The sequence below is a fragment of the Mameliella sp. MMSF_3455 genome, from assembly GCF_030733205.1.
In the GTDB taxonomy this organism is placed as follows: domain Bacteria; phylum Pseudomonadota; class Alphaproteobacteria; order Rhodobacterales; family Rhodobacteraceae; genus Antarctobacter.
This window is the reverse complement of record NZ_JASHJL010000010.1, coordinates 1-57,132: the sequence shown is the minus strand read 5'-3', so window position 1 is coordinate 57,132 and position 57,132 is coordinate 1. Positions and strand designations below refer to the sequence as shown.

The window sequence follows — 57,132 nt, the reverse complement described above, 5'->3', positions numbered from 1 at the left end:
GTGGCGGCGGACGCCTCCGGGCCGCTGTCGTTCATGGACGTCTGGGACGCCATGTGCCGAACGATCATGTCCGCAGGTTCGCGCCGCGGGGCGATGATGGCAACCATGCGCTGCGATCACCCGGACATCGAGGATTTCATCGGCGCGAAGGCCGACAGCGCGCGCCTGCGCATGTTCAACCTCTCGGTCCTGGTCACGGATGCCTTCATGGAGGCGGTCAAGGCGGACGGCCCCTGGGACCTGGTCTTTGACGGGGTGGTCTATCACACGCTGCCTGCGCGCGACCTGTGGAACCGGATCATGCGCGCCACGTATGATTACGCCGAGCCCGGCGTGATCTTCATCGACCGGATCAACCAGGCCAACAACCTCAGCTACTGCGAAACGATTGCCGCCACGAACCCGTGCGGCGAACAGCCCCTGCCCCCCTACGGCGCCTGCCTGCTGGGCTCGGTCAACCTGGCCCGGCTTGTGAACGCCCCCTTCACCGGCGATGCACACCTCGACGAAGAAGCGCTGGACGAGCTGGTCGCCACCGCCGTCAGGATGATGGACAACGTGGTCGATGCCTCGCGCTTTCCGCTGGAAGAACAGCGCCAGGAGGCCCTGAACAAGCGCCGTATCGGGCTGGGCGTGACCGGCCTTGCCGATGCCCTGCTGATGGTACGGCTGCGTTACGGATCCGAGGAAGCGGCGCGTCAGACCGAGTGCTGGTTGCACCGGATCGCCCGCGCCGCCTACCTGGCTTCGGTGCAATTGGCGAAGGAAAAAGGCGCCTTTCCGCTCTTTGACGCCGAGGCTTACCTGGACAGCGGCACGATGCTGGGCATGGACGAGGACGTGCGCAGCGCCATTCGCGAACACGGCATCCGCAACGCCCTGGTCACCTCGATTGCACCCACGGGGACGATCTCGCTCTATGCCGGGAACGTCTCGTCGGGGATCGAGCCGGTCTTTGCCTATGCCTACACCCGCAAGGTCCTGCAAAAGGACGGGACCCGGACCGAGGAAGAGGTGGTCGACTACGCGGTACAGATGTACCGTGAGACCTTCGGCACTGATGCCGCCCTGCCCGAATATTTCGTGAATGCTCAGACGCTGGCGCCACTGGACCATGTCCGCATGCAGGCGGCGGCGCAGAAATGGGTCGACTCGTCGATCTCCAAGACCATCAACTGCCCCGAGGACATTTCCTTCGAGGACTTCAAGGATGTCTACCTGCAAGCCTACGAGACAGGCTGCAAGGGCTGCACCACTTATCGTCCGAACGCGGTGACGGGAAGTGTTCTGAGCGTGGCAGAAGTGAAACCTGATGAGGTGTCTTGGGAGGAGTTTTCTTCTCGCATTCGCTCGCTAGCGGAAGCCAAAGGCATGAGCCTAGCAAAGCTATCAGAGGAAGCCGGTCTCGGGCGGAATTTTGTCCAGCAGATGCTAAAGAACAACAAAAAACCTTCGCTGGTAAACGCGACAAAGATCGCCAATGCACTTAATGTCGATATTACCGCTCTCTTGACCAATGAAACATCGCCCGAAGTTGCCGCAACCTCCGATGCCGAACCTCTGCAACCCCACGGCGATGTCGTTTACATGTCCGAACCTCTGGACCGGCCCCAGACGCTTGAGGGCGCGACCTACAAGCTGAAATGGCCCGACAGTGAGCATGCCATCTACCTGACGATCAACGATATCATCGTCGGCGGCCGCCGGCGGCCCTTCGAGGTCTTCATCAACTCGAAGAACATGGAGCATTTCGCCTGGACCGTGGCGCTGACGCGAATGATCTCTGCTGTCTTCCGCCGCGGTGGCGACGTAAGCTTTGTCGTCGAGGAACTGAAGGCCGTCTTCGACCCGCGCGGCGGCGCCTGGGTTCAGGGCAAGTACATCCCTTCGATCCTCGCAGCGATCGGCGGCGTCATCGAGCGCCACATGATCGCGACAGGCTTCCTCGAAGGCGAAGGCATGGGCCTGAAAAGCGACCCGACCGCCCAAGTGGTAAACCTGGACCAACCCCGCGGTCCGGCTTGCCCCAATTGTGGGCAATACGACATGCGCATGGTAGAGGGCTGCATGACCTGTGCCTCTTGTGGGCATTCGAAGTGTGGCTAGGCTATCGACCTTTCGACGGTGATATTGCCACTACCAATTAGTGGCCACCGGCGGGTTTCGGAGGTCCATTTCGCAAGCGAATAGGGTCAATCGGGCGTAGGCGCCCGATTTTCCGTTTTTTCGGCCTTTTCTCGCGGGAACGAGGGTTCGACTCTGTCCTGAGGGATATAGGCATCAGAAGCAGGCGGCAGAAACGGTTTTCGTAAACTTTCTCGGGCTTGATCGTGGCCGTGGCGTTCTTGGGTTGGCGGCGTAGTTTCCGCCGCCAGTTATCGCGGGCCACTTCTCCAGAACGAGCACAACAGCGACCGTTTCGAAGTCTGGCCGTGAAGTTGATTTACAATGTCGGCATGCCTTGCACCAACGAGCGCAAGGCATGCAAAAAGGGCGGCTTTCGCCGCCCTTGTCCGAGATGTCCGAGTATTTGTTATTGTGATCGCCAGAGCTTCAGCGCGTCTTCGATGCGCGTATAGGCTTGGATGACCTCGTGCTTCGAATGATGCCCGTCGCAAAACTGATGGCCGTAGGTGTCTGCGCGGGTGTCTTCGATCGTGTAGCCGAGCGCGAGAAACGCCTCGTGCGCCGCCTCGGTCAGTCGCGCGGGATGGCGCGGCGAAGTGATGACAGTCACGCCGGCGATCTCCTGTCCGATCTGCGTGTAGTGCCGGTCCACCCAGACGTGGACACGAGATAGGCTGTGCTTCTCGAAGAGCCACAGCGTCACGTCGCAGATGTCCTGCTCCATCCCGAACTGATCGAGATGGACGCTCAGGCGGCGCCGGCGCGCCAGTTGAAGGACACAGCGTGCCCCGGTCTCAGTCGGCATGACGGTATCGCCGGAGAAGCTCGCTGACGCGCGCGCCATGCCACCGGGTCATGTCGGAATCTGGCAGGCCCCTCTCATGCCCGATCCTGTCGAGCGACGTCGGCGCCTGGTCGGCCAGGATACGACGGATATCGCGCAGCGCGGCCTCGACGGCATCGGCATCCGGGATAGGCTGCCCGAAGGCACCATGCAGATCGCAGAGCGCCGCGAACCCACTCGGATCATCGAGCGCGTCGAGCAGGTCGCAGAGGCTCGCACCATGGCTGCGGAGGTGCTGCTCGACCGTGTAGGCAGCGCCAAGACGCGCCTCGGCGGTGTCGAGGGTGGTGGTGTTGAGCATGATGATCTCCCTTTCATGCGGTGCGAAAACGGTGCTGGTGTGCCTGATTCATCGGCGTCATGTTCCGTCGCAGGGAGATGCTTGGGCGTTAGCAGGGTCCTTTCGGTTGGTGTCGGTGGCTGGTCTTGGGTGCTGGTGACAAGAACATTGGTCGTTCATCGGAATGACGAAGAAGAAATCTGCCCTGCGTGCATCATTTTTTCTGTTCTTGGGCCGTACCGCCGCCGATGGTGCCCTGTCGGAAGGCTGCGCTTTGCGCTCCTCCCAGAGCATGACGCCGACCGTGCAAACTGCGCATGGTCGGCGCCGCAGTTCAGGCCGCGTCCTGCGCCGGGAGGGCAAGCGCCAGCGCATCCCGCTCATCGTCCAGTTCTCCGATCTCGACCAGGAGGTCGTAGAGCCGGTCGGTGAGCAGGCAGAGCTCTCCCACCTCGGGGCTGTCGGGGTCGAGGAGGATCCAGGACGACAGATCCGGTTCGAACTCGTCGATGACGGGATCGAGTGACAGCAGGCGGTGCAGGTCCACAAGCCTGCGCCGCGCCACCCGGTCGAGACGCGAGGCCTCGCGCAGCCCGGACATGAGGCGAAGGACGCGAGCCGTTCCGGCCTCCCCGTCGATCAGCCCGGCCGCTGTACACAGCGCGGCTCCGTGCTCGTCGAAATGCGCGCGAACGGCGTCGAGAGTCGGGTCTGCGGACTGGGTCGTCGAAGGTAGCTTGCGCAGCATGGTGGTCCTCCTGTTTGTTGCGCGTCTGCCGGTCCTGGCAGCATCAAGCCTGTCCGTTTCCTGGGATTCCTCTCGTTGCTCCTGCGGGTCGATTGACCATTGTTCCCGTCTCTTGATTGGAAGATTGGCCAACCGCCCGCAGCACGAAGAAAAAACTTCCGCCCTTTTCTACACCGCGGGCGATTTCCTCGGGTCAGAGCGGTTGATCGGCCCCGTGACGCCGATCGACTACTCTGGCAGAGAACCGCGGCGCGCCCCATCTAAAGACGCCGTCCTCGTCCCCGTCGGACGGCTCGCTGGGTGCAGGCTGAAACCGAGCGAGCCGCGAGAGGGATCCAAGATCCAACTTTTTCGATTTCCCACCACGGAAGTGTTTTGGTCCGGATCCTGTCGTTCCATTTCTTCCTTATGACGGACGGGCATGAGGATGCCGCCGAGGACTGCACGGTCGAGCGAAGAGAAAGGAGGCCGCACAAGATCCAGTCCGACTGGACGCTCGCAAGAAACCGTTGTGCATCACCGAAAACGCAGCGCGCTGCGGGGATCTGATCACTCCCCGAAGGTGATGGCATCCGCGTGAGCGGAAGCGACGACGTGCATCCGAGACGAAGTCCCATTCCGTCTGTCAAAGAAGTCCGTCCCTGGCGGTCTTCGAAGTCCCGGCCACCGACGGGAGACGACCACGAGCGCGGTGGCGCTCGTTTTCATGAGCAGAGGAAACGCACCGACGCTGATAGAGGGAGACGGAAATTCCAACAAGAGGACCACGCCGGATGGCGCCCCCGGGGCGTGACGACCCGGGATCGGCGGCGCACACAGTGCCGCGATAGGCGCTTGCCTACGGACTCCCACCGCCCCCCCCCGGCGGGCGGTTTGCCTCCGTGTGTTATCTCGGGACCAACTCAGGAACGCGCCCGGCCCAAAGTTGCCGTTCACCACCGGTCTCCTCCGCTGCGTTGTGGCCTGGGGGTCCGGACATTCGCTGCGCCGGCTAAATCGGGCGGCTGTCGAATTCACACTGCGCGGAGCTTGCTGTCATTCGCTGCCGCCAAATGAGAAACGTTTGGACGAACCGGCCTACTGGTGTGGTGGGCTGGGTCGCAAGTGAGACAGAAAGGGATCACGCCTGAGAAGCCACAGGTCGGACAAGTCAATGACAAGCCGCCTGGTCGCCGCGCTGCGGCTCCGCCCCGAACGAAGTCGGTGTTTGCGACCAAAGTCCATGCGTCCAGATCCCGACCAACCGGGGGCTTTGTGATATACTGATCCGATTGATGCATCGTAGGGAGGCGTTGCAGATGTTGGAAGAAGCTTTGATCAGGGATGTGCATGGCGCACAGATCCAGCATGCAGGCCCAACGCGGTCCGCGGACTGGGACGAGGTTCAGGAGTTCTGCCGGTCGGTCTATATGCCCTATCGCGTGCAACCGCTTGAGCGGTTATCGAGGCCGGACGCCACGATGATATCCGCCAGAGCCGGACGCGTGACGATGACGCGATTTTCCTATGGCACCGGTATTTACCTCGACCAGTTTGATCCCGAGGCCGGCAACATCCTCGTGCTCAACACCCTACGCGGCGCCCTGAATCACCAAAGCCTAGGCGCGCCGGTTCAAACCGGGGCGGGCGACAGTTTCGTCGTCGATTGTTCCCGAACCGACTACTGGCTGGAAGGCGATCCCGACCACATGCAGCTCAACCTCACCATCGCGCATCAAGTGATGGAGGAGACCGCTGAACGTTGGTTCGGTTTCGTCCCCGATGACCGGCTCTGGACCCGCCGGATCAAGTTCGGGGGGGCGAATTCGGCTTGGCTGAAGCTGCTGGGCTATGCAGCACAGAGCGTGAGTGAACCCGGGTCCCTTGCTGCTGACGGTCCGCTGGGACGACATCTGGAGGAAATCATTTGCCTTGAGCTTCTGCGTCAATGGGCGGCTGAGGCTGGTGTGCGACTTGATGACGGTGCGCGTGCGGCGGCGCCGCGATATGTGCGGCAGGCCGAAGAGATTTTCGAGACCGAGGCACGGCAGGCCCCCAGCGTCGGGGACGTGGCGCGACGCGTCGGTGTTTCGGCAAGGACCCTGTCTGGCGGCTTCACGCGCTTCCGCGGGGTGTCGCCGAGGGCGTTTCTCTCCGCGCGCCGGCTTGACGGGCTGCGTGCGGACTTGCTGGCAGCCTCGGGCGACAGGACCGTCGGCGAAATCGCTGCGGACTGGGGGTTCGTCAATTTTGGCGCTCTGGCCGGGCGCTATCGCGACCGATTTGGCGAGTTGCCGTCGCACACATTGGCCCGGTCACAGCGAAAACAAAGCCTGAACTGACTTTGCTTCCGATCTCGGACAGTGTCTGCCGGTCGCGGACAGACCGTCGAAAACTCGCGTCCTATCGTCCCTGACAGTTCATCAAGGGAGGAGACGATGACAGATCTCAAATCCAGCTGTGACGCCATTCTGAACGGTGTGGTTTCAAGTGACCCAAGGGTGCCGGGTGTGGTGGCGATGGTGACCGACCGTGACGGCAACATCTATTCTGGCGCCGCCGGGGAGCGGCGCCTTGGCGGCGATGCGATGACCGAGGACACGGTCATGGCCATCTTTTCGACCACCAAGGCGATCGCCGGGACGACAGCTCTTCAATGCGTTGAAGAGGGACTTCTTGACCTCGACGCGCCCGCGAAAACCTACGCGCCCGCGATTGGCGCGCTGCAGGTGATCGATGGCTTCGACGAAGCCGGGCAATCCCGGCTGCGGGCACCGAAAAGCGACATCACGACCCGGCAGCTCCTGCTGCACACGGCCGGCTTCGGTTATGATTTCTTCAATGAAACCTATGCCCGTATGGCAACCGATCACGGGCAGCCGTCGGTGGTGACCGGCTCCCGCGCCTGTATCGAGACGCCGCTTCTGTTTGATCCGGGTGAGCGCTGGGAATACGGCACCAATATCGACTGGGTCGGCCAGGTGGTCGAGGGCATCCGCGGCAAGCGGTTGGGCGAGGTGATGCGCGAGAGGGTCTTCGATCCGCTGGGCATGCAGGATATCGCCTTCACCCGAACCGACGCGATGAAGGCCAGAACGGCCACGATCCACGCCCGTGGCGAGGACGGTTCGCTGACCCCGATGGACGATTTTGCGCTTCCCGATGACCCCGAGGTTCACATGGGCGGGCACGGGCTTTACGGGACGGTGCCCGAGTACATGAAGTTCATCCGGATGTGGCTGAACGACGGAGCCGGGCCGAACGGGCGCGTCCTGAAACCCGAGACGGTCGAATGGGCTGTGAAGGGCGCACTTGTACCACCGCAAAAGGTGACGATGTTGCCGGGCGTCATCCCGACGCTGTCCAATGACGCCGAATTCTTCCCGGGCCTCGCCAAGGATTGGTCCTACACCTTCATGGTCAATTCCGCAGAGGCACCAACCGGGCGCCCGTCCGGCGCAATCGGATGGGCCGGCCTCGCCAACTGCTTCTACTGGATCGACCGCGCGGGTGGTTTCGGCGGATACTGGGCCACGCAGATCCTGCCCTTCGCCGACGCAGTGTCCTTCACCGGCTACATGGCCTTTGAAACGGCCGTCTATGAGGCCCTGCAGAAAACTCAGGCTGCGTAGGATCCGATCCTGCGACAGTCGCGCACGGGGATCGGCGTCGCCTGTCCCCGTTACCCAACGACCAGTCCTTTCCATGCTTGAAAAAAAACCGTCCTCCGTCGGCTCGCCAAGGTTTATTCTGCCTTGATGGCGTGCGTCGACCACCTAAAAACTCACGCTTCGACGCGGCCCTTTGATCAACAATATGCGTCGGGCGAGGTTGGCAAGGTTAGGCACACTGCGGTCATCGGAGCGGTTGCAGCGTCTTTTGATAAGGTGGTCAAGCCAACGTCGGGTTGGCGCTGAGGTGAGGCGTGGTGGATCGGAGTAACCGTCATGCAAACACCAAATTTGCCCACCATTTGCGCACGCCGCCCTGCCTGGAACAAAGGCCGCATAGTGGGGCAGAAACGCCCGCTGTTGCCAAAACATGTTTGGGCAATCCGCGTTCGACTGGAAATCGCGGAAAATCACCGAGACCTTGCTCTGTTCAACCTCGCCATCGATAGCAAGCTGCGGGGATGCGATCTGGTCAAACTGATGGTGGCTGATGTCTTCGCCGCTGGTCAGGTAAAGGAGCGGGCGTCGATCATTCAAAGCAAGACTAAGAAACCTGTCCGATTTGAGATTACTGAGGGTACACGGAAATCGCTGCTGAGGTGGATGGACGAGCCGCTGATGATCGGTTCCGAATTCCTTTGGCCGGGGCGATTTCACGAACGGCTTCATATATCGACACGGCAATACGCGCGCCTTGTCCGAGACTGGGTTAAATCGATCGGGCTGGAACCCAGCGCGTATGGGACCCATTCCATGCGACGGACGAAGGTTGCGCAGATCTACCGGAAAACCGGCAACCTGCGCGCCGTTCAACTCTTGCTCGGCCACACCAAGATGGACAGCACTGTCCGATACCTCGGCGTCGAGTTGGAAGACGCTTTGGCGATCGCCGAGGCGGTAGAAATCTGAAGACCCGGGCCGTCGTCACGGACGGCCCTAAGCAGACCTTGAGCACGGTCTCTGAGTGCTGCGGTCGCAATCCGCATTGCGGACATTCATGCAATGTGCGGCATTCAGGCAGCTTAACCGTCAGCCTTTGGATAAAGGCTACACTTCGAAACGGACTTGAAGTTCAAGCAACTGTTCAGAAATTAGGGTCAAAGCGGCGCCTACATCTAATACAAGAGTTGCGTCAGTTCATTTTCGAATTCGTCGAGATGCGCGCTGAGCATAGTCGAGAACGCATGCTTTGGGTCTTCATACCGTTTGCGCAGCGCGAGGATGTGTTCTGTCAAACGGGTGATCAATTGCGCGCGTTGTTCGCCATCTGCGACCATTGCGTCTTCGGCAGTCATCCGAAGAAGTTGCAAGTGAAGGTCCAAGTCCTGCCTCATCTCAAGGCGACTCTGGACAAGCCCAATCCTGTTTAGAGCATAAATGTCAATCGACGTCTCTGCACAAGGATAGTCTGATTGCATACCTTGCTGCGATGCCAGCACGACTGAGATTTCTGCTTTCGGCCAGACAAAAAACTGACTTGGATCCGTTCTCGTAGGGTCGATAAGAAGCGGTTTTTCGAGTTGTTCCGGATCCTCGTTAGGTTCGGCCCATACGTCATCAAACGTTGGGAACGCATTCTGTTTCCCACCGGGCTCAGCATTGTCAAGATTGGCGTGTGCCACTTCCAGTTCGTCAAGAGACATGCCGTACTCAGCAGACACTTGGCGTCGTCGACGATTGCAATCCGTGCAAGAAGGCAAAAGGTTCGTCCAAGACGCAGCCAGCCACCAATAGCCACGATGTCCTGGAAATTCCTCGATCCCTCCTTTGGGACGATAGTGCTCAACGTCGACGGGCTGACTGCCCTCATATCGGATTTCGCAATAAGCGCATTTGCCGTGAAAAAGGGCTCGCAAGGCGTCTTTCACGTCGTCATTCTTATAGGCTTTGAAGCTGTAAGACTTCTCGGGTTCCGGAACCTGTGCATAGTGTGCTGCCGCTCGACCGCTCTCGCGCGCGCCGTCGGAGTCTTCGTCAGCCAGACTTGCTGGCTCATCGACCAGAGATCTGTCCACGTAGCGCATCTACTCCTCCAACGGCTGTCGCAAAGCGCGTAGCATGGCATCGACCACTTCCAGCCGAGCATCGCTCCGTTCGACGGACGAAAGATCGTGCCGTTCTGCCAAGAAGCGATCGAGGGCCTCTTGGGCGAGTTGGTCCGCCGCAGTCTCTCCGAGTACCAACGTTTCGCGAAGTGTCGCGCCCAGACGTGTGGCGCGTTCTTCGGCGTCTTGGTCACCTGCCTGAGCACGTGAGAGCGTAGCGACATAGGCCGTGAGCTGTGCTTCTGTCTCCGGATCGGCCGTGCTGTTTAACCCAAAGTAGTCGGACGTGAGAATCTGCTCGACCCTCATGCCGCTGATGTCGGGCAGGTCCGTCAGTTGATAGATTTGTTGGTTTCTGTCTTTGGCCAGTACGACGACCTCGCCTTGCTCCATGCCACGTAGGCAGAGCGGGTCGTGGGTAGTCGCTATGAACGTCACCTTCGGCATGGCCTTGCGGAGCGCCCTTGTGACGCGCATCTTCCAGCGGGGGTGAAGGTGGGTCTCAATTTCGTCTATGAGGACGACGCCACGCGCATCCTCCAGATCCGGTTGCGTGCGCAGGAGTTCTCGCATTATGTCGACAGCCATGGCGAAAAGTGATCGGTAACCTTCGCTCAGCCGACTGACCGGCTCGAGATGGCCCCGCACCGAGACACAAATCCCCATGGCCTCGTCGAGAACCAATTCGTCACCATCCCGCAACGCCAGAATTTCACGCAAACCACGCGTGACCGCCTTAAACCGAAATTCGTCGTCTCTTGCGATGTCTCTTAGCCACGAAGTAGGATCAGCCAAGGGTACGGCCGGCCGGAACAAGCTCTCGACACGAGCGGATCGATTGTGATGCCATTTAGTTCTGACATCTGAAAATCGTCTCGGACCGTAAGCGATGACGACGGCCCCCGCGGACCGATCCCCTTCGAACTGCCGACGCAAAGGGTCGATGCTCAAGACTGCCGGGCTGGACCGATCGTAGAAACTGAGCTCGACGGTTGCGATGTCCGGCTCAATTAACTCCTGACGGTCGCGCCCCTTCCGTCGCAAGAGATCCTCGGGCCGGACCATACCGTCGGCGTCCAATTCTCCCAGCAGCGACAGGGCGATCGCTTCGAGGACCGTCGTCTTCCCGACAGCGTTCTCACCGAGCAACATGAGCGCCCCGGACGAACCCTTCCCAGGTCTCAGAGCGGGCACCTTTAGCGTTAACGCGTCGATGCCCTTGAAATTGGAAATTTTGATTTCTCGTATCAAGGTTTGGCGCGCAGGTTCTGCGGTAAAATCAGCATCGCGTAAGGCTCTCCGCTCCGTGGGTTGATCGGAGAACCTCTGTGGCACGAAAGCCGTCTCGGCGCTGTCTTCTTTATTGAGTAGCCGTTCAATCGCTGTGTTGAGAGTGATTGCCTCAACGTTCTGCATAGAGGCCAAGACACCACCGAACACCGGTCCATGCCTGCTCCAGTTCGGTCGGCGTCCCGTGACGACCTCGATGATCAACGCTACATACTGAACCTTCGCACCGGAATATGGTGCGTCTTGCGAGATCGCCGCTTCCAACTCTAAGCGGTCTACGCCGTTTCGAAACACACGGTTCAGATGCTCGATTTCTTCATGACGGTCCCTGACGAGATCATCACGGTTCAAGTCGAATAAGTCTATGGTGGCACGTCCGCGCCCGGATCGCGGCACGTAGGACCCGTCCGGCCTGAGTTGGATATGCAGGCGCGGGTTGTCGTAGCAGGGGTCGAGAAGCGCCGGCCTTTCGGACAATCTCATCTCGTTGACCGTCGCGAAGGGGCTGCCGCGTTGGCCGTCTACGGGGAAACGAGCACCCTTTTGCGAGTTGCAGGCCGGACACACGAGGTAGAGGTTTTCCCAGTCATATGTCAGCCAGGCGTAGTGACCATAATCGGTCTGTCTCTCTTCTGAAACGCGTATCGGGCGAAAGTGATCGATCCCCGCCTCACTGAGGGAAACCTTAGTCTCACAGTAGGCGCATTTTTCAAAGAATAGGCCTCCCAACGCCTTTCGAACAGCGTCGTTGAACACGAGACTTTCCTCAAATGGACTGCGCCGCTGCCCACGTTCGTCCTGTGGTCTGTTCAGGTACCGATGGACGTCGCGAACTGCCTGACGCACGTCTTCTGAGACGAGGGCATTCGGTGTGGAGGTACTGCTTCTCTCGACAAAACGCATCTGTAGTTCCAGAATTCAAGGACCGGATTCAATTTAGAGTAGGCATAGTGGAGAGTGCCAACAACGTGATGATTGAGCATCTATAAAAACGTTTGTGTCGAGATATATCGTGGGCACGCCTTGCTCCAGTCTAAACGGAATTATTCGTCATGCACGAGGATTACATGATGCGGAAGAAGTCCAGCGGAGATGAATAATCCCAGTCAAAACCTTGTTTTTCGATTGATACGTTCATGACAGCTTCCTGACAACCTGTCTTTGGGCCGCAAGGCAGCATCGATCCAGCTGGGCTTGGTGATCGCAATCGCTACGCTTGCGGGAGCTTGCGCGAAATGAACTTCACAAGGCAGATTCCGCTTTACTGCGCATCGCTGCCGTTCGTCCGGGGCGCAGCGAAAGTCGGCTTTCCGCCCTTGACTGCCGGACCAATGCGATCGGCTCGACGACCGATCGAGGTAAGGCCTTGCGGCGACTGCAGTCGATACGAACCCTGGGCTATTGCCGGACATAGGTTACATAGAACGCCTTCACCATGCGGTGTTCCTGTAGGCGATCGCCGAGGTTGAAGCCTTCGCGACGCATCGGAGCTTGGAAAATGTCCAGACCGCGATCCAGCACGATTTTCCAGCCGGTATCTGTCACGATGTCTCGTGCGTGTGCCGTTCCAGAGGTATCGAAGGCCCATGTAAAATCGACCCCCGAACCGGTGCAGGCTTCGGTAATGCTGTCGAGCAGCTCTCTTTGCTTTTGCATGTCCCCGTCGTGGGGGCCGGTCACGAGATGAATTGAGACCTGATCCTCGGGCGGTTTGCGCCGGATGATCATTTCCACGAACTCCATCATGGTTCGGATTTGGTAAGGCTTGCGAATGTAAGGATCAGTCACAATGATCCGGGCGACGCCATCCATGTATGGCCCGAAGAGCTTCTCGAAGCTGATGCCCTTCCGGTTCTCGGCGAAGGTAAAATGGCCTTCCTCGAGCTTGGGTTGGGCCGCCACTCTTTCAGATGAAGGTGCCTGCGTTTCCGCGTCGGCTTCGATCACATCCCCATCGGTGTCGTGGCCATCTGTAGACTGCGCTTTGGGATCCCGGACTGGCTTGCGGTGATAGAACTGGGGAAATTCCTGTTCCTCGACGGTTTGGACCCGCAGCTTCTGGCCATCGGCTCCGGTGTAGAAGAAGTCGACTTCGGGGTAGGTCGCGTCGATCCGGAACAGCTGATCCTTGACCCGCTTCCGGCTTTCGAGCGCGAGTTGCAGCAGTTCCTCGACATCGCCCGCGCTTTCACCACCGGCGGGAAAGAGAACCTTCAGCAGGCCCGACATCGTCTTGTAGACGGCATCGCGGTCCCGGGTCGAAATCTTCTCGCTGATGCTGAAGTGCTTATCAGGGCGGTTGGAAAAGTCCTCCTGCCGCAGGTGTCGCAGGATCTCGGCCAGGTAGTCGACGATGAAGCCATAGCCGCGCGTGAACATTTCGCCTCGGATCACGTCCACCTCCCAGCCCGACAGGTAGGCGTGCAGGCGGTCGATGAAGGCGGAGTCGTGGAACTGCGGGGGTAGAGCCTCGAACAGGTCGCTGTTCTTGAGCATGAAGGGGACATTGTGGTCGGTATTGCCAACGAAGGCAAAGCTCGCCTCGGCTCCCATGGGATTCACCCCGCGCGAAAACGTCTTGTTCGCCATGTAGTTTTTCATGATGTCGACGAGCGCCTTGTTGGCCGTTTTTTCGCGCCCGGCGAATTCGTCGAAGGCCACCACGTCCCAATACCCGACAAGACCGATCCGCCCGTTCGAGTTGTTCACGAAGAGCTTCGGGATCGTTACTTCGCCACCGGAGATCAGCTGTCCGTGTGGCGAGAACTCGGAATAGATGTGCGACTTGCCGGTGCCTTTGGGGCCCAGCTCGATGATGTTGTAGTTGCGCTCCACGAAGGGGATCAGGCGCATTAGCTGCAGCAGCTTGCTGCGCCGTCCGAAGGCTTCGGGATTGAAACCGATCGACTGCATGAGCAAGTCGATCCATTCGTCCTTCGTGAACTGCCCGCGAGCCTCCTTGTAACCTTCGTAGTCGACCTTCGCGATCTGGATCGGCTTGATAGTTTCCAGCCGCCAAGGGGACGTGCGCGCATCTTCGGAGAATTCATATTGGACGTCGGCGATGCACCAGACACCCGTAACCAGGAGCTTCGGGTGTGCTTTCACCGTCACGCTGTCGACGGCCACCTTCTTGATGCCGAGGTTGTCGAAAATGGCCTCGTAGCCGTCTGTCTTCTCGTTCAGCGTGACACTGACCTGGTCGATGACCTTGTATCGGCCCTTTTCCTTGATCGTGGACTGGATTAGGCCGGCTTCGTTGCGATGGACATAGTGCTTGCGCAGGATCTCCTTCACCGTCTCGATGCCGCTCTGGATCGAGGCCTCGTCGTCGGTCGCACAATATTGGCCCAGAAGGTATTCCAGAACGTAGGTCGGGACGATCGCATTGCCTTTGACCGCTTTCACCAGGTCCTTGCGGACGACATAGCCGGCGAAGTGTTCGTTGATCTTGTCATCGAGAGAGCTCATGTCCCGCTCCTTAAAAATCGAAATCGGTCGAGATCCCACGGCGCAGCTGGAAGCGATGGCTCGTGTAATCCTCGAAATGGCTGGTCTTGCCGACACGCTCGCGCAGCTTCAGGAAGACATCCTGATTGTTGAAGCGGTCCGCCTCGCGCGAGAGCAGGAAGGTGATTGGCAGTTCCCGTTCCCGAGGGTTCTGCGATGTGAAGTCGAAGGCCAGTTGGTGTTCGTCGGAAATCAGGGTGCCGTCCTGGGCATAGATTCCGGCCAGGAGATCACGCTGCTGCTGTTTCTCGGACACGGGTTGCGCTTGGTAGAGAGCGACAGATGTCTGCCCCGAAGAAATCAGGTTGCGGCTCGGCGCGATGATCTGGACTTCGACCTTGCCGACATCCGCCTCACGCCGTTTGCCCACCCGCAGAACAGGGATGACGGCTTCTTGCAACGTGGCTCCGCCGTGGACAAAGCGGCTTCCGGCGCCTTTGATCCGCATCCGGTTGATCGAGTTGGGGATCAGGACATGTCAACGGCGGCGCAAAATCCGGCCACGGGGCGGAGCAAAAGTCGGCCAGTCTGGGCGTGACCGGCGCCTTGGCAAACGCGCTCCACATATAGCTGGCGGTTGCCAAGGCGCCTTGGTCCGCAAGGACCAAATCCGGTCTTGGTTCAGGAGTTCTGCCGGGCCTTGCTCTGGGCGAGGCGATAGCTGTCGCCATTCATCTCCAGAATGCTGACATGGTGTGTCAGGCGGTCGAGCAAGGCGCCTGTCAGGCGCTCTGTTCCGAAGGTCTCCGTCCATTCGTCGAAGGGCAGGTTCGAAGTTATCAGGATGGAGCCGCGTTCGTATCGCTGGGAGATCAGTTCGAACAACAACTCGGCACCGGTCTTGCTGAGGGGCAAGAAGCCGAGTTCGTCGATGATCAGCAGTTTCTGCTTCACCATCTGCTTCTGAAGCCGCAGGAGCTGGCGCTCGTCTCGCGCTTCCATCAGCTCGTGAACGATGGCGGCGGCGGATGTAAACCGAACGGCCATCCCTTTCTGGCAAGCGGCCAGACCGAGGCCGAGGGCCACGTGGGTCTTGCCGGTGCCGCTGGGGCCGAGAGCGATAACGTTCTCGCAGCGGTCTATCCATTCACAGCGTGCCAGTTCCAACACCTGCATCTTGTTGAGCGACGGGATTGCGGCGAAGTCGAAGCTGTCGAGGCTCTTGCTTGCTGGGAATTTCGCCGCCTTGATCCGCCGTTCGATCATGCGCCTTTCCCGGTCGATGAGTTCCAGTTCGATCAGACGGGCCAGGAACTGGACGTGGTCGCGGCCCTCGGCGGCGCAAAGCTTGGCCTGCTTGTCGTATTCCCTCAGGATAGTCGGCAGCTTCAACTTCTTGAGCTGATGGTTCAGCAGGATCTGGGGCGCTTCCGTCATGTCGCGCCACCGGTTGTCAGGCACATGTAGCTGGCCGCAGATGTCGTCGCCACCTTGGCCCGTGGCAGGAACGGGTAGACATCCAGATCGAGCCTCGGTGGCCGCTGTTCGATCCGACACAGCACCAGGTTCTTCACCGCGTCGAAGCTGATGGTCCCCATCTGGAGGGCCGTCTTCACGGCAGCATGGACCTCCTCCATCTCGAAGGTTTCCTGCAGCCTCAGAACTTGAACGTACTCGCGCCGTCCGGCTTTCATCATGCGTGCCTCCATCAGCTTCTGAAGGGTGGTGAATGCCTTGGGAAGGTCCCATCCGGTCAGTGGTGCCGCCTGCTCGAAGGCGTTTATCTTCTTCTCGATCAGCGGCTGGTAGTGGACCGGGTCGAAGACCATGTCCTCGCGCTCGTAGCTGCGAACATGCCGTGCGATGACCTCGCCGCCACAGCCGATGACCACCCGGTCGACGTCATGTCGGAGACATGCCTCTGGCATGATGGCGCGGATCCAGACATCCCGGTGGCCATAGGCGACCGGCACGGAATAGTCGTTGGTCTTGTAGCGCACCAGCGCGAGCGAGCTGACACGGCCCGATGTCTGGTCACAGGCTTCAAAGGAAGTTGCAGGAAGCGTCGCCATCGCCTCCAGATCGCGCTGGAAACGTTCGCCAATCGTCTCGTTGTGCCCCCGCAGCTTGTCTGATTGTCGCTTCCGGCACTGCTCCTCAAGCCAGTCGTTGAAGGCATCCCAGGTCGGGAAGTTCGGGATCGGCACCATGAAGTTGCGCCGGGAATACCCGACAAGCCCTTCTACGCTCCCCTTATCGTTCCCCTTGCCGGGTCGCCCATATCGATCCCGGATCACGTAGTGGGACAGCATCTCGCTGAAGAGCTTCGCGCGCCTGCGTGTCCCGTCAGGCTCAATCTTCGCAACAAGGCACCGGTCGTTATCATAGAGGATCGACAGCGGCACGGCACCGAAGAACGCGAAGGCATGAACATGCCCGTCCATCCATGCCTCCGCCGTCGCCGCCGGATATGCCCGCACGTAGCAAGCGTCGCTGTGCGGCAGATCCAGGGCGAGGAAGTGGGCCTTCTGCTCGACACCGCCGATCACCACGACCGCTTCGCCGAAATCGGCCTGGGCATGGCCCGGTGCATGATCAAGCGGAACGAACATCTCCCGATGCCGCCGACCGTGCTCCCGAACATAGTCTTTGATGATGGTGTAGCCGCCCTCGAAACCATGCTCGTCGCGAAGCCGCTCGAAGATCCGCTTGGCGGTATGCCGCTGCTTGCGCGGTCGCTCCCGATCCTCCGACAGCCACTGGTCGATGATCCCGGTGAACCCATCCAGCTTTGGCCGCCGGATCGGTGCAGACCGCCGATAGCCCGGTGGGACCGAAAACGCCAAAATCTTCCGAACGCTGTCACGAGATATCCCGAAATGCCGGGCCGCTTCTCGCTGACTCATGCCCTCGGCACAGGCCAGACGCACCTTGCGATACAAATCCACGGTGAAGATCCTCCCGCCCTCCCTCCGTCAAATAAGGAAAGGCAAAGGTGGACGACTTTTACGCCGCCCGCAGCAGGCTCATCCCGCCGCTACCATGGACGACTTTCTCACCGCCGCTCTCACTGCACATTATCCTCGGCGGCTTCCTCGAGCGCGTCTTTTGCCTCGCTGGTTACGACGGGATCGCCGGGCTCCGCGTGGACCCTGAGGAGGTCAAGCGGCATCGGGCGACCTGCGCGAAGGGGTTGTCTGTCATGGAAGCGTTCGCGTCCTTGAAGATCTCCAAGGATATCCTTTGGCGATTGGTGGACCGGAGCGCTGAAGAGGTGAGCCTTGCCGTCAATTGGATCGTCTGCCCGGAAGAAGATCATCGGATCCCGCGGTTCGACCCGGTAGTCGTGTCCGACTTCAAAGCACGGTTTATCCATTCTGCACGGCTTGCCGAGCAGCATGGCCTTCAAGTCGGCAAGGCGGTTAGTCGGTTGAAACAGCGAGGAGTCCGACCTGCGCTGACGAAAGCTGAAGTCGGTGAAGACTTCTACCGGATCCGCGATCTGAAGGCAGATCTGTTCGCTTAACATAATGGGCCTTGTCGGCCCCGGGCTGAACCTTGCCTTTTGCTGCCGCATACTGTATATACTTTCGTGAATACGGAGGCGTGGCAATGATTGAAACAAGAATCCGCAAGGTCGGCAATTCTGCCGTGATGACCTTGACGACTGAGATGCTGACGATCCTGGATGCCAAGGAAGGGGATACGCTCTTCGTCGTGCGTGGTGATGATGGCAGTCTCAAACTCATGGCGCACGACCCATCGGTAGCAGAAGCACTCGCAGCGGCCGAAATCGTCATGGATGAGAACCGGGATATGCTGCAAGCTCTCGCATGACGCACTTCGTGTGGGTGCCGGTTGCCGCGGTCACAGTCATCCATGATCGGCAGATTGCGCGTCACGGTGGCGCGTCAGGCCTGCGCGACCGGGCACTACTGGAAATGGGCTGCGCGCGGGCGATGAACCTTTCTGCCTACGCAGACGCCAGTCTTGTTGAGGTCGCCGCCGCCTACGCATTTGGCATCGGAAAAGCCCATGCATTCGTCGATGGCAACAAGCGGACAGCCTTCGTCACGGCTGTTACATTCCTCAGGCTCAACGGCTTCACCTTCGGGCCGGACGCGATCGAGGGTGTTAGAATGATGGAAGGCCTGGCATCGGGCGATGTGAGCGAAGCTGAATTTGCCAAGTGGCTTTCCGTCGGCATGTCACCGCTTGAATGAATTCTTCAGAACCCGAAAATCAAGTAGCCCTGCCGACTCTTCGGCGGGGCTTTCTTGCATTTCGAGGGGGCAATTTATCATTGCCTTTCGATTTCGAAAAATGGACAGGTATCGCTCGCGGAATAGACATCTCCATCGCGCAGCCAGGAAGCGAAGCAAGAAAAATTAATAGGTTGGTTGCTGCGAGTGGACGTTTATTGGTTGCGCCGACAGGTGATCACCAATCTGGACCAGGATACAGACAGGGACCATATCCCCCTTGCTTGAACCCGAGGCGGGCACCGCTATGATCCCCGGCAGCCAGGGGGACGACATGGGCAAGACAACTCACCTGATCAAACTGAGCGCGGGCACGGAGAGCGTCGACAGCCTGATGGACTGGCAGGGCATGCGACGCGCCCAGACCGAAGACGGTCTGCCCCGCCATGTCACCCGCATGTGGCCCCGGCGCGGGCAAGAGGTGCTGAACGGTGGCTCGATCTACTGGGTCATCAAGGGGCTGATCCAATGTCGCCAGCGTATCCTGCGGCTCGACCCGGTCACCGGTGCGGATGGGATCAATCGTTGCGCCCTTGTGCTGGACCCGAAAATCACCCGCACCGCGGCAGCACCCAAGCGCGCCTTTCAGGGTTGGCGCTACCTTGCCGCCGCCGATGCCCCGCCCGACCTGCCGGGAAACCGGGCCGAGGAAGACCCCCTCCCACCCGAACTTGCCGGGGCGCTGGCGGAGATCGGCGTACTCTGACCCCGCGACTGGTCTGCACCAAGAAGCGGTGAAGCCACCGGGGCCAGGCGTCCATCATCGCCAACAGATGATAGGAGGCCGACATGAAGCGCCGCCTCCTTCTTTCCGGTCTCGCCTTCGCCCCGCTTTTGCCCGCCTGCATGCCGGCAGAGCAGGTTGTTAGATCCACCCCCGCCTTCATCGGGCCGCGGGATCTGTACGACACCAAGGGCGCCCGGCCGGAACAGACGGCCAACAACGGCGACATGCGATACATCGAGGTCCTTCTGCCCGGATGACATGCCGGGACCGTATCATCGCCCGGCCCCGCGCAGCCAGTACCAGGCCAGCGCCACCGCCTCGCGCGCCCAGGCGCGCACCACCCGCCACCAGGGGGCGCCGGTCAGTCGTGGGCAACTGGCCGTAGCCCGCAACCCTGCCCGCCGCGCAACCAGCCGCGCCCGCGCAGCGTGATACCGGTCGGTCACGATCACCACGTCGCGACAGCCCAGATCGTCTAGCAAGGGGAGCGCAAGCCGCATGTTGTCCTCGGTGGTCAACGCGCGCGTTTCCATCAGCAGGGCCTCGTCCGGCACGCCCGCCTCACGGCAGATTCGGGCCATGACCTCGGCCTCTGTGCGCGGATGGGTGCGGACGCCGCCGGACAATACCAGCAGGCCTACCCTGCCCGCCTGCCACAGCGAGACCGCATGCCTGACCCGACGCGTCAACGCGGGCGACGGACTGCCATCCGGGCGCACTGCCGCGCCCAGCACCAGAGCCACCCCTTGTGTCTTCGCACATGCTGTGTGCACCTCTGCCCCCTCTGGCATTCCGCTTCAGGACCTATAGGTTCTGCGACGAGACATGAGAAGGAAATGCGCCATGAGTGAACAGTATACACCCCCCAAGGTCTGGACCTGGGAAAAGGAAAACGGCGGCACATGGGGGTCGCTGAACCGCCCCATCGCCGGCGCCACCCATGACAAGGAACTGCCCGTCGGGGACCACCCGTTCCAGCTATATTCGCAGGGCACGCCGAACGGGGTCAAGGTCACGATCATGCTGGAAGAGCTGCTGGCCGCCGGTCATGACGCCGAATACGACGCCTGGCTGATCCGTATCGGCAAGGGCGATCAGTTCGGGTCCGGATTTGTCGAGGTCAACCCGAACTCCAAGATCCCGGCCCTGATGGATCGGTCCGGGCCGGAGCCGGTTCGCGTCTTCGAATCCGGTGCCATCCTGATGCACCTGGCCGAAAAATTCGACGCCTTCCAGGGCCCCCGCGCCAAACGAGCGGAAATGCTCAGCTGGTTGTTCTGGCAGATGGGCAGCGCGCCCTACCTGGGCGGCGGTTTCGGTCATTTCTATGCCTATGCGCCCTACCCGATGGAATATCCGATCAACCGCTTCGCGATGGAAACCAAGCGCCAGCTGGATGTCCTCGACAGGCACCTGGCCGAGAACCGCTACATGGTGGGCGAGGATTACACGATCGCCGACATGGCCATCTGGCCCTGGTACGGGCGCACCGTGCACGGCGAATCCTACAACGCGGGCGAGTTCCTGAACGTGAAAAGCTATACAAACGTGCTGCGTTGGGCCGACGAGATCCTGGAACGTCCGGCGGTACAACGCGGTCGCCTCGTGAACCGGACCGACGAAGGCATGCTGCCCGAACGTCACGCCGCCAGCGACTTCGAAACCGGGCTGCTCGCCAAGGCAGAGTAACAAGACCCCCGGGTCCGCGGCGCGGACCCGGGGACATTCCGTTGCGCGTGGCTCTACAGCCCCAGGCGGTCCTGCAAGAGCCGCATCGTCTCGCGCTCCCCCGCTTCCAGCGGCGCAATGCGCGACTTGAACAGCGTTGCCTGGCTGCGCAGGACCGGCTCTTCGGCCAAAATCTTGAGATGGTTTGCGCGCAGGGTTTCCCCCGACGACGTAATGTCGGCGATGGCTTCTGCCGTCAGGTTCTTGACCGTCCCTTCGGTCGCGCCCTGGCTGTCGACAAGCTGGTAATCCGAAACACCGCCCTCGTGCAGGTAGGCGCGCACCAGCCGGTGATACTTGGTCGCGATCCGCATCCGGAACCCGTGCCGCGCACGAAAGGCCGCAGCCGCCGCATCCAGATCGTCCAAGGTGTTCACGTCAACCCAGCAAGAGGGCACCGCCACGATCAGATCGGCATGGCCAAAGCCCAGCTCCGCCAGCGGCGCCACCTTCTGATCCCACTGGACCAGCTTTTCCTGCACCAGGTCGGTGCCCGTGACGCCCAGGTGAATGCGCCCCGCCGCCAGTTCACGCGGGATTTCCCCGGCGCTAAGCAGCACCAGTTCGACGCCGTCGACGCCCGTCACCTCGCCCGAATACTCGCGCTCTGACCCGCTGCGCGCCAACCCGATACCGCGCGCGCCGAACCAGTCAAAGGTCTTGTCCATCAGCCGCCCCTTGGAGGGCACCCCAAGCTTGACGCTCATGCCGCCTCCTCCAGGTCGACCAGCAGGCCGGGCCGGATCACACCGCCCACTGCCGGGATCTCTCGCCCCTGCCCCAGCTGCCGGGTCAGCGCGTCGTAGCGCCCTCCGGAGGCCACCAGAGGCCAGTCGGGCCGCCCGCGCGCCGTGAATCCGAAGACGAACCCGTCGTAATATTCCATCGACGTCCGGCCAAAATTCGCATCGAACATCAGCGAGGACACGTCGATCCCTCGAGCCGCCAGCGCCTCGCACCGCGCGGCCATGCGGTCGACCGCGCCGGCGATCGCCGGCATGTCCACCGCGATATCCCGCAGCTGTTCCAGCGCGTTGCCGCAGGTCTCGGAAACCCTCACCAGCGCCTCCAGAAGCTCCACCTGGTCGCCCGGCAGCGGCGGGTCCTGCGCGTCTGCCCGCAAGGCATCGACGCGCGCCGCGATCTCTGCCGCGCCTCTTAGCCCGATCATCGGCCCGGCCAGCGACAGCGGGTCCGGTGAGGCCAGCAGCGCGGCCCGGCTGGACGGCACCGCCGCCCGGCCCGCGTAACGATCCAACAGCGCCCGGAACCGGCGCGGCCGCCAGATGTGCCGCATCAAGGCGGCTTTGCGCGCCTCGCTGGCCTCCAGCCCCGCGACGGCGGCAATCAGGATGCCGATATCGCCCACCACGGCCCGCAGCCCGTAAGGTGCGAGAACCTCCGAAAAGCGGGCAAAGACCTCGGCATCGGCGCCCGCCGGGTCAGCCCGGTCAAAGACCTCGTAGCCGACCTGGTGATACTCGGAGGGGCGTTCCGGATGCTCTTCCTGCCGCCGAAAGATTTCTCCGGCATAGGTATAGCGGGCGGGCTCCGCCCCTTCGGCCATGTGTTTCTGCACCACGGGCACGGTGAAGTCCGGGCGCAGGATGACCTCGCCCCGCACCGGGTCATGGGTCAGGAAGGCTCGGGTACGGATGTCCTCACCGTAGAGATCCAGCAACGTGTCCGCAGGCAGCAGCACGGGGCAATCCACCGGCTGCGCACCGCTATCGACGAACCCCGCCTTGAGCGCGGCCGCCTTTTCCTTGATCGCGGCAAGACTCATTTGTGCAGGTCCAGGATCTCTTGGACCTTGGCCACCAGCTGGTCGCGCGGCACCTCGTACTGGCTTGGATGGTCCTTCCATTCCTCCAGGCTGGCATCCTCGGCCAGCTTGGCGCCCAGGATCAGGTCCTTGATCTGCACCACGCCCCTGTCCTTCTCGTCGCCGCCTTCGATCACGGCGACGGGGCTCTGGCGCTTGTCCGCGTATTTCAGCTGGTTGCCAAAGTTCTTGGGATTGCCCAAGTAGACCTCGGCCCGCAGCCCGGCCTGGCGCAGCTCGGCCACCATCGCCTGGTAGTCGCCCATGCGGTCGCGGTCCATCACGGTCACGACCACCGGCCCCTCTACGCTGCCGCCGATCCGCCCCTTTTCGCGCAGCGCGGCCAGCAGCCGGTCGACCCCGATGCTGACGCCGGTTGCAGGCACCGCCTGCCCGGTGAACCGCTTGACCAGATCGTCATAACGTCCGCCACCAGCAACCGATCCGAACTGCCGCTTGCGGCCCTTCTCGTCGAGGATCTCGAAGGTCAGTTCGGCCTCGAAGACCGGGCCGGTGTAGTACCCCAGGCCACGGACAACGGACGGGTCGATGATAATGCGGTCGGGGCCGTAGCCCTGCGCGGCCAGCAGCTTGGCGATCTGTTCCAGTTCGGAAACACCCTCTTCACCCACCTTGGACGCACCGATCGCGGCGCGCAGGTTGGCCAGCGTCTCCGCCGCTTCCAGTCTGCCAGAGGTCAGGAATGCGACGACCGGTTCGGCCTGTTCATCGCTCAGCCCCACTCCGTCGATATAAGCGCCCGAGGCATCCAGCCGGCCCTTGCCCAGCAGCTCGCGCACCCCGGCCTCGCCGACCTTGTCGAACTTGTCGATGGTCCGCAGCACCGCGTCGCGTTGGCTATCATCGTCCAGTCCCATGCATTCCAGCACGCCGTTCAGAACCTTCCGGTTGTTGACCCGGATCAGGTAGTCGCCACGCGGAATGCCGACCTTTTCCAAGGTATCCGCCAGCATCGCGCAGATCTCGGCATCTGCGGCCACACTGCCCGCCCCCACGGTATCCGCGTCGCACTGGTAGAACTGCCGATAGCGCCCCGGCCCCGGCTTTTCGTTCCGCCAGACCGGCCCCATCGCGTAGCGCCGGTAGGGCAGCGGCAGATCGTTGCGGTGCTGGGCGTAGACCCGTGCCAACGGCGCCGTCAGGTCATAGCGCAGCGCCATCCAGCTGTCGTCCTCGTCCTGCCAGGCAAAGACGCCCTCGTTCGGCCGGTCCACATCGGGCAGGAACTTGCCCAGCGCCTCAACCGTCTCGACGCCCGAACTTTCCAGCGCATCGAATCCGTATTGATGGTAAACCCCGGCGATGGTGTTCAGCATCTCGGCGCGCTCGGTCACTTCGGGACCGAAATAATCGCGGAACCCCTTGGGTGTCTGCGCCTTTGGACGCGGGGCTTTCTTCTGCTTGGCCATGAGTCATCCCGGTTGTCGGATATGTCGCGCTTCCTCTATCCCTTCGACCGGGGCGGGGCAAGCAGAGCGCCTTGCGGCTTCTTCCCTGTAGAAATATCCACCCCGGACCAAACCACGGAGCGCAGCCCATGACCGACAGAACCGATCAACTGGAAGAGGGTCTTGCCCACGCTTTGCGGGCGCTCGACGATCTCTCTGAAACCGTCGCCCGGCAGGACCGGGAGATCGCCCGCCTCACCGCGCGGGTCGAGATGCTGTTGCAACGCGAAGCCTCGCGAGAGGCGGAAGGGTCCGGAGGGGTCATCTTCGGAGACGAGAAACCACCGCATTACTAGGTCACCGTCGCCATCCTGACGGGACGGCGGGCGGGGCGATCTGTGGCCTGAAAGGGCGCAGGAGCGCCGTCCGACGGCCGCGTCAGTCCTTCATGTCCATCGCGACGACTTCTCCGTCATGCAACAGGATGTCCTTCCAGCGGGGGTTGCTGCCGAACCGCTCATAGACGCTGACAAAAACCGTGTCGCGCTCCAACCGGCGCATCCTTGACCCGCAAGGTTCGCCCTTGCGGGCACGGCAGACACGCCGCTTGATCTTCTCATAGGCCTTGTCCGTCTCCGAGATCGGCTGAGCCTCTCCGGAAGGGCCATAATGGATCTGCTCGTAGCTTTCGGGTGAGCCGAAGATCACCAGCGCCGCGGTGAATTGGCGGGCACAGCCATCGTCGAACCCTGTCAGATAGAAGGTCCGCGCACTGCTCATGTCCGGTGCACTGTCGTAGAGATCATAGGTGCTGCGACGCTCGGGGTAGCCTTCGATCTTCTTGCCCAGCTTGCGCCGGGGCGCATCGCAGACACGGGCAATCTGGCCATAAGGCAGGCGCGTGCCAAAGGGCACCTCAAGCGCATCCGGCGCCCCCGGACGCGGCGCCCGGGCACGAGCCTTCGGCCTGTCGGCATCTTCGTCCAGGGCCCCGCCCGCCGCTGCGGCCAGTTCGGGAGCGTCCTCACGCTTGGCCGCGGCGGCGCGGGCGCCAAATAGGCCCAAGAGACCGCGGCGGGGCGGCTCTTCGGTCACGGGCCTGCGCGGGGTTTCCGGCGCGATCACATCGGCCTGCCCTGCATCATCGGCCAATGGCACGTCCTGGTATTTGGGAACGCCGGACAGCGGATCACCACATCCAGCCAGAAAAAGTCCCACGCAGAGGACAAATCCCCCCTTGAACACGCGAACGCCCATGTCGTTCTCCCCGAAAACCTCTGAGGTTGTAGCGCGGTCCCGGGTGTCACGTCCACCACAGCCGTCGACAGATTGTGCCAACCATCGACGATCCGGTTCAGATTTCCTCGACCGCCAGCACCCCGTCGAGCGATTTCACCGCGCCCTTGATCTCGGGGCTGACGGGGAATTCGAGTCCGGCGTCCAGTTCGACCTCACCCGGCAGACTGGGGTCGCTGAGGCACAGCTGGATCGGCCCGCGCGCCGCCTTGGGCATCTGTTCCGCCGCGCGTCCCAGGACAGAGGCGACCTGCGGCAGCGCGCCCGCGGATTCGACATAGATGCGCAAGCCGCTGCCCCCGGCCCCGGCCACCACCATTTCGACCGGCGCGACCGACCGCCCCAGCAATTTGAGCTGATCCGATTCCATCGTCGCCTCGACCGTGACCAACACCTTGGAGCCGCTTTCCAGGTACTCGCGCGACTTCTCCAGCGCTTCCGAGAAGAGCGTCACCTCGTAGGCGCCGGTCGGATCCGACAGCTGGGCAAAGGCAAAACGGTTGCCGCGCGCCGATTTGCGTTCCTGCCGCCCGGCGACGACGCCCGCGAGCTTGGCCAGCATCGGTCCATTGGACTGCACCTTGTGGGTCAGCTCATCCAAGGTCACGAAATTGCCGTTGCGTTCGACCCGGCGCAGCTGCGCCATGTAGTCGTCCAGCGGGTGGCCCGAAAGGTAGAAACCGACCGCCTTGAATTCCTCGGCCAACCGTTCCGCGGGCAACCAGTCGGACACCGGCGACAGGCGCGGTTCCGGCAGGTCCTCGCCCGCTTCGCCGAACAGGGACACCTGTGCACTGGCCTTCTGTTCGTGGATCGCCGCCGAATAAGCCACCAGAGCATCCAGCGAGTCGAAGATCCGCCGACGGTTGGAATCCAGCACGTCGAAACAACCCGCCCGTGCCATCATCTCCAGCGGACGCTTGCCGATCTTCTTCAGGTCGACCCGGCGCGCAAAGTCATAGATGTTGACGAAAGCCGTCTCACCACGCCCTTCGACGACCAGCCGCATGACCTCCAGCCCGACGTTCTTGAGCGCGCCCAGCGCATAGACCAGTTCGCCGTTCACCACGTCGAATGTCGCTTGGCTGCGGTTCACGCAGGGCGGCACCCAGGGCAGTTTCAGCCCCTTGCGGACCTCTTCGAAATAAACGGCCAGCTTGTCGGTCAGGTGGATATCGCAGTTCATGACCCCGGCCATGAACTCGACCGCGTGGTTCGCCTTCAACCAGGCGGTCTGATAGCTGACCACCGCGTAGGCCGCCGCGTGCGACTTGTTGAAACCGTAGTTTGCGAATTTCTCCAGCAGGTCGAAGACCTCAGAGGCCTTCTTGGCCTCGACGCCGTTTTCCGCCGCACCCTTGATGAACTTGGGGCGTTCGGCGTCCATCGCCTCCTTGATCTTCTTGCCCATCGCGCGGCGCAACAGGTCGGCGCCACCCAGCGTGTATTTCGCCATGACCTGGGCGATCTGCATCACCTGTTCCTGGTAGACGATGATGCCCTGCGTCTCTTCGAGGATGTGGTCGATCAGCGGATGCACAGAGGTGATCTCGCGCAGGCCGTTCTTGACCTCGCAGTAGACCGGGATGTTCTCCATGGGCCCCGGACGATACAGCGCCACCAGCGCGACGATGTCCTCGATACAGGTGGGCTTCATGCGCTTGAGCGCATCCATCATGCCCGAGCTTTCAACCTGGAACACCGCCACCGTCTTGGCCGAAGCATAGAGCTTGTAGGTCGCCTCATCGTCCAGCGGGATGGCGTTGATGTGGTTTTCCGCCCCTTCCGCCGGCTCGTACAGTTCGGTGCCATCCGCCGCGACGTGCAGGGGGCGCCCGGACTTGAAGATCAGGTCCATCGCGTTCTGGATCACGGTCAGCGTCTTCAGGCCCAGAAAGTCGAATTTCACGAGGCCGGCCTGTTCGACCCATTTCATGTTGAACTGCGTCGCCGGCATGTCCGAGCGCGGATCGCGGTAGAGCGGCACCAGTTCATCCGTGGGACGGTCGGCGATGACGACCCCCGCCGCGTGGGTACCGGCAGAGCGCAACAGCCCCTCGACCTGCATGCCGTATTTCAGCAACCGGTCAACGACCTCCTCGTTGCGCGCCTCTTCGGCCAGGCGCGGCTCGTCCTGCAGGGCCTTTTCGATCGAAACCGGCTTGACCCCTTCGACCGGGATCATCTTGGACAGCCGGTCCACCTGCCCGTAGGGCATCTGCAGCACGCGCCCCATGTCGCGCACCGCCGCCTTGGACAGAAGCGCACCAAAGGTGATGATCTGCGCCACCTTGTCGTGGCCGTACTTGTCCTGAACGTACCGGATCACCTCTTCGCGCCGATCCATGCAGAAGTCGATGTCGAAGTCCGGCATCGAGACCCGTTCCGGGTTCAGGAAGCGTTCGAACAGCAGCGAGTAGCGCAGCGGGTCAAGGTCGGTGATGGTCAGGGCGTAAGCCACCAGCGAACCGGCGCCCGACCCCCGCCCCGGTCCGACCGGGATCGTGTTGTCCTTGGCCCATTGGATAAAATCCGCAACGATCAGGAAGTAGCCCGGAAAGCCCATCCCCTCGATGATGCCCAGCTCGAAGTCCAAGCGCTCCTGGTATTCCTCGACGCTGACCGCATGGGGGATCACCGCAAGCCGGGCCTGCAAGCCTTCGTTGGCCATGCGGCGCAGTTCGGCAACCTCGTCGTCAGCGAATTTCGGCAGGATCGGCGGGCGCTTGTAGGCCATGAAGGCGCAGCGCCTGGCGATCTCGACGGTGTTGTCCAATGCCTCCGGCAAGTCGGCGAACAGCACGGCCATTTCCTGCGGGCTCTTGAAATAATGCTGTGGCGTCAGGCGACGGCGGGGTTCCTGCTGGTCGACATAGGCACCGTCTGCGATGCAGATCATCGCGTCATGCGCCTCGTACATGTTTTCCTTGGGGAAATAGACGTCGTTGGTCGCGACCAGAGGCAGGTTCATCTCATAGGCCATTTCGACGAAGCCGCGCTCTGTCAGCCGCTCGGCCTCGGGCGGCGTGCCGTCCTCGCCCGGGTGGCGCTGCAATTCGACATACAGCCTGTCGCCGAAAATCTCGGCCAGCCGCGTCATCAGGGCCTGCGCCGCCCCGCGATGGCCCTGTCTCAGGTGGCGACCCACCGGCCCGTCCGGCCCGCCGGACAGGCAGATCACGTCCTCGGAATGCGCCGCCAGCTCATCCAGTGTCACATGCGCCAGCTCTGTGTCCTTGCGCAGGTAGAGGCACGAATTGAGCTTCATCAGATGCTCATACCCGGTCTCGGTCTGGGCCAGCAGGACCAGCGGCGCGGGCGGTTTCGGGCGCTCCCCCGGCTGCGGATCGATATAGCGCAGATCGACCTGGCAACCGATGATAGGCTGCACCCCGGCGCCGCTGGCACCCACGGAAAACTCCAACGCAGCAAAGAGGTTGTTGGTGTCGGTCACGGCCACCGCAGGCATCCCCATGTCGGCGCAGAGTCCGGGCAGCTTTTTCAGCCGCACGGCGCCTTCGAGCAGGGAATATTCGGTGTGGACACGCAGGTGAATGAATCGGGGATCAGCCATCCGCATACCCTATGCTGTGGTTTGCTTCCGCAAAAGCCCCAATCCGTGATCCATGACCTGACGGAGCGGCTTTGAACCGGACGGCCCTTGGCAAAGCACATTCCCGCCAAAGTCGTGCCCTGTTTGCATTTTATGATAGGCTCGTGCCCACGCCAGTTACATGCCGTCGACGGGATTTCAGTACCAGTCATGCAGACCCATGCAGATAGTTTTCCGGGTGCCAATCCGACTACCGAAGCGGACGCCCCCACCAGTTCCGCGCCAATCGTGTCACCAAGCAAAAGCCTGCGTGCAAGGCTGCGCCGTGCCGTGCTGCTGTCCGCGACCGTGCTTGCGCCGCGTCTGGCTGCCAACAAACTAGCGCGACGCTACCTGACTTCGGACCAGGCCGTGCTGGATGCCCTTGCGGGCCGGTCACATGGGTTCGAGATCATCGATCTGGGGCAGGACTGCTTTGTCTTGCGTTCGCGCTTTCGCAAGAACGCGGCCGACGCGCCCCGCGTGCTGATCGCCCCCGGTCACGACGGGCATATCCGCCAGTTCACCCGCGTTGTCCGCGCCCTTCAGAAACGCGGCGCAACGGTCGATATGCTGATCTATCCCGGCCACGGCCACGCTGCACGCCGGATCTGCAGCCTCGGCGACATCGTGGATACGATCTGCCGGGCGGCGCAGTCCGAAGGCCCCTACGCCGGGATCGTCGCCCATTGCGTCGCTGCCAACGCCATGTTCCATGCGCTTGAACGGGGCGTCTCGGCACCTCGAATAACTCTGATCTCGGTGCCATTGGACCTGCCCGGACTGATCCGTCTCGGCGGGCGGCAATACGGGTTGTCAGGCCACTGCCTAGCCCAGTTCGTCGACCGGGTGAGCGCGCTCGGCGCCCCCTGCACGATCTACAAGCCATGGCAACCGGTGGCAGCAACGCGGGAAGAGGACCTGTTGATCGTCCAGTCGCGCAACGATTACGCCGCGCCGATAGAAAAGGCCCGCCCCCTTGCCGCCGTCTGGCCCGGCGCAAAAATGGAAGAATTCGACCACGGCGGGCACAACGGCATCCTGAACGTCACCTCCGCGATCAATCGCATCGCCGAATTCATGGTGACGGAGAAATCCTGATCAGGTTTCGCCCAGCGGTTCCTCGCGCAGCAGCATCGAGGCAAGGCAGGCCAGCAAAGCCGCTGCCGCCGCGGCCCAGAAGATCGGGTGCAGAGCGTCCGAGAATCCGTCGAGCACGCGCGCCTGGGCCTCTTTCGGCAGAGCCTGCACCACGTTGGCGCCCAGCGCACCGATGCCGCCCGAGACGCCCTCCGGGAGGTCTCCGGCGATGTTGCGCATCAACCCGGCACTGAACATCGCGCCAAAGACCGCAGTGCCAACAGAGCCGCCGATCAGCCGGAACATGTTGGTCGAGGCCGTGCCCACCCCCATCATTGACCGCGGCACAGCGTTCTGGACCGCAGCCACACCTACGGCAAAGACCGGCCCCAACCCCAAGCCCACCAGCACCATGACAGCGCCGATTGACCACAGTGCGCTGGAGGCATCCAGCCGCGACATGCCCAGCAGCGCCAGGGCCAGCAGCCCCGTCGACAGCACGGGCATCAGCTTGTAGTGCCCGGTCGCGGACATGATCCTGCCCGCCAGGGTGGACGACAGGATCAACCCGCCCATCATCGGGACCAGGAACAGGCCCGAGGCGGTCGGGCTGACGTCCTTCACCATCTGCAGGAACAGCGGCAGAAAGGTGATGGTGCCGAACATGCCCATGCCCACCAGGAAACCGACTGCATTGGTCACCAGGAAGGTGTTGTTGGAAAACAGCGGCAACGGCAGGATCGGCTCAGCGGCGCGCCGCTCTGTCCGGATGAAGCCGGCCAGGGCCGAGCCAAGGCCGACGAACAGCCATGTCACCGGCTGGCTGGACCAGCCATGACTGCCCGCGATGCTGGGCAGGAGAACGATGCACCCGAGGATCGCCGCCAGCAGCGCCGCACCCAGGTAATCGACGGGCTTGCCCGACCGCTCCAACGGCGAGGGCAGCGCGCGATTCAGAACGACAAAGGCCACCACGCCCACCGGCAGGTTGACGAAAAAGATCCAGTGCCAGCCGATGCTTTGCACGATCGCCCCGCCCAGAAGCGGGCCGATGACCGTCGACACCCCGAAGGCCGCACCGAGGAAACCCTGCGCCTTGCCCCGCTCACGCGGCGGCATCAGGTCGCCCACGGCTGTCATGCAGGTGACGATCAACCCGCCGCCACCCAGCCCCTGCACCACGCGCCCTGCGATCACCATCTCCATCGAGCCGGCAGTCCCGCAGATCACCGCGCCCATCACGAAGACCAGGATGCCGCCCTGCAGGACGATCTTGCGTCCGTAGAGATCGGAAAGCTTTCCGGCCACAGGCGCGCCGATGGTCGACGCCATGAGGTAGGCAGTGATCACCCATGTGATATGATCCATACCGCCCAGGTCCGCGACCATGATCGGCATTGCGGTGGACACTATGGTCTGACCAAGAGAGGCAAAGAGCAAGGTCGCCGCGATCGCGATCAATGCCAGGCGCAGCGTCGCCGGGTCAGGTCGGTCGTCGGCAAGGGCAACAGGGGTTTCGGCCAGGGACATGAAGACTTCCTTGAAACGGGGACATCGGGCCCGCACCGGGCGGATTCGGCGCAGGCGACAGGATTGCATCGCTCGGGATCTGCGCCTAGATATGTGCCAAACACAAAAGCATGTCAACGTCATGCATTTGCTGTGCGCACGCATTTTTGCACATTGGGGGCTGCATGACCGCGCGGGATGACAGATTGAAGGCCCGGCTGGACCGCGCCGGGATCGGGGGAGAGGTGGCCGAGGCCGCCTTTGACATCGACGCCGTGCTGCAAAGCTGGCGCCGCAAGGTGGTCAAACGAGAGCTGGGCCTGCGTGCGCTCGAGGACCTTGGCCTGCGGTTGGAGCTTGCCGAGCTGGATGTGCTGATGGCGGTCTCTGCACCGGTCAACGAATTCGGCGAGGCCTCTGGCGAGGAAACGATGGTCTCGACCGTGGCGACACGTCTGGCCATCGACCCGTCGCGCGCCAGCCGCCTGACCAGCCAGCTGATCAAACGCGGGCTCTTGCGGCGCGCGGTCAGCCAGCAGGACGCGCGCCGCGCCGTGCTTGAACTGACCGAAACAGGCAAACGGGCGGTCGAGGCGGTGCGCAGCTACAAGTTCCTCGTGCTTGGGTCCTACCTCAAGGACTGGACCATGGAAGAGATCCAGACCTTCCTCCCGCTGCTTGAACGCTTTTCGGCCTGGTCGGAACGGGCGGCCTGCCCTTCGGGTCCGGTGGCCGAGGAGATCGCCAAGCTGCGTGACGGCCTCTCGCAAGGCGAAAACACCTAGCCATGCGGCTAGGTTTTTCTTGACTCGGGAAGGACCGACCAGAAAGATAGCCACATGGCTAACCAACTCGACAGTTTCTTCGGTGCCATGGCCGACCCCACCCGCCGCGCGGTGATCGAACGACTGGTTGGCGGCCCTGCCCCGGTCTCCGAACTGCATGCCCCGCATGACATGGCCCTGCCCTCTTTCCTCAAGCATCTCGGCAAGCTTGAGGCGGCCGGCCTCGTCCGTTCGGAAAAGCGCGGGCGCGTCCGCATGGTCCATATCGAAGCCGCCCCCCTGGCACAGGCGGAACACTGGCTGGCCCGGCAAAGGCGGCTCTGGGAAGGTCGGACCGACCGGCTGGAGAGCCTGGCCAAGTCACTCGAAGCAGAGCACCCCCCGCGAAAGGACTGACCGATGTTCGACCTCGATCCCGCGCTCGACCTGCGACTGGAACGCATGATGGATGTCCAGCCTGCCACGCTCTGGCGCTGCTGGACGGAACCCGACCTGCTGAAACAGTGGTTCTGCCCCAAACCCTGGCAGGTGACGGAGGCGGTGGTGGATCTGCGCCCCGGTGGCCGCTTCTTTACCCGCATGGCGGGGCCGCTGCCCGACGGCAGCCAGGCCGACATGCCGAACGAAGGGTGCTTCCTTGCCGTCGAACCCGAAAGCAGGCTGGTCTTTACCGACGCCCTGCAGGCCGGCTGGCGGCCGGCGGCAAAGCCGTTCATGACCGCCATCGTGACGTTCGAACCCCGGGACGGCGGCACCTTCTACACCGCCACGGCCCTGCACAATGACACTGCAGCACGCGACAAGCACGAGGAAATGGGCTTCACCGAGGGCTGGAACACCGCCGCCGACCAGATGCTGGAACTGGCACAGACCCTCTGAGCGCAAGGCGGCCGCCCGTTTTGACGCCGAAACAGGCGGCGACGATCAATCCGCAGGCGTTTTTTCCTTGCCTTGCCGCGTCCTGCCCGCCTAGCCTGACGGCCGATAACTGGGACAAGGGCGCGCTTTCTACGCCGCATCGAGGGCGCGCACCCTGCGGAATACCGCAGGGGATTCGGTAAGGCGGCGGGTCACAACCTGATGAACATCGCCTTTCTTCTCAATGGAGAGAGCGTCGAGCTGGCTGAGGTGTCACCCACCGAAACGCTGCTTGACTGGCTGCGCGAGAGGCGCGGCATGACCGGCACCAAGGAAGGCTGCAACGAGGGCGACTGCGGCGCCTGCACCGTCATGGTGACGGACGAGCGCGGCGCCCGTGCCCTGAACGCCTGCATCCTTTTCCTGCCGCAACTGCACGGCAAGGCCGTGCGCACGGTCGAAGGACTCTCCGGCCCGGATGGAACTCTGCATCCGGTGCAACAGGCGCTGGTGGATTGTCACGGCAGCCAGTGTGGTTTCTGCACCCCCGGTTTCGCGGTTTCGATGGCGACGGCGCATCTGAACGGCGACACCGGGCACAAGGATGCCCTGGCCGGCAATCTGTGCCGGTGTACAGGCTATGCGCCGATCCTGCGCGCCGCCCGTGCAGCGGAAGGACAACCAGTGCCCGACTGGCTTAGCGCCGATCAGGCGTTCCGCGGCCCGGAACTGGCGGACAGCCCCTCGCCTACCTGCCACGCCCCCCGGACCACCGATGAGCTCGCGCGGCTCTACGCAGAGCATCCCCAGGCAACCCTGGTCGCCGGGGCGACGGACGTCGGCCTTTGGGTGACGAAACAGCTGCGCGACCTCGATACGGTGATTTTCCTGAACCGCTGCGCCGACCTGCAAGAGATCGAAGAGACCGAGAGCGGCTATCGCATCGGTGCCGGGGTCACGATGGACCGGGTGCACGCGCTGATGACACCTCTGTGCCCCAGCTATGCCGAGATGATCCGCCGCTATGGATCGACCCAGGTGCGCAACGCCGCCACCATCGGCGGCAACATCGCCAACGGCTCGCCCATCGGGGACAACCCGCCCGCGCTGATCGCCGCGGGCGCGACACTGCATCTGCGCCGCGGCGATGCCCGGCGTGCGTTGCCGCTGGAGGATTTCTTTCTGGACTACGGCAGGCTAGACCGTGCCCCCGGCGAGTTCGTCGAGGCAGTGACCGTTCCAAAGGCCCTGACCTCCTTGCGCGTCTACAAACTGTCCAAGCGCTTTGACCAGGACATCTCGGCGGTCTGCGGCGCCTTCAACCTGGCCGTGGAGGACGGCATCGTGACCGGCGCCCGCATCGCCTTTGGCGGCATGGCCGGCATCCCCAAGCGCGCACCCCATGTAGAGGCCGCGCTGATCGGACAGCCCTGGACGGAAGCCACGATTGATGCCACCGCCGCCGCCTGGGCCAAGGACTTTGCCCCCATGAGCGACATGCGCGCCAGCGCCGACTATCGCCTGACCGCCGCGCGCAACATGCTCCGCCGCTACTGGGCAGAGGGCATGGGTCGGGCCACGAACGTGCTGGAAGTACAGCCATGAGCGTCGCGAAACCCCTCCCCCATGACGCCGCGCCGCTGCATGTGACCGGCGAGGCGCGCTATGTCGACGACATCCCGACGCCCGCCAACTGCCTGCACCTCGCCTTTGGCCTTTCGCCCATCGCTGCCGGGCGGTTGACCGCGCTCGACCTCGACGCGGTGCGCGCCGCGCCAGGTGTCTTGGGCGTCTGGACCTACGACGACCTGCCGTCGGAATGCGACTGCTCGCCCTCGCTGCATGACGAACCGCTGCTGTCGGACGGCAGCCTGCACTACCAGGGTCAGCCGGTCTTCCTCGTCGCTGCGGAAAGCCACCTCGCGGCGCGCCGCGCCGTCGCAAAGGCGCGGATCGAGACCGAGGCCACCCGCCCGATCCTGACCATCGAAGAGGCCCTGGCTGCCGACAGCCGGTTCGAGGAAGGCCCGCGCATCTGGGCGCGCGGCGACGTGGAGGCCGCCATCGACAGCGCGCCGCATGTCATCGAAGGCCGGATCGAGATGGGCGGGCAGGAGCATTTCTACCTCGAAGGTCAGGCCGCCTTGGTCTTTCCGCAGGAAGACGGCGACATGCTGGTGCATTCCTCGACCCAGCACCCGACCGAGATCCAGCACAAGGTGGCCGATGCCCTGGGCCTGCAGATGCACAACGTCCGCGTCGAGACGCGGCGCATGGGCGGCGGCTTCGGCGGCAAGGAAAGCCAGGGCAACGCACTGGCCGTGGCCTGCGCGGTGGTGGCCGCGGCCACCGGACACCCCGCCAAGATGCGCTATGACCGCGACGATGACATGGTGATCACCGGCAAGCGGCATGATTTCCGCATCGACTACCGCGTGGGCGTCGATGCACAGGGCGTGGTGCAAGGGATCGCGTTCCAGCAATACACCCGCTGCGGGTGGTCGCAGGACCTGTCCCTGCCGGTGGCGGATCGCGCCATGCTGCACGCGGACAACGCCTATTTCCTGCCCTCCGTGCGGATCGAGAGCCACCGCCTGCGCACGAACATGTGCAGCGCCACCGCCTATCGCGGCTTTGGCGGCCCGCAGGGCATGGTGGGGATCGAACGCGTCATGGATCACGTCGCGCATGCGCTTGGTCGCGATCCGCTGGCGGTGCGGAAGGCGAATTACTACGACCCGATGGTGGGGGGCGCTGCCCCCCGCTTGCCGGAGGCAAGCCCCCCCCGGAGTATTTCTGCAGAGAAGAAGCCCAGGAATGTCACGCCTTACGGCCAGACGGTCGAGGATTTCATCCTGCACGAGATGACCGAGGCGCTGGAGGCCTCTTGCGACTACGCGGCGCGGCGGGCCGCCGTGGCAGAGTGGAACGCCGCCAACCCGATCCTGAAGAAGGGTCTTGCCCTTACGCCGGTAAAATTCGGCATCTCCTTTACGCTCACGCATCTCAACCAGGCGGGCGCACTGGTGCATGTCTACCAGGACGGCTCCATCGCCATGAACCACGGCGGAACCGAAATGGGACAGGGGCTGTTCCAGAAGGTGGCGCAGGTGGCGGCTTCGACCTTTGGCGTGCCGCAAGAGCGGGTGCGCATCACCGCGACGGATACCGCGAAGGTGCCCAATACCTCGGCCACTGCTGCCTCATCGGGGTCGGACCTGAACGGGGCGGCGGTCAAGGTTGCCTGCGAGACGATACGCGCCCGCATGGCGGAGCACCTGGCGCAACTGCACCAGTGCCGACCTGACGAGGTCCTGTTCCGGGATGGTCGGGTGCAGGCTGGCGCACAGGAGATGAGCTTTGCCGAGGCCGCGGCCTTTTGCTACGCGGGCCGGGTCAGCCTGTCGGCCACAGGGTTCTACAAGACGCCGAAACTTTCCTGGGACCGAATGAAGGGCGAAGGGCGGCCGTTCTTCTACTTTGCCCACGGCGCCGCCTGCACCGAGGTGGTCATCGACACGCTGACCGGCGAAAACCGGATGCTGCGCACCGACATCCTGCATGACGCGGGCGCCTCTTTGAACCCGGCCATCGACATCGGCCAGGTCGAGGGCGGTTTCGTACAGGGCGCGGGCTGGCTGACGACCGAAGAACTTGTCTGGGACGCAGAGGGACGGCTGCGCACCCATGCCCCCTCGACCTACAAGATCCCGGCCTGTTCAGATGCGCCAGAGGTGTTCAACGTCGCGCTCTGGGATGGTGAGAACCGCGAGGAGACGGTCTATCGCTCCAAGGCGGTGGGCGAGCCGCCTTTCATGCTGGGGATTTCGGCACTGATGGCACTATCGGACGCCGTGGCGGCCTGTGGGCCGGGCTATCCGGCGCTGGACGCCCCTGCAACGCCGGAACGGGTGCTGGCAGCGATTGCACGGGTGCAGGGATGAGTTTCGACCTCGCCCCCCTTCGCCGCGCGGTCGAGCGACACGGGCGTGTCGCCCGGGTCGTTGTCGCCGAGGTTGCGGGCTCTGCCCCGCGCGAGGTTGGCGCCGCCATGCTGGTTTGGAGCGGCGGGCAAGACGGCACCATCGGCGGCGGGGCGCTGGAACTGATGGCCGCCCGATCTGCGCTGAACCACGCAGGACTGACGCGGCATCCGCTGGGGCCGGAGCTGGGTCAATGCTGCGGCGGGGCTGTGACCCTGCTGACCGAGCACTATGATGCGCAGGCCCTGACCGGTCTCGAGGGGCGCGACGTGATCGCGCGCGGGGCCGGGGATATGCCGCTGGCGGTGCGCCGGGTGATCGACCGGGCCAGGGCAAGGGGCGAGGCGCCCAGACCACAGTTCCTGCAAGGCTGGATGGTGGAACCGGTCCGCCGCCCGGCCTTGCCGGTCTGGATCTGGGGCGCGGGCCACGTCGGCCGCGCGCTGGTCTCGGTCCTTGCGCCGCTGCCGGACGTGGCGGTGACCTGGGTCGACACCGGGCCGGAGCGGTTTCCCGATACCATTTCCGAGGGCGTCACCGCCCTGCCCGCCCCGGCGCCGGAACGGGCCATGCCACGCGTGCCCCAAGACGCCGCCCACCTGATCCTGACCTACAGCCACGAGATCGACCTGGCCCTTTGCCACGCGGCGCTGTCGCATGGATTCGCCTTTTGCGGACTGATCGGATCGGACACGAAATGGGCCCGTTTCCGCAAGCGATTGCAGGCGCTTGGCCACAAACCCGCCCAAATCGACGCCATCTGCTGTCCAATCGGGCACAAAGCGCTTGGCAAACATCCGCAGGCCATTGCCATAGGCACGGTGACGCAGCTACTCAACTGGCAGCAAGAGAGGGACCACGCGTGGCCGACACACTCCTCAGTCTCCAGGGCCTGACCAAGATCTACCCGGGCGTGATCGCCAACGACGACGTGACCTTCGACATCGGGCGGGGCGAGATCCACGCGCTGTTGGGTGAGAACGGCGCCGGCAAATCGACGCTGGTCAAGATGATCTACGGGCTGAACGCGCCGGACAAGGGGCAGATGCTGCTGGACGGCACGCCTTACAAGCCGTCGAAACCCTCGGAGGCGCGGCAGGCCGGTATCGCGATGGTGTTCCAGCACTTCTCGCTCTTTGATGCACTGGACGTTGCCGAAAACGTGGCGCTGGGGATGGAAACGCCGCCGCCCATGTCCGACCTTGCCCGCCAGATCCGCGAGGTGTCCGAGACCTACGGGCTGCCGCTGGACCCCACGCGCACCGTCGGCACGCTGTCGGCGGGTGAACGGCAGCGGGTGGAGATCATCCGCTGCCTGCTGCAGAATCCCCGGCTGCTCATCATGGACGAACCGACCAGCGTCCTGACCCCGCAGGAGGTCGAGATCCTGTTCGAGACCCTGCGCAAGCTCAAGGCCGAGGGCACCTCGATCCTCTATATCTCGCACAAGCTGGAAGAAATCCGCGCGCTTTGCGACACGGCCACGATCCTGCGGCTGGGCAAGAAGGTGGCCACCTGCACGCCGGCAGAGACCTCGGCCCGGAACCTGGCCGAGATGATGGTAGGCGCCAGTTTCGCGACGCCCGAAGCCAGGGGCGGCAAGACCGGCGAGGTGCTGCTTGCGGTGAACGAGTTGTCCCTGCCTGCGCCCGGTGCCTTTGGCACGCCGCTGCGCGAGGTCAGTTTCGAGGTGCGCGCGGGCGAAGTGCTGGGCATCGGCGGGGTCGCGGGCAACGGGCAGGACGAACTGCTGGCAACACTGTCCGGCGAACGCATGGCCCCAGCCGGGTCCATCATTCTGGAAGGCAAGGACATCAGCCGGGCCGGCCCTGTCGCGCGCCGCGATCTTGGCGTGCTGTCAGGGCCGGAGGAACGGTTGGGCCACGCGGCGGCCCCGGACATGAGCCTGGTCGAAAACGGTGTGCTGACGGCGGCGCGGCGCGAGAGAATGCTGAAGAACGGTTTCATCTCCTGGGGCAAGGCCCGACAGTTCGCCGAGGAGGTGATCGGTCATTTCGACGTGCGCACGCCGGGGTCGGGCACGGCGGCGCGGGCGCTTTCGGGGGGCAACCTGCAGAAATTCGTCGTCGGCCGCGAGATCCTGCAAGGCCCGCGCGTGCTGGTGTTGAACCAGCCCACATGGGGCGTGGACGCGGCGGCGGCGGCCTTTATCCGGCAGTCGATCCTGGACCTGGCCGCCAAGGGCGGCGCCGTCGTGGTCATCAGCCAGGATCTTGACGAGCTGATGGAGGTCTCGGACCGGTTCGGCGCCCTGAACGAAGGGAGACTGTCCCCCACACGTCCGGTCGCCAGCCTGGATATCGAACAGATCGGCCTGATGATGGGCGGCGCGCATGACATGGAGGTGGCCCATGTGGACGAGTGAGGCCGCCGGCCAAGGGGGGACACGCCCATGATCCGGCTTGAAAAACGCCCCCAACCTTCGAAGCTCTGGACCTACCTGACCCCGGTGCTGGCGGTGCTGCTGACAATGCTCGTCGGCGGCGTGCTCTTTGCCTTCCTCGGCGCCAACCCGGTCGAGGCGATCCGCACGATTTTCTGGGATCCTCTGTTCAACGCGCAATTCGCCGGGTTCACGCGGCCACAGCTGCTGGTCAAGGCGGGGCCGCTGATCCTGATCGCCATCGGCCTCAGCATCGGCTTTCGCGCCGGGATTTGGAACATCGGCGCCGAAGGTCAATACATCATGGGCGCCATCTGCGGCGCCGCTGCCGGGCTTGCCTTCTACCCCGCTGAAAGTGTCCTGATCTTCCCGATCATGATCGTCGCGGGCGCGCTTGGCGGCTGGGCCTGGGCGATGATCCCGGCCATCCTGAAAACGAAGTTCGGCACCAACGAGATCCTTGTCTCCCTGATGCTGGTCTATGTGGCCGAAACCATCCTCGGCTCCGTTTCCACCGGCCTGTTGCGCAATCCCGAGGGGCGCGGCTTTCCCGGATCGCGCAATTTCAAGCAATGGGACGCGGCGCATAACAGCGACCTGATCGCCAACACCGGCATGCATTGGGGCGTCGTCTTTGCCTTCATCGCGGTGATCGGCGCTTATGTCCTGCTGACCCGGCACATGCTGGGCTTCAACATCCGCCTGACCGGCGAGGCGCCGCGCGCGGCCCGCTTTTCCGGCGTCAACCCGGCGCGCATCATCCTGATCTGCCTCGGCATGTCGGGCGCGCTGGCCGGCATGGCAGGGCTGTTCGAGGTCACCGGCCCCGCGGGCCAGATCAGCATCGATTTCGGCTCGGGCTACGGGTTCACCGCGATCATCGTGGCCTTTCTCGGCCGGCTACACCCTATCGGTATCCTGTTGGCGGGGCTTCTCATGGCGCTGACCTATATCGGCGGCGAGCTGGCGCAACTGATGCTGGGCCTGCCCGGTGCCTCGATCCAGCTGTTCCAGGGGATGCTGCTGTTCTTCCTGCTGGCCATGGACGTCTTCACCAACTTCCGCCTGCGCTGGGCCAAGAGGGAGGTGGCATGACAGGTCTCGCCCAAGTCAAAATGAACCTACCAGCTACAAGAGCTCCTCAATTCGTCAATCGAATCCTCCAACCCCGTGATATCGAACTTGGCGGTTACTGGGCTTTGACTGAACGGAGTAAACCGGACAAGCAACGAATGGCCGCCAAAGAACTCTTTGACCAAGGGAATGGAACGACCGCCACTCCAGAGGCCCAGCGCGCTATTGTCAGTGCTCGCGTCGAAATTCCTGGACTTTGCCGGACGGTCATCCACCCGGTATTCGACCTTGCCGTAGCCCTGAAAGCCGGATGCCAAATGGCAATCGGTATGAATGATGAGGCTAGTGGTATTCTCAAGACAGCGAACCATCAGCGTTGCAGGGCGCGACGGCCCAAACCGATTGCAGGTCAATGGTTCTTCGGAACGGACCGTCATATAGACGTCGGTCGTATCCTTGAAATCCGACTTCTCCGTCTGAACCTGCCATTTGCCGTTTTCTTTCGGCAGATCCTGAACGGTTGCATCTCGACCGAGGGCCTTGTCATAGCAGGAAAGCCGATCGAGGTCGTTTTCGATCGAAACGCATCCACCCGGATCGGCAAGAGCCGGCTGGGCAAGGACGACCGAAGCCAAGAGAGTAAAGGCAGCGAATTTCATATAGGCAATCCCAATTCGGTACGATTCATTGCAACCGTGCGGCATCTGGCCTTCAGTATTGCGCACGTCTTTATAACAAACCTAGCGCGGCGCCTGAAACAAGATGAGAGTAAGAATTTTCCGGAACAGGAGATTGCATGGACCTGAGCAGCATCAATCCCATCCTCCTCGTGGCCTCCATCATGGTTTCGGCCACGCCCATCCTGCTGGCTGCCATCGGTGAGATGGTGGTCGAGAAATCCGGCGTGCTGAACCTGGGCGTCGAGGGAATGATGATCACCGGCGCCGTGGTGGGATTTGCCGTGGCGGTCAATTCCACTTCGCCTGCGCTGGGGTTTGTTGCCGCTGCACTGGCCTCGGCGCTGCTTGCGCTCTCGTTCGGCCTGCTGACGCAGTTCCTGCTGTCGAACCAGGTTGCCACCGGGCTTGGCCTGACGCTGGTGGGTCTTGGCCTGTCCAGCCTGATCGGCAAACCCTACGAGGGCATCAAGAGCCCAACCCTGCCAAAGCTCGACATTCCCCTGCTATCGGACATCCCGGTTCTGGGGAGGATGCTCTTCAGCCATGACATGATGGTCTATTTCAGCCTCGCTCTGGTGGTCGCGGTCTGGGGCTTCCTGAAATACACCCGCGCCGGGCTGATCCTGCGCGCGGTCGGTGAAAGCCACGACAGCGCCCATGCGCTTGGCTACAAGGTGGTCATCATCCGCCTCATGGCGATCCTCTTTGGCGGTGCCTGCGCGGGCCTTGGCGGCGCCTACCTTAGCCTGGTGCGCGTCCCGCAATGGACCGAGGGCATGACCGCCGGCGCCGGCTGGATCGCTCTGGCCATCGTCGTCTTCGCCAGTTGGCGACCGGGGCGCGTGGCCATCGGGGCTTATCTGTTTGGCGGGGTCACGGTGCTGCAACTGAACCTGCAGGCGGCGGGCGCCGCCGTGCCGGTCGCGCTCTTGTCGGCCTCGCCCTATCTTGTCACGATCCTCGTGCTCGTGATCATCTCGGCCCGCGGCGCGCATGCCGCGCCCGCCTCGCTGGGCCGGCCTTTCCACGCCTCGAGCTGAGGCAAAGACATCAACCAACAGGGGACACACATGAACAGAAGAACCCTTCTTTCCACCGCAGCGGTTGCGCTGACGCTCGGCTTCGGCTCTGCCGCCGCTGCGCAGGACGTGACCGCCGGCTTCATCTACGTCGGTCCGGTGGGCGACGGTGGCTGGACCTACGAACACGATCAGGCCCGGCAGAAGGTCGAAGAGCACTTTGGCGACAAGGTGAAGACCATCTACCAGGAAAGCGTGCCCGAAGGCGCCGATGCCGAACGCGCGATCACCCAGATGGCTCTCAGCGGCGCCGACATCATCTTCACCACCTCCTTCGGCTACATGGACCCGACCATCGCCGTGGCCGAGAAATTCCCGAACGTGAAGTTCGAGCACGCCACCGGCTACAAGACCGCAGACAACGTCAGCGTCTACTCGGCCCGCTTCTACGAAGGTCGCGCCATCCAGGGCCATATCGCCGGCTCGATGACCAAGACCAACAAGATCGGCTACATCGCATCCTACCCGATCCCCGAGGTCATCCGCGGCATCAACTCGGCCTATATCCACGCGAAGAAGGTGAACCCGGATGTCGAGTTCTCGATCATCTGGGCCTACACCTGGTTCGACCCGGCGAAAGAGGCGGACGCCGCCCGCGCCCTGATCGAGAACGGCGCCGACGTGATCCTGCAGCACACCGACTCCACCGCGCCGCATGCGGCGGCGGCCGAGGCGGGCGATGTGGTCACCTTCGGTCAGGCCTCGGACATGGCGGACTACGCCCCCTTCCCGCGTGTTTCGTCGATCATCGACGACTGGGCCCCCTACTACATCGATCGCGTTCAGGCGGTCATGGACGGGACATGGACCAGCACCGAGACATGGGACGGCATCGGCCCGGGCATGGTCGGCATCGGCGAGATCACCGACGCTGTCCCGGCAGAGGTCAAGGCCGAGGCGCTGGCCCTGAAGGACGCGATCGCCGCGGGCGACTACCACCCCTTCACCGGCCCGCTGAACAAGGCCGACGGCACGCCCTGGCTGGCCGAGGGCGAAGTGGCCGATGACGGCACCCTGCTGGGCATGGATTTTTACGTCGAAGGCATCGACGCCGAGATCCCGCAGTAAGCGGCAAGTGTCCTACCCCAAAAAAAAGAAAGGCCCCGAACCGTCGGGGCCTTTTCCATTTCTATCAGCCTCCGGGCTCACTTCGCCTGCAAGTCCCGCAACGGGGTCTCGGCGTCGTAGAGCGCGTAGAACGGCACCTTGATGCTTCGGGTCGTGCCCTCGGAATGTTCGCTCGCCAACTTCTGCTCCAGCGCCTCCCAGGTTTCTTCGGCATCTTCCATCATGAGAAAGTCGAATGTCTCGATCCGGACCCAGATTTCCGGCTGATAAACCCGCCCATTGGGATAGAGATCGTTCCGTTGGTTGTACTTTTTTGCCTCTGAAATGTAGCTCCCGAAGGTTTTGTCGCTGATGAGGCAGGTGTGGCCAGACCGGCGAAAGTAATACATCCGCACCGCCCAGACCTCTTCATTGATATAGCCGACACGCTCCCCTTCCACGGTACGCCCGCGCAGATACCGCAGGTGGCTGGCGGCATCCGTCATTTCCTCCTCGGCGTCCCACGGGTCGATCAGCACCCCCTGCTCCATCAGGAACGCATTTTCGCACAGCGCCAGGATATTCGCCCGCGTCAGCGTTTCGGGCGCGCGCGCCGCAGACACCTGCACATTGGCCAACAACGCGTCGCCCACCGTATCAATATGGTACATGTCGTACCCCGGCGTTTCCAGGGTGCGCGCATAGAGATAGTCGTTCAACGCATCCGCGTCGTCCTGCGTGGTCAGCTTGATGTCGAAGAGCCCTTCGGCCGCTTTCAATGCAATGCCAAATGCATCCTCGACCTGGCCGGCTGGATAATTGTTGTCCGGCGGCAGGTTCAGGCTGGGCGCGTGAAACCCCAATACCGCGCCCGGTTGAATACTGCGCGAGGGGAAATTGATCGCCAGCGTCCCTTCAGACACTCCGCCGCCCAGCCAGGCCAGCGCGCAGGCGGACTCGCAGCGATCGCCGGCGATCACACGGGTATGCATCTGCTTGTTCCAGATCACGTCGAACATGGCGATGCCCTCGGACAACGACCCGCCGGGGCTGTCCAGGCACAACGATGCACCACCAGCGCCAAAGGTGTTCAACGCCTTGACCTTTGCCGCATCACCCGGTTCCACCTGTCCGGTGAACTTGTAAGTGCATTCACTGTCAAAATCACCGACTTCACTAATCTCACCTGCAAAAACCGGCCCTGCCGCAATGCAAAGCGCCAGAGCCGAACGCCCAAGAGTCTTCAACAAATCCAGTCTCCCTCATGTCGTTCCTGCACCCTAGGAACGGCAAGACCTTCGGAGAAAGGGCGAAATCCGAACTAATTGAACATGTTGTGTTGCGACCACGCCGGGGGGAGCAAGCCGCACGAAACGCCTAGTTGACGCTTCGGGGCCCGAACGAACGCGCGCCCAGCACGTTGCAGCCCAGCGTCACCCGCAGCGCCCCGATCAGTTCGTCCACGTTCTCGGCGCGGACATAGCGCCCGCCGGTCCGGTCAGCGAGGCAGCGCGCGATGGTGGTGGCCACCTGATCGTTCGTGTTGGACCAGTCGAAATGATCGCTCCGCACCTTGAACCCGATCACATGCACGGTCAGCTCCGGCGCCATTGCAGCGATCTCGGCGGCGAGGCTACACGGCGCCCCGCCGCAGGTTTCCTTGCCGTCCGTCACCAGCACCACGGTCCCGGGCCGATTGAGATAATCCAGCGCCTCTGCCGCACGCCGGACGCTTTCGGTAAGCGAGGTGCCCCCGGCGGGCCGCAGCGCATCGACATCCGCCAGGATCCGCGGACCTGCCTGCCATTGCGGCGGAAACCGCAGATCCGTGTTGGCGCAGGTGCGGTCCCCGGCCGGGCCGTAGATCACCAGCCCCAGCCGACGCGCCGCCGCGACAGAGGGGATCACCCGGCGCATCGCCATCCGTGCCTCGGAGATGCGCGGCACGCCGATGGCATTGTAGCCGATTTCTGCCATGCTGCCGGAGCCGTCGAAGACGATCATCGCATCTTCGGTGCAACTTTCGCCGGCGCCCGTCGCCAATGGCGCAGAGGTTGCAGCGGCCAGACAGGCCGCGCCGGCCAGTCGGGGCAGCAGGCGCATAGGCATGGCTCCTTTTACGGACAGCATGGCAGGCCCCCGCGAGTCTGTCGAGCCGGCATCCCCCCGCGACCGTTGCTGAGGATCGCTGGCGGATGGACGCTTGCCGCCAATACCCCCTGAAACCGCTTTGCCTTTGGGATGCCGCGTGGCAGGTTGCCGGCATGACACTGACCACCCTTTCGGGCGCTACGCCCGCCCGCTTTGCCTTTGGCTGCATGCAGTTCGGGGGCCGTGCCTCCGAGGCCGACAGCCGCGCCATGTTCGACGCCTGCCGCGCAGCGGGCATCGCCCATTTCGACACCGCCTATGTCTATACCGACGGCGCCTCGGAGCGCCTGCTGGGCCAGTTCGCCGCCGACGCGCGCGAGGATCTGTTCATCGCCACCAAGGCGAATTTCCCCGGCGGCGCCGGCCGTGACAACATCCGGACCTCTCTGGACGAAAGCCGCAAGCGCCTGAACATGGAGGTGATCGACCTTTTCTACCTGCATCGCTGGGACGACGACACCCCGCTCGAAGAGAGTTTCGAGACGCTCGCAGAACTGCAGCAGGCCGGAACCATCCGCCATATCGGCGTGTCCAACTATGCCGCCTGGCAGGTGATGAAGGCCCAGGCAGTGGCCGCGCGTTTCGACACCCGGATCGACGTGCTGCAACCCATGTACAACCTCGTGAAACGCCAGGCCGAGGTGGAAATCCTGCCCATGTGCGCCGCAGAGGACATCAGGCCAGTGCCCTATTCGCCGCTGGGCGGTGGCTTGCTGACCGGCAAGTATGCCCGTGGTGGCGGTGGCCGCCTGTCCGAGGACGACCGCTACGCCAACCGCTATGCCCGCCCCGAGATGCACCAGGCGGCCGTGGCCCTGGCCGAGATTGCTGCTGAACTGGGCACCGAGGCGGCCACGCTGGCCGTGGCCTGGGTGGCCGCCCATCCGTCCGGACCGACGCCGATCCTGTCTGCGCGCAACGCGGCCCAGTTGCAGTCCTCGCTGGCAGGCATGACCTACCAGATGGATGAAGCGCTTTATGCCCGCATTTCGGCCCTCAGCCCAACGCCGCCGCCAGCGACGGACCGGCTGGAAGAAGCCACTTAGCGCGCGCCCCAGGTATCGCTCAGACGATAGCCGCGCGGCCAGGGATCATCCGGGTCCAGCATGTGCTGATGAATGCCGGTGATCCAGCCGCGCCCGCTGATCTCGGGCCAAATGGCGGGCAAATCGCCCACCGAACCCGTCCCGGCAATGCGTCCCGAGAAGGTCGAGCCGATCAGCGAGGTCGCGGTCAATGTCTCTCCTTCGGCCATGTCGCCGCGCGCATGCAGGACTGCCATGCGCGCGGACAGCGCCGTGCCCGTGGGCGAACGATCGACCTTGCCCGGCTGGATCGCCACCGCCGCCCTTGCGCGCAAACCTTCGGGTCCGCGTTCCAGCGGACCGGCAAAGAGGCAGAAGGAGATATGCCGCCAGTCCGGGTTCGTCGGATGGTGAAAGCCCAGCTGTTCCGTGGCCGCCCGGGCGATCCGCGCGCCTGTCCGGGCGATCTCGTGCGCCTCGTCGGGCACCAGTTCCAGTCCCAGCGCCTGCGCATCCACGATGACGAAACTGTCACCGCCGAATGCCGTGTCCACGGTCAGCCTGCCCAGCCCTTCGACCTCCAGCGCGGCCGCCAGTTTCTGCGCGAAACTGGGCAGGTTGCGGACATGGATCCGCTGCGCCTTTCCGTCGCGACACTCTGCCCGCACCCGAACGAGGCCGCCCGGTGCCTCCAGAGTGAATTCGGTCACCGGTTCCTGCATCGGCAGGATGCCACCGTCCAGCAGGACGGTCGACACACAGATCGAATTGGAGCCGGACATCGGTGGCGTGTCCTCCGGCTCCATGATGATGAAAGCCGCATCCGCATCCGGGTGTTTCGGCGGCACCAGCAGGTTGACGTGCCGAAAGACGCCCCCGCGCGGCTCGTTCAGAACGAAATCCCGCAAGGCGCCGTCCCGCGCGATCCACCGGCTTTGCTCCCAGAGCGTCTCTCCCGGCGGCGGCGCGACACCGCCAACGATCACGTCGCCCACCTCGCCCTCGGCATGGGCCGAGATGACGTGTATCGTCTTGCTGCTGCGCATGGTCTGCCCCCTGCTTTCGCTTTCAACGCCAATCCACGACCTCTGACAGGTCGGCCCGTTCGGTGCGATAGGAATTGGCCGGATGATCCGGATCGGCATGGCCAAAGGCAATCGCGCAGACCAGGTCGCGATCCTCGGCGATTTCGTAGCGGTCGCGCACGAATGGCGAAAAGCTGGCCACCGCCGCCATCGCGATACTGGCCAGCCCGCGGGCCTGCAATGCCAGCATGACCGCCGTGACATAGGCCCCGCAATCAAGCACGCCATAGGTGCCAAGGTCCTTGGGCGCGGTGATCAGCAGGCAATGGGGCGCCCCGAAGAGGCGGAAATTCTCGCGCATCTGCCTGCCCGAGGCCTCTCGGTCGCCCTTCTGGATTCCCAACGCGCCATACAGCTGCCAACCGCAACTCCGCCGCCGCTCCTGGTAGATGCCTTCGTACCGCAACGGAAAGGGGATGTCGCTTTGCCGCTGTCCGGTTTCCACATGGGCATAGAAGGCCTCGGCGAATGCAGCGGTTTCCGGCGCCTTCAGGGCGATCACCTGCCAGGGCTGCACGTTGTTCCAGCTGGGCACCTGCTGTGCGTCGCGCAAAGCGCTTTCGATCACCTCACGCGGGACCGGGTCGGGCCGATAAGCCCGGCAGGAATAGCGCGCCTTCAACAGGGCCGCGAATGTCTCGGCTTCGTTCACAACAGGCCCCTTTCCCGCAACTCATCGAGGATCGCCGCCCCGTCCTGCCCCGGTTCCGGCGCAGGACCTGTCGCCCGGACCCCACCATCGAAACGCGGCGCCGGCAGAGCGCTGCCCGGCCCATGCCCGCGCGCCGTCATGTGCGGATCACGGGCCGCCTCGTCCGGGGACAGGACTGGCGCAAGACAGGCATCGCTGTCCTTGAACAACGCTGCCCAGTGGTCACGCGGCTGCGTGGCAAAGATCCGTTCCAGCCGGGCGCCCTGCACCGGCCAAAGGTCAGGGTCGAACTGCTCCGCGAAATCGGGATCCTCTGCCAGGCCCATCCGTTCCAGGAACAGGGCATGGAATTTCGGCTCCAGGCATTGCAGGGCCACATGCCCGCCGCAGGAACAGGCATAGCATCGCGACCAATGCGGCCCGTCCAGCAAGGATCGCCCCCGTACGCCCGTGTCGAACCCCGACCCCATCGACCGCAACAGCGCCATCATATGCTGCGCCCCGTCGACGATGGCGGCATCGACAACCGTTCCGCGCCCCGTTTCCCGCGCCTGCAACAGCCCGGCCAGCATCCCAACGGTCAGGTACAATGCACCGGCACCAATATCGCCCAGCATCGTCGGCGGCACGCCGGGCACCTGTCCCGGCAAGCCGGCGTAGAAAAGGGCCCCGGACAGGCCGAGGTAATTCAGGTCGTGCCCGGCAAGCGCCGCGCGCGGCCCGTCCTGTCCCCAGCCCGTCATGCGCCCGTAGACCAGTCGTGGATTGCGCGCTTGCGCCTCTTCGGGCCCCAACCCCAACCGCTCCATCACGCCCGGGCGCAAACCTTCGATCAGCCCGTCCGCGGATCGGATCAGCGCGTGCGCAATGCCCAGATCACCCGCCTCCTTGAGATCCAGCGCGATGGACCGCTTGCCCCTGTCCAGCAGGCGGCTGGCACCCTTGGCCGGGTTTGCGCCCCCGGCCTTGCGCTGTACTACGATCACCTCCGCACCAAGGTCCGCCAGGTGCATGGCGGAGAAGGGCCCCGGCCCCAGCGCCTCGAACTCGATGATGCGAATGCCGTTCAGCATGGTGATCCTCCCCGCACGCAGTGAAACCGAGCGCGAGGGGAAAGGAAAGAGGCGTGCGACGGTCTGTGCGAGCGCTGTTGCTTTCCGATGGAGCGGGTTATCTCTCGACCATGACACGGCTACCCGACAGTCTGAAAAGCTGGTTCGACGCGCGCGGATGGCAGATCCATCCGCACCAGCGCGCCATGTTGGAACGTGCCGCTGACCCGGCGCTGCTGCTGATTGCCCCCACCGGCGGCGGCAAGACGCTGGCCGGGTTCCTGCCCACGCTTTCCGAACTTGCCGATGCCTCGCGAAACGGGTTGCACACGCTCTATATCTCGCCGCTCAAGGCGCTGGCCGCCGACATCCGGCGCAACCTGCTGATCCCCATCGAAGAGGCGGGCCTGCCCATCCGGGTCGAGGACCGTACCGGCGACACGCCCGCCAGCCGCAAGAAACGCCAGCGCGCCGACCCGCCCCATATCCTGCTGACCACGCCCGAAAGCCTTGCCCTGCTCACCTCTTACGAGGACGCGCCGCGCATGTTCGCCGGGCTGCAACGGGTGGTGGTCGATGAAATCCACGCGCTTGCGGAATCCAAACGCGGCGACCAGTTGATGCTGGCGCTGGCACGGCTTCAGGCGCTCTGCCCCGGCCTGCGCCGCGTCGGCCTCTCGGCCACGGTCGAGGACCCAGAGGCCATTGCGCGGCTCATGGCGCACGGCGATCAGCCCTGCGAGATCCTGCAGGCCGATCCCGGGCCGGACCCGGATATTTCCATGCTGGTCACCGATCAGGCCCCGCCCTGGGCCGGAGGCGGTGCGGCCTACTCCATCCCCGCCGTTCTGGAACAGGTCAAACGCCACAACACCACGCTGATCTTTCACAACACCCGCGCCCAGGCAGAGATCTATTTCCACAACCTCTGGCTCGCCAACGAGGACGCCCTGCCCATCGGCATCCACCACGGCTCGCTCGACCGCGGTCAGCGCGAGAAGGTCGAGGCTGCCATGGTGCGCGGCGACCTGCGCGCCATCGTCTGCACAGGGTCGCTGGACCTTGGCATCGACTGGGGCGACGTGGATCTCGTGATCCAGGTCGGCGCACCGAAGAACGTCAAACGACTTGTACAGAGGATCGGGCGGGCCAATCACCGCTACAACGCGCCGTCCAAGGCGATCCTTGTCCCCGCCAACCGTTTCGAGGTGGTCGAATGCCTTGCCGCGCTGGAGGCGGTCAAGGAACACGATCTGGACGGAGATCCGCGCGGACCGGGTCCGCGCGATGTGCTCTGCCAGCATATCCTGATCGCTGCTGCCTCTGGCCCCTTCGACGCGGACGCGCTGTATGAGGAAATGCGCGGCGCCGGGGCCTATGCTGGTCTGACCCGCACGCAATTCGACGCTTGTCTGGATTTCTGCGCCACCGGCGGCTACGCGCTGCGCGCCTATGACCAGTGGCAGCGCCTGCAACAGCGGCCCGACGGGCTCTGGCAGTTGCGCGACCCGCGTTCTGCCACCCGCATCCGCCAGAATATCGGCACGATACAGGACACCGACACGCTCAAGGTGAAATGGCGCGGTCGCGGCGGCGCACCTCTGGGCGAGGTCGAAGAAGGCTTTGCCGCCTCGCTGACAAAGGGCGACACCTTCCTGATCGGCGGCCAGATCGTCCGCTACGAGGGGCTGCGCGAACTGGTGGTCGAGGTGACGCGCGATCCCGGGCGCAAGCCCAAGATCGCCACTTTCATGGGTACGAAATTCTCGACCTCCACGCAGCTCAGTGACCGGATCCTGCGCATGTTCCGTGCCGACGACTGGCCCGATCTGCCGCCCCACACCCGCGATTGGCTGCACCTGCAACGCGAGGTGTCGCACCTGCCCGAACCCGGCCGCCTGCTGGTCGAGAGCTTTCCTCATGACGGGCGGCAGCAACTGGTGGTCTATGGATTTGCGGGCCGCAACGCGCAGCAGACGCTGGGCCTGTTGCTGACCAAGCGGATGGAGGAGATGGGATTGGCCCCGATGGGGTTCGTCAGCACCGATTACGCGACGCTGATCTGGGGGTTGGACGCGGTGACGGACCCCGCGCCGCTGTTTGATCTGGAGGCGCTGGAAAACGGGCTGGACACCTGGTTGGCGGGCAACGCGGTGATGAAACGCACCTTTCGCGCCAGTGCCACCATCGCCGGGCTGATCGAACGGCAGGTGGGCGGCCAGCGCAAGACCGGGCGGCAGGCTACCATGTCCTCGGACATCCTTTATGACACGCTGCTGAAATACGACCCCGACCACCTGCTGATGCAGATCACCCGAGAAGAGGCCATGCGCGGTCTGGTCGATTTCGCCCGCATCCGCGAGATGTCCGAGCGCGTCGGCGACCGCATCGATCATCTGCGCCTTTCCCGCATCACGCCGCTGGCCGCGCCGCTTTTCCTTGAACCCGGGCGAGTCCCGGTCAACGGGCTGGCGGACGAACGATTGATGGAAGAAGAGGTCACCCGCCTGCTGAACGAAAGCGGCCTTGCGCAGGTCGAGACGAAACCGGCCTGGCGGGTGCCCTGGTAGGCGCTACAAGCAAGGCGGTCCGATACCCGCGCTTTGCATCCATGAAGGTCGAGCGTTTGATAAATCGATCAGGGCAAGTTTCCGGCGCTGGCCGATCTGACGAAAGATCTTGTCTGGTGGGGGTTGCCCGGAATGTCCTGACCGGCTGACCTGCACAGTGCCTGGACGCATGCATGGCCCCCCGAGCCGTGCACCCGCTTGCGGACATCGCCTTGGCGTGCCAAGAACAAGCCATGAACACGTACGGTTTCACCTTTCATGACGCCGTCCTGCAGGCCCTGCCGTCCGGGGCACTGCACTGGCCCGAGGCCGCGATACTGGTGGTTTCCGACCTGCATCTGGGCAAGTCCGCCCGGCTGTCCGCCGTGGGTGGCGCGCAGCTGCCGCCCTACGAGACGCGGGAAACCCTGCAACGTCTGGGTGATGATCTTTCCGCCACCAAGGCCCAAAGGGTCATCTGCCTGGGTGACAGTTTTGATGCCCCGGGCATAGAGGCCGCGCTGCCGCAAGAGGACCTTCTGTGGATCACACGCCTGCAAGCCGGGCGAGAGTGGATCTGGATCGCAGGCAACCACGATCCGGCCCCTGTGACACTGAAGGGCGCGCACCGGGCCGAACACACCGAGGGCGCGCTGACCTTTCGCCATATTGCCACGGCGGACGGGCGGGCAGAGGTCTCGGGCCATTATCATCCCAAGGCGCGACTGTCCCTCAGGGGGCGCAGCGTGACCCGCCCCTGTTTCCTGATCGACGACACGCGCCTGATCCTGCCCGCCTACGGGGCTTACACCGGCGGGCTGCACTGCGACGCACCCGTCCTGTCCGACCTGATGGGGCCGGCGGCACAGGCCATCCTGACCGGCCCCCGGCCTGTGGCCATTCCGATGCCCCGGCGCGCCAGAGCCGGCTGACCCCTCTTGCCCTCACCTGCGCGGCATGGCCAAGTCGTGACATGACCCTAGACACCCGCATCCGCACCAGTTTCAATCGCCAGGGGATGCTTGTCACCCTCGGCGCCTCTTTGACCCGCATCGCCCCCGGCGAAATCGAGATCGAGGTGCCGATCCGGCCCGAGGTGTCACAGCAACAGGGATATGCGCACGGCGCCCTGCCCTTTGCCATCGGCGACAGCGCGGCCGGCTATGCCGCCGTCACCCTGCTGGACGAAGACAGTGACGTGGTCACGTCAGAGATGGCGATCCACTACCTTGCTCCCGGCTTCGGGGATCGACTTGTCGCGCGTGGCAGCGTGTTAAAACCCGGAAAACGGATGCTGGTCACGCAGGCCGATGTCTTTGCCGTCACCGGTACCGAGGAACGGCACATCGCCCGACTGACCGGGACGATGGTCCGTGTCCCGCTGCGACAGGAGTGAGCCTTATCCCAGCACGTCACGCCAGCTGTGGCGCGGCTGGTAGCCCAGCAACTCCTTGGCCTTGCGGTTACTGTACAACGTCTCGGTCTCGCCCAACGCACCCTTGACCGGCACACCCTCGTAGAACATCTCGATCAGTTCCGGCGTTGTCAGCGCGACGGAATGATCATCATTGGATACGTTGAAGACCTCGTAGCCCAACCCGTCGGTCGCAAGGCACCTGTCGACCATCTGCCCCAGATCGCGCGTGTCGATATAGGCAAAGATGTTGCGCCGCCGCACCTCCGGCTTCTCCATGTAGGCCGGAAAACTCTCGGCGTATTCATGCGGCTCGATCACGTTGTTGATCCGCAGGCCGTAGATGTCGAAACCGCTGCGTGCCTGAAAGCTGCGGGCGGTGACCTCGTTGCAGACCTTGGACATGGCATAGCTGTCCTCGGGCACGGTCGGGTGATCCTCGTCGATGGGCAGGTAATCGGGCTTGCGCTCGCCATCGGCGAAACAGACGCCATAGGTGGTCTCGGACGAGGCAAAGACGATCTTGCGGATGCCGAATTTCACCGCGGCGTCGATGATGTTGTAGGTGCCCAGCGTGTTGACCCGATAGCATTCGTTGTCCGAAGTCACGAGGATGCGCGGGATGGCCGCGAAATGCACCACCGCGTCGAATTTTGGCACCCCGGTCCCGGGCTCCAATTCGTCGAGACCGGCAAGACTGCTCATGACGTCATAGACCTGGCCCGCGTCGGTGATATCGGCGATGCGGTTGTCGACGCCTTCAAGAGCCAGTGGCACCCGGTCGACGTTCAGGACCCGGTGCCCCTGTTCCAGCAGGTAGGCAACGACGTGGCGTCCGGCCTTGCCCGCCCCGCCCGTGAATAAGATCCGCATGATGCCTGCTCCTCCTGATTTTCCGTCCCCTGTGGAACTGTCAGTGCAAGGTAGCACCACGGCCCCAGACCGTCCAATTGAACGGATGCGCAATACACAGGCTCTCCATGGACAAATACGGGACCTCACCCCATGCAATGCCCTGCTTTAATAAAAAGTTACCAAAAAGCTAATGACAGACTAACCTTTCTTGGCTACACAACCTCAGGGGGTGCGTGATTCCCCCTTAAGTAGAGGATTAACGATGGCTCTGGATAGTTTAATTGGTGATGGTGGTCTGATTGGCGGACTTCTGGATGAGATCGAAATCAGCAGCGCCGTACTTGGCAGCGACGATCTTCTGGGAGACGCATTGAGCGGCGATCTGATTGGCCACGTATCTGGCACCGTGCAAGGCGTGCTGGGCGGCAACCTGATCGGCAACCTGCTGGGGGGCGATCTTCTTGGTGGTGACCTGCTTGGCGGCGTTCTCGGCGGCGATCTTCTAAGTGGCGTGCTGGGCGGCGACCTGCTCGGCGACGTGCTGGAAGGTGACCTGATCGGCGATCTGCTGGGCGGCGATCTCCTTGGCGACCTGCTGGGTGGCGATCTGCTCGGCGACGTCCTGGGCGGCGATCTTCTGGGCGGCCTGCTGGGCGGCGATCTTCTGGGCGGCCTGCTGGGCGGCGATCTACTGGGCGGCCTGCCGGGTAGCGATCTCGTAGACGGCGCTCTCGGCGATGTGACCGGCCTCCTCGGTGCGGTGACCGAAGTGCTCGGAGATCTGGGTGACAACGGCGTCGAAACCGCCCTGAGCGCCGTGACCGCAATCTTGGGCGAGGTCGTCCAAGGGGTTGTTTCGGTTGTGAACTTCGCTGGACCGCTGACCGATGAAGCCGGCAACATCGTCGCCGATCTTGTTGACGGCGCGGTCGAAGCGCTGGCCTTCGTGATCGATCCGGCACTGGGCGGTCTCTCCGGTCTGACCGACGGTCAACTGGCTGACCTGGAAAGCCTCGCGGCCGACCTGCTGGGCGACGGCACCGTGCTGCTGCCCGCGATCGATGCTCTGGGAACTGCGGACGCCTTGATCTTCGTGAACTCCGATTCCGATGCTGGCGATATCGACGGCCTGGTTGGCGTTTCGCTTCTGCCCGGTCTCGACCTGCCGCTTGGCGATCTCTACGAAACGCTGAGCGACATCGACGAGACACTGGGCCTGGACGCACAGGTCAACCTGACTCTCGAAAACGGCACCGGTCTTGACGTGACTGTCGATCTGTTCGACACGCTCTAAGAGACATCAGGAAAGCACTCATTCCTTTTCGTTGTGCCCCGAATAGACCCGGGGCACAACCTTTCGGAATTGGCACACTTGATCAAATTCAAATAACACTTCGGCGTAGCAATAAGAGATTGCGCACAGAAAGAAATAAGACCTCTTGGCCAGAGCATCTGACAGATACATTGAAATACGCGAAAAATTGAGATGATCAGCGCAATATTCGTGTAATACCGGAACATCAGAAAAAAACCAATTCCATTGAAGCCGATATCTGGCGGGACAAATAAGCCGCCGGGGGCGCGAAACACGCGCCCCTGCCGATCCAGCTTCAGACCGACGACATCATGCCGTCAGCCCCTCCGGCTCTTCCAGTCCGTTGGCCCGGCAGCAGGCGGTCAGCGTGTTGGCCAGCAGGCAGGCGATGGTCATCGGGCCGACGCCGCCGGGGACCGGCGTGATCGCCCCTGCCACCGCGGCACAGCTCTCGTAGTGCGCGTCGCCGACCAGGCGGGTCTTGACGCTGCCATCTTCCCTGGTGCCCTTTTCCGGCGCGTCGATACGGTTGATGCCCACGTCGATCACCGTGGCCCCCGGCTTGATCCAGTCGCCGGGCACCATCTCGGGGCGGCCCACGGCGGCGACGACGATATCGGCGCGGCGCACGACCTCGGGCAGGTCCTTGGTGCGGCTGTGGGCAATCGTCACCGTGCAGCTGTCGCCCAGCAGCAGTTGCGCCATCGGCTTGCCGACGATGTTCGACCGGCCGATCACAACCGCGTCCAGGCCACTCAGCGAGCCGTGGTGATCGCGCAGCATCATCAGGCAGCCCAGCGGCGTGCAGGGCACCATGGATTTCTGCCCCGTGCCCAGCAGGCCGACGTTGGAAATGTGAAAGCCGTCCACGTCCTTGGCCGGGTCGATCGCGTTGATCACCAGGTCCTCGTCGAGGTGTTTCGGCAAGGGCAGCTGCACCAGGATGCCATGCACCGCCGGGTCCTTGTTCAGCTTATCGATCAGCGCCAGAAGGTCCGCCTCGGAGGTGTCGGCCTCCAGCTTGTGCTCGTAGGAGTTCATGCCGGTCTCGACGGTCTGCTTGCCCTTCGAGCGGACGTAGACCTGGCTGGCCGGGTCCTCTCCCACCAGCACCACCGCCAGGCCGGGCGTGATGCCGTTTTCATCCTTCAGCCGCGCCACATGCGCCGCCACCTTCTCGCGGACCGTGGCCGCAAAAGCCTTGCCGTCAATGATTGTTGCGCTCATCCGTCTTTTCCTTCCTTGCCGATCACCCGTTCCTC

51 protein-coding genes (1 of these 51 only partly in view) are annotated in these 57,132 nt (G+C 63.2%); 27 read left to right on the top strand and 24 right to left on the bottom strand.

Annotation, left to right across the window (positions count from 1 at the left end):
• Window positions 1-2,106: the 3' portion of an adenosylcobalamin-dependent ribonucleoside-diphosphate reductase gene (locus RBB42_RS09560; protein ID WP_305969599.1), read on the top strand. It extends 396 nt beyond the left edge of the window; only the last 2,106 of its 2,502 coding nucleotides appear in the window; the start codon falls outside the window, past its left edge; the stop codon is at window positions 2,104-2,106.
• Between the two features lie 427 nt (window positions 2,107-2,533).
• On the opposite strand, the gene RBB42_RS09555 is transcribed toward RBB42_RS09560, so the two are convergent.
• The 3 genes from RBB42_RS09555 to RBB42_RS09545 form a co-directional block, all read right to left on the bottom strand.
• Window positions 2,534-2,932: a hypothetical protein gene (locus RBB42_RS09555; RefSeq protein ID WP_305969600.1), complete on the bottom strand. Its 399-nt coding sequence runs from the start codon at window positions 2,930-2,932 to the stop codon at window positions 2,534-2,536.
• Complete coding sequence (locus RBB42_RS09550) at window positions 2,922-3,272, bottom strand: hypothetical protein (RefSeq protein WP_305969601.1); 351 nt, start codon at window positions 3,270-3,272, stop codon at window positions 2,922-2,924. Before RBB42_RS09550 ends, RBB42_RS09555 begins: the two co-directional genes overlap by 11 nt.
• Before the next feature lie 313 nt (window positions 3,273-3,585).
• Entirely contained in the window at window positions 3,586-3,999 is a 414-nt protein-coding gene (locus RBB42_RS09545; protein ID WP_305969602.1) for a hypothetical protein, read from the bottom strand.
• A gap of 1,274 nt (window positions 4,000-5,273) precedes the next feature.
• Here RBB42_RS09545 and RBB42_RS09540 point away from each other — a divergent pair.
• From RBB42_RS09540 to RBB42_RS09530, 3 genes are all read left to right on the top strand, one after another.
• The gene (locus tag RBB42_RS09540) at window positions 5,274-6,320 is read left to right on the top strand and encodes an AraC family transcriptional regulator (protein ID WP_371931734.1); all 1,047 of its coding nucleotides are present in this window, start codon (window positions 5,274-5,276) and stop codon (window positions 6,318-6,320) included.
• Between the two features lie 96 nt (window positions 6,321-6,416).
• Entirely contained in the window at window positions 6,417-7,610 is a 1,194-nt protein-coding gene (acmB, locus tag RBB42_RS09535) for a methyl acetate hydrolase AcmB (protein ID WP_305969603.1), read from the top strand.
• Window positions 7,611-7,925: 315 nt separating this feature from the next.
• On the top strand, window positions 7,926-8,558 hold the full coding sequence (locus RBB42_RS09530) for a tyrosine-type recombinase/integrase (RefSeq protein ID WP_305969604.1): 633 nt from the start codon (window positions 7,926-7,928) through the stop codon (window positions 8,556-8,558).
• Window positions 8,559-8,764: 206 nt separating this feature from the next.
• On the opposite strand, the gene RBB42_RS09525 is transcribed toward RBB42_RS09530, so the two are convergent.
• The 6 genes from RBB42_RS09525 to istA all read right to left on the bottom strand — a co-directional run bounded on the left by RBB42_RS09525 (window position 8,765) and on the right by istA (window position 17,382).
• Window positions 8,765-9,673, bottom strand: coding sequence for an HNH endonuclease family protein (locus RBB42_RS09525; RefSeq protein ID WP_305972255.1), 909 nt, complete (start codon window positions 9,671-9,673; stop codon window positions 8,765-8,767).
• Window positions 9,674-11,887: an AAA family ATPase gene (locus RBB42_RS09520; protein WP_305972256.1), complete on the bottom strand. Its 2,214-nt coding sequence runs from the start codon at window positions 11,885-11,887 to the stop codon at window positions 9,674-9,676.
• Between the two features lie 495 nt (window positions 11,888-12,382).
• Window positions 12,383-14,455, bottom strand: a complete 2,073-nt coding sequence (gene brxL / locus RBB42_RS09515; RefSeq protein ID WP_305969610.1) for a BREX system Lon protease-like protein BrxL — start codon at window positions 14,453-14,455, stop codon at window positions 12,383-12,385.
• Window positions 14,456-14,465: 10 nt separating this feature from the next.
• Window positions 14,466-14,963, bottom strand: a complete 498-nt coding sequence (locus RBB42_RS09510; RefSeq protein ID WP_500862270.1) for a PglZ domain-containing protein — start codon at window positions 14,961-14,963, stop codon at window positions 14,466-14,468.
• Between the two features lie 152 nt (window positions 14,964-15,115).
• Window positions 15,116-15,871 (bottom strand): IS21-like element helper ATPase IstB, encoded by a 756-nt coding sequence (istB, locus tag RBB42_RS09505; protein WP_305969612.1) that lies wholly within the window; start codon window positions 15,869-15,871, stop codon window positions 15,116-15,118.
• On the bottom strand, window positions 15,868-17,382 hold the full coding sequence (gene istA, locus RBB42_RS09500; RefSeq protein ID WP_500862296.1) for an IS21 family transposase: 1,515 nt from the start codon (window positions 17,380-17,382) through the stop codon (window positions 15,868-15,870). The genes istB and istA overlap by 4 nt, the downstream gene beginning before the upstream one ends.
• 47 nt (window positions 17,383-17,429) lie before the next feature.
• On the opposite strand from istA, the gene RBB42_RS09495 reads away from it, so the two are divergent.
• From RBB42_RS09495 to RBB42_RS09475, 5 genes are all read left to right on the top strand, one after another.
• Entirely contained in the window at window positions 17,430-17,960 is a 531-nt protein-coding gene (locus tag RBB42_RS09495) for a hypothetical protein (protein ID WP_305969613.1), read from the top strand.
• 86 nt (window positions 17,961-18,046) lie between these two features.
• Window positions 18,047-18,271 carry an AbrB/MazE/SpoVT family DNA-binding domain-containing protein gene (locus tag RBB42_RS09490; protein WP_305969614.1) on the top strand — a complete coding sequence of 75 codons (225 nt, stop codon included), beginning with the start codon at window positions 18,047-18,049 and terminating at the stop codon, window positions 18,269-18,271.
• A complete protein-coding gene (locus RBB42_RS09485; protein WP_305969615.1) occupies window positions 18,268-18,657 on the top strand; it encodes a type II toxin-antitoxin system death-on-curing family toxin in 390 nt (129 codons plus the stop codon). Before RBB42_RS09490 ends, RBB42_RS09485 begins: the two co-directional genes overlap by 4 nt.
• A 313-nt stretch (window positions 18,658-18,970) precedes the next feature.
• The gene (locus RBB42_RS09480; protein WP_305969616.1) at window positions 18,971-19,402 is read left to right on the top strand and encodes a DUF1489 family protein; all 432 of its coding nucleotides are present in this window, start codon (window positions 18,971-18,973) and stop codon (window positions 19,400-19,402) included.
• An 83-nt stretch (window positions 19,403-19,485) separates the two neighbouring features.
• On the top strand, window positions 19,486-19,680 hold the full coding sequence (locus tag RBB42_RS09475; protein WP_305969617.1) for a hypothetical protein: 195 nt from the start codon (window positions 19,486-19,488) through the stop codon (window positions 19,678-19,680).
• A 15-nt stretch (window positions 19,681-19,695) separates the two neighbouring features.
• On the opposite strand, the gene RBB42_RS09470 is transcribed toward RBB42_RS09475, so the two are convergent.
• Entirely contained in the window at window positions 19,696-20,196 is a 501-nt protein-coding gene (locus RBB42_RS09470; RefSeq protein WP_305969618.1) for a YdcF family protein, read from the bottom strand.
• A gap of 70 nt (window positions 20,197-20,266) precedes the next feature.
• On the opposite strand from RBB42_RS09470, the gene yghU reads away from it, so the two are divergent.
• Window positions 20,267-21,112: a glutathione-dependent disulfide-bond oxidoreductase gene (gene yghU / locus RBB42_RS09465; protein WP_305969619.1), complete on the top strand. Its 846-nt coding sequence runs from the start codon at window positions 20,267-20,269 to the stop codon at window positions 21,110-21,112.
• Window positions 21,113-21,165: 53 nt separating this feature from the next.
• Here the strand turns inward: yghU and hisG are convergent, their stop codons facing one another.
• Genes hisG through hisS form a run of 3 tightly spaced genes read right to left on the bottom strand, consistent with a single transcriptional unit; the run spans window position 21,166 to window position 24,406 of the window.
• Window positions 21,166-21,858, bottom strand: coding sequence for an ATP phosphoribosyltransferase (gene hisG / locus RBB42_RS09460; RefSeq protein ID WP_305969620.1), 693 nt, complete (start codon window positions 21,856-21,858; stop codon window positions 21,166-21,168).
• Entirely contained in the window at window positions 21,855-22,937 is a 1,083-nt protein-coding gene (locus tag RBB42_RS09455) for an ATP phosphoribosyltransferase regulatory subunit (protein ID WP_305969621.1), read from the bottom strand. Before RBB42_RS09455 ends, hisG begins: the two co-directional genes overlap by 4 nt.
• Window positions 22,934-24,406: a histidine--tRNA ligase gene (gene hisS / locus RBB42_RS09450; protein ID WP_305969622.1), complete on the bottom strand. Its 1,473-nt coding sequence runs from the start codon at window positions 24,404-24,406 to the stop codon at window positions 22,934-22,936. The genes RBB42_RS09455 and hisS overlap by 4 nt, the downstream gene beginning before the upstream one ends.
• Before the next feature lie 128 nt (window positions 24,407-24,534).
• Here hisS and RBB42_RS09445 point away from each other — a divergent pair, with 128 nt between their 5' ends.
• A complete protein-coding gene (locus tag RBB42_RS09445; RefSeq protein ID WP_305969623.1) occupies window positions 24,535-24,741 on the top strand; it encodes a SlyX family protein in 207 nt (68 codons plus the stop codon).
• Window positions 24,742-24,823: 82 nt separating this feature from the next.
• On the opposite strand, the gene RBB42_RS09440 is transcribed toward RBB42_RS09445, so the two are convergent.
• Window positions 24,824-25,642: a hypothetical protein gene (locus tag RBB42_RS09440; RefSeq protein WP_305969624.1), complete on the bottom strand. Its 819-nt coding sequence runs from the start codon at window positions 25,640-25,642 to the stop codon at window positions 24,824-24,826.
• A gap of 97 nt (window positions 25,643-25,739) precedes the next feature.
• Window positions 25,740-29,255, bottom strand: a complete 3,516-nt coding sequence (dnaE, locus tag RBB42_RS09435) for a DNA polymerase III subunit alpha (protein ID WP_305969625.1) — start codon at window positions 29,253-29,255, stop codon at window positions 25,740-25,742.
• 267 nt (window positions 29,256-29,522) lie between these two features.
• Here dnaE and RBB42_RS09430 point away from each other — a divergent pair, with 267 nt between their 5' ends.
• On the top strand, window positions 29,523-30,374 hold the full coding sequence (locus tag RBB42_RS09430) for an alpha/beta fold hydrolase (RefSeq protein WP_305969626.1): 852 nt from the start codon (window positions 29,523-29,525) through the stop codon (window positions 30,372-30,374).
• On the opposite strand, the gene RBB42_RS09425 is transcribed toward RBB42_RS09430, so the two are convergent.
• On the bottom strand, window positions 30,375-31,883 hold the full coding sequence (locus RBB42_RS09425) for an MDR family MFS transporter (protein WP_305969627.1): 1,509 nt from the start codon (window positions 31,881-31,883) through the stop codon (window positions 30,375-30,377).
• A gap of 164 nt (window positions 31,884-32,047) precedes the next feature.
• Here RBB42_RS09425 and RBB42_RS09420 point away from each other — a divergent pair, with 164 nt between their 5' ends.
• From RBB42_RS09420 to RBB42_RS09385, 8 genes are all read left to right on the top strand, one after another.
• Window positions 32,048-32,647, top strand: coding sequence for a MarR family winged helix-turn-helix transcriptional regulator (locus tag RBB42_RS09420; protein WP_305969628.1), 600 nt, complete (start codon window positions 32,048-32,050; stop codon window positions 32,645-32,647).
• Between the two features lie 54 nt (window positions 32,648-32,701).
• Window positions 32,702-33,043, top strand: a complete 342-nt coding sequence (locus tag RBB42_RS09415; protein ID WP_305969629.1) for an ArsR/SmtB family transcription factor — start codon at window positions 32,702-32,704, stop codon at window positions 33,041-33,043.
• Between the two features lie 3 nt (window positions 33,044-33,046).
• Window positions 33,047-33,526: an SRPBCC family protein gene (locus tag RBB42_RS09410; protein WP_305969630.1), complete on the top strand. Its 480-nt coding sequence runs from the start codon at window positions 33,047-33,049 to the stop codon at window positions 33,524-33,526.
• A gap of 201 nt (window positions 33,527-33,727) precedes the next feature.
• Complete coding sequence (gene xdhA, locus RBB42_RS09405; RefSeq protein ID WP_305969631.1) at window positions 33,728-35,110, top strand: xanthine dehydrogenase small subunit; 1,383 nt, start codon at window positions 33,728-33,730, stop codon at window positions 35,108-35,110.
• The gene (xdhB, locus tag RBB42_RS09400) at window positions 35,107-37,449 is read left to right on the top strand and encodes a xanthine dehydrogenase molybdopterin binding subunit (protein WP_305969632.1); all 2,343 of its coding nucleotides are present in this window, start codon (window positions 35,107-35,109) and stop codon (window positions 37,447-37,449) included. Before xdhA ends, xdhB begins: the two co-directional genes overlap by 4 nt.
• Window positions 37,446-38,384 (top strand): xanthine dehydrogenase accessory protein XdhC, encoded by a 939-nt coding sequence (gene xdhC, locus RBB42_RS09395; RefSeq protein WP_305969633.1) that lies wholly within the window; start codon window positions 37,446-37,448, stop codon window positions 38,382-38,384. The genes xdhB and xdhC overlap by 4 nt, the downstream gene beginning before the upstream one ends.
• Window positions 38,351-39,874: an ABC transporter ATP-binding protein gene (locus RBB42_RS09390; RefSeq protein WP_305969634.1), complete on the top strand. Its 1,524-nt coding sequence runs from the start codon at window positions 38,351-38,353 to the stop codon at window positions 39,872-39,874. Before xdhC ends, RBB42_RS09390 begins: the two co-directional genes overlap by 34 nt.
• Window positions 39,875-39,901: 27 nt before the next feature.
• Window positions 39,902-40,987, top strand: a complete 1,086-nt coding sequence (locus RBB42_RS09385) for an ABC transporter permease (RefSeq protein WP_305969635.1) — start codon at window positions 39,902-39,904, stop codon at window positions 40,985-40,987.
• 26 nt (window positions 40,988-41,013) lie between these two features.
• Here the strand turns inward: RBB42_RS09385 and RBB42_RS28100 are convergent, their stop codons facing one another.
• Complete coding sequence (locus RBB42_RS28100) at window positions 41,014-41,625, bottom strand: type VI secretion system-associated protein TagO (protein WP_371931733.1); 612 nt, start codon at window positions 41,623-41,625, stop codon at window positions 41,014-41,016.
• A 137-nt stretch (window positions 41,626-41,762) separates the two neighbouring features.
• On the opposite strand from RBB42_RS28100, the gene RBB42_RS09375 reads away from it, so the two are divergent.
• Together RBB42_RS09375 and RBB42_RS09370 are read left to right on the top strand one after the other, a co-directional pair.
• Entirely contained in the window at window positions 41,763-42,686 is a 924-nt protein-coding gene (locus tag RBB42_RS09375; protein WP_305969637.1) for an ABC transporter permease, read from the top strand.
• Between the two features lie 30 nt (window positions 42,687-42,716).
• Window positions 42,717-43,793: a BMP family ABC transporter substrate-binding protein gene (locus RBB42_RS09370; protein ID WP_305969638.1), complete on the top strand. Its 1,077-nt coding sequence runs from the start codon at window positions 42,717-42,719 to the stop codon at window positions 43,791-43,793.
• Window positions 43,794-43,870: 77 nt separating this feature from the next.
• Here RBB42_RS09370 and RBB42_RS09365 read toward each other — a convergent pair whose 3' ends face one another.
• Both RBB42_RS09365 and RBB42_RS09360 read right to left on the bottom strand, forming a co-directional pair.
• A complete protein-coding gene (locus RBB42_RS09365) occupies window positions 43,871-44,791 on the bottom strand; it encodes a hypothetical protein (RefSeq protein WP_305969639.1) in 921 nt (306 codons plus the stop codon).
• Window positions 44,792-45,149: 358 nt separating this feature from the next.
• Window positions 45,150-45,875 carry a vWA domain-containing protein gene (locus tag RBB42_RS09360; protein WP_305969640.1) on the bottom strand — a complete coding sequence of 242 codons (726 nt, stop codon included), beginning with the start codon at window positions 45,873-45,875 and terminating at the stop codon, window positions 45,150-45,152.
• A 161-nt stretch (window positions 45,876-46,036) separates the two neighbouring features.
• Here RBB42_RS09360 and RBB42_RS09355 point away from each other — a divergent pair, with 161 nt between their 5' ends.
• A complete protein-coding gene (locus RBB42_RS09355) occupies window positions 46,037-46,969 on the top strand; it encodes an aldo/keto reductase (RefSeq protein ID WP_305969641.1) in 933 nt (310 codons plus the stop codon).
• Here the strand turns inward: RBB42_RS09355 and RBB42_RS09350 are convergent.
• The 3 genes from RBB42_RS09350 to RBB42_RS09340 are packed head-to-tail and all read right to left on the bottom strand — an operon-like array spanning window position 46,966 to window position 49,758.
• Window positions 46,966-47,994, bottom strand: a complete 1,029-nt coding sequence (locus tag RBB42_RS09350; protein WP_305969642.1) for a trans-3-hydroxy-L-proline dehydratase — start codon at window positions 47,992-47,994, stop codon at window positions 46,966-46,968. The genes RBB42_RS09355 and RBB42_RS09350 overlap by 4 nt on opposite strands.
• Before the next feature lie 22 nt (window positions 47,995-48,016).
• Complete coding sequence (locus RBB42_RS09345; protein WP_305969643.1) at window positions 48,017-48,685, bottom strand: nitroreductase; 669 nt, start codon at window positions 48,683-48,685, stop codon at window positions 48,017-48,019.
• Complete coding sequence (locus RBB42_RS09340; protein WP_305969644.1) at window positions 48,682-49,758, bottom strand: CaiB/BaiF CoA transferase family protein; 1,077 nt, start codon at window positions 49,756-49,758, stop codon at window positions 48,682-48,684. The genes RBB42_RS09345 and RBB42_RS09340 overlap by 4 nt, the downstream gene beginning before the upstream one ends.
• A gap of 110 nt (window positions 49,759-49,868) precedes the next feature.
• On the opposite strand from RBB42_RS09340, the gene RBB42_RS09335 reads away from it, so the two are divergent.
• The 3 genes from RBB42_RS09335 (at window position 49,869) to RBB42_RS09325 (ending at window position 53,682) form a co-directional block, all read left to right on the top strand.
• Window positions 49,869-52,307, top strand: coding sequence for a ligase-associated DNA damage response DEXH box helicase (locus RBB42_RS09335; RefSeq protein ID WP_305969645.1), 2,439 nt, complete (start codon window positions 49,869-49,871; stop codon window positions 52,305-52,307).
• Window positions 52,308-52,540: 233 nt separating this feature from the next.
• Complete coding sequence (pdeM, locus tag RBB42_RS09330; RefSeq protein ID WP_305969646.1) at window positions 52,541-53,218, top strand: ligase-associated DNA damage response endonuclease PdeM; 678 nt, start codon at window positions 52,541-52,543, stop codon at window positions 53,216-53,218.
• Window positions 53,219-53,259: 41 nt separating this feature from the next.
• Complete coding sequence (locus tag RBB42_RS09325) at window positions 53,260-53,682, top strand: PaaI family thioesterase (protein ID WP_305969647.1); 423 nt, start codon at window positions 53,260-53,262, stop codon at window positions 53,680-53,682.
• Window positions 53,683-53,685: 3 nt separating this feature from the next.
• On the opposite strand, the gene RBB42_RS09320 is transcribed toward RBB42_RS09325, so the two are convergent.
• Entirely contained in the window at window positions 53,686-54,573 is an 888-nt protein-coding gene (locus RBB42_RS09320) for an NAD-dependent epimerase/dehydratase family protein (protein ID WP_305969648.1), read from the bottom strand.
• 244 nt (window positions 54,574-54,817) lie between these two features.
• On the opposite strand from RBB42_RS09320, the gene RBB42_RS09315 reads away from it, so the two are divergent.
• Complete coding sequence (locus RBB42_RS09315; RefSeq protein ID WP_305969649.1) at window positions 54,818-55,849, top strand: hypothetical protein; 1,032 nt, start codon at window positions 54,818-54,820, stop codon at window positions 55,847-55,849.
• A gap of 330 nt (window positions 55,850-56,179) precedes the next feature.
• On the opposite strand, the gene folD is transcribed toward RBB42_RS09315, so the two are convergent.
• Window positions 56,180-57,097, bottom strand: a complete 918-nt coding sequence (folD, locus tag RBB42_RS09310) for a bifunctional methylenetetrahydrofolate dehydrogenase/methenyltetrahydrofolate cyclohydrolase FolD (RefSeq protein WP_306043369.1) — start codon at window positions 57,095-57,097, stop codon at window positions 56,180-56,182.
• Window positions 57,098-57,132: the final 35 nt, after the last annotated feature.

Coding starts and splice junctions, on each gene's coding strand:
- RBB42_RS09555 (WP_305969600.1), bottom strand. CDS start 2,932: ATGCCGACTGAGACCGGGGCACGCTGTGTCCTTCAACTGGCGCGCCGG.
- RBB42_RS09550 (WP_305969601.1), bottom strand. CDS start 3,272: ATGCTCAACACCACCACCCTCGACACCGCCGAGGCGCGTCTTGGCGCT.
- RBB42_RS09545 (WP_305969602.1), bottom strand. CDS start 3,999: ATGCTGCGCAAGCTACCTTCGACGACCCAGTCCGCAGACCCGACTCTC.
- RBB42_RS09540 (WP_371931734.1), top strand. CDS start 5,274: ATGCATCGTAGGGAGGCGTTGCAGATGTTGGAAGAAGCTTTGATCAGG.
- acmB (WP_305969603.1), top strand. CDS start 6,417: ATGACAGATCTCAAATCCAGCTGTGACGCCATTCTGAACGGTGTGGTT.
- RBB42_RS09530 (WP_305969604.1), top strand. CDS start 7,926: ATGCAAACACCAAATTTGCCCACCATTTGCGCACGCCGCCCTGCCTGG.
- RBB42_RS09525 (WP_305972255.1), bottom strand. CDS start 9,673: ATGCGCTACGTGGACAGATCTCTGGTCGATGAGCCAGCAAGTCTGGCT.
- RBB42_RS09520 (WP_305972256.1), bottom strand. CDS start 11,887: ATGCGTTTTGTCGAGAGAAGCAGTACCTCCACACCGAATGCCCTCGTC.
- brxL (WP_305969610.1), bottom strand. CDS start 14,455: ATGAGCTCTCTCGATGACAAGATCAACGAACACTTCGCCGGCTATGTC.
- istB (WP_305969612.1), bottom strand. CDS start 15,871: ATGACGGAAGCGCCCCAGATCCTGCTGAACCATCAGCTCAAGAAGTTG.
- RBB42_RS09490 (WP_305969614.1), top strand. CDS start 18,047: ATGATTGAAACAAGAATCCGCAAGGTCGGCAATTCTGCCGTGATGACC.
- RBB42_RS09485 (WP_305969615.1), top strand. CDS start 18,268: ATGACGCACTTCGTGTGGGTGCCGGTTGCCGCGGTCACAGTCATCCAT.
- RBB42_RS09480 (WP_305969616.1), top strand. CDS start 18,971: ATGGGCAAGACAACTCACCTGATCAAACTGAGCGCGGGCACGGAGAGC.
- RBB42_RS09475 (WP_305969617.1), top strand. CDS start 19,486: ATGAAGCGCCGCCTCCTTCTTTCCGGTCTCGCCTTCGCCCCGCTTTTG.
- yghU (WP_305969619.1), top strand. CDS start 20,267: ATGAGTGAACAGTATACACCCCCCAAGGTCTGGACCTGGGAAAAGGAA.
- hisG (WP_305969620.1), bottom strand. CDS start 21,858: ATGAGCGTCAAGCTTGGGGTGCCCTCCAAGGGGCGGCTGATGGACAAG.
- RBB42_RS09455 (WP_305969621.1), bottom strand. CDS start 22,937: ATGAGTCTTGCCGCGATCAAGGAAAAGGCGGCCGCGCTCAAGGCGGGG.
- hisS (WP_305969622.1), bottom strand. CDS start 24,406: ATGGCCAAGCAGAAGAAAGCCCCGCGTCCAAAGGCGCAGACACCCAAG.
- RBB42_RS09445 (WP_305969623.1), top strand. CDS start 24,535: ATGACCGACAGAACCGATCAACTGGAAGAGGGTCTTGCCCACGCTTTG.
- RBB42_RS09440 (WP_305969624.1), bottom strand. CDS start 25,642: ATGGGCGTTCGCGTGTTCAAGGGGGGATTTGTCCTCTGCGTGGGACTT.
- dnaE (WP_305969625.1), bottom strand. CDS start 29,255: ATGGCTGATCCCCGATTCATTCACCTGCGTGTCCACACCGAATATTCC.
- RBB42_RS09425 (WP_305969627.1), bottom strand. CDS start 31,883: ATGTCCCTGGCCGAAACCCCTGTTGCCCTTGCCGACGACCGACCTGAC.
- RBB42_RS09420 (WP_305969628.1), top strand. CDS start 32,048: ATGACCGCGCGGGATGACAGATTGAAGGCCCGGCTGGACCGCGCCGGG.
- RBB42_RS09415 (WP_305969629.1), top strand. CDS start 32,702: ATGGCTAACCAACTCGACAGTTTCTTCGGTGCCATGGCCGACCCCACC.
- RBB42_RS09410 (WP_305969630.1), top strand. CDS start 33,047: ATGTTCGACCTCGATCCCGCGCTCGACCTGCGACTGGAACGCATGATG.
- xdhA (WP_305969631.1), top strand. CDS start 33,728: ATGAACATCGCCTTTCTTCTCAATGGAGAGAGCGTCGAGCTGGCTGAG.
- xdhB (WP_305969632.1), top strand. CDS start 35,107: ATGAGCGTCGCGAAACCCCTCCCCCATGACGCCGCGCCGCTGCATGTG.
- xdhC (WP_305969633.1), top strand. CDS start 37,446: ATGAGTTTCGACCTCGCCCCCCTTCGCCGCGCGGTCGAGCGACACGGG.
- RBB42_RS09385 (WP_305969635.1), top strand. CDS start 39,902: ATGATCCGGCTTGAAAAACGCCCCCAACCTTCGAAGCTCTGGACCTAC.
- RBB42_RS28100 (WP_371931733.1), bottom strand. CDS start 41,625: ATGAAATTCGCTGCCTTTACTCTCTTGGCTTCGGTCGTCCTTGCCCAG.
- RBB42_RS09375 (WP_305969637.1), top strand. CDS start 41,763: ATGGACCTGAGCAGCATCAATCCCATCCTCCTCGTGGCCTCCATCATG.
- RBB42_RS09370 (WP_305969638.1), top strand. CDS start 42,717: ATGAACAGAAGAACCCTTCTTTCCACCGCAGCGGTTGCGCTGACGCTC.
- RBB42_RS09365 (WP_305969639.1), bottom strand. CDS start 44,791: ATGTTCGACGTGATCTGGAACAAGCAGATGCATACCCGTGTGATCGCC.
- RBB42_RS09360 (WP_305969640.1), bottom strand. CDS start 45,875: ATGCGCCTGCTGCCCCGACTGGCCGGCGCGGCCTGTCTGGCCGCTGCA.
- RBB42_RS09355 (WP_305969641.1), top strand. CDS start 46,037: ATGACACTGACCACCCTTTCGGGCGCTACGCCCGCCCGCTTTGCCTTT.
- RBB42_RS09350 (WP_305969642.1), bottom strand. CDS start 47,994: ATGCGCAGCAGCAAGACGATACACGTCATCTCGGCCCATGCCGAGGGC.
- RBB42_RS09340 (WP_305969644.1), bottom strand. CDS start 49,758: ATGCTGAACGGCATTCGCATCATCGAGTTCGAGGCGCTGGGGCCGGGG.
- RBB42_RS09335 (WP_305969645.1), top strand. CDS start 49,869: ATGACACGGCTACCCGACAGTCTGAAAAGCTGGTTCGACGCGCGCGGA.
- pdeM (WP_305969646.1), top strand. CDS start 52,541: ATGAACACGTACGGTTTCACCTTTCATGACGCCGTCCTGCAGGCCCTG.
- RBB42_RS09325 (WP_305969647.1), top strand. CDS start 53,260: ATGACCCTAGACACCCGCATCCGCACCAGTTTCAATCGCCAGGGGATG.
- RBB42_RS09320 (WP_305969648.1), bottom strand. CDS start 54,573: ATGCGGATCTTATTCACGGGCGGGGCGGGCAAGGCCGGACGCCACGTC.
- RBB42_RS09315 (WP_305969649.1), top strand. CDS start 54,818: ATGGCTCTGGATAGTTTAATTGGTGATGGTGGTCTGATTGGCGGACTT.
- folD (WP_306043369.1), bottom strand. CDS start 57,097: ATGAGCGCAACAATCATTGACGGCAAGGCTTTTGCGGCCACGGTCCGC.